The organism is Kitasatospora sp. NPDC059088 (genome assembly GCF_042738155.1).
Lineage (GTDB): Bacteria > Actinomycetota > Actinomycetes > Streptomycetales > Streptomycetaceae > Kitasatospora.
In genome coordinates this window covers 1,679-45,580 of record NZ_JBHYGR010000066.1, presented here as the reverse complement: position 1 = coordinate 45,580, position 43,902 = coordinate 1,679, and the positions used below count along the sequence as shown (strand labels likewise).

39 protein-coding genes and 1 pseudogene are annotated in these 43,902 nt (G+C 73.7%); 19 read left to right on the top strand and 21 right to left on the bottom strand.

Annotation, left to right across the window (positions count from 1 at the left end):
• Positions 1 to 443: pseudogene (locus ACFWXO_RS26710) on the bottom strand (hypothetical protein); the annotation flags it as partial.
• Between the two features lie 223 nt (positions 444 to 666).
• On the opposite strand from ACFWXO_RS26710, the gene ACFWXO_RS26705 reads away from it, so the two are divergent.
• The gene (locus ACFWXO_RS26705) at positions 667 to 1,491 is read left to right on the top strand and encodes an alpha/beta hydrolase (protein WP_380526590.1); all 825 of its coding nucleotides are present in this window, start codon (positions 667 to 669) and stop codon (positions 1,489 to 1,491) included.
• 212 nt (positions 1,492 to 1,703) lie between these two features.
• Here ACFWXO_RS26705 and ACFWXO_RS26700 read toward each other — a convergent pair whose 3' ends face one another.
• The 3 genes from ACFWXO_RS26700 to ACFWXO_RS26690 all read right to left on the bottom strand — a co-directional run bounded on the left by ACFWXO_RS26700 (position 1,704) and on the right by ACFWXO_RS26690 (position 3,757).
• Positions 1,704 to 1,955, bottom strand: a complete 252-nt coding sequence (locus ACFWXO_RS26700) for a hypothetical protein (protein ID WP_380526589.1) — start codon at positions 1,953 to 1,955, stop codon at positions 1,704 to 1,706.
• A 461-nt stretch (positions 1,956 to 2,416) separates the two neighbouring features.
• Positions 2,417 to 2,890, bottom strand: coding sequence for a hypothetical protein (locus ACFWXO_RS26695; protein ID WP_380526588.1), 474 nt, complete (start codon positions 2,888 to 2,890; stop codon positions 2,417 to 2,419).
• Between the two features lie 108 nt (positions 2,891 to 2,998).
• Positions 2,999 to 3,757, bottom strand: a complete 759-nt coding sequence (locus tag ACFWXO_RS26690; RefSeq protein WP_380526586.1) for an SDR family NAD(P)-dependent oxidoreductase — start codon at positions 3,755 to 3,757, stop codon at positions 2,999 to 3,001.
• 147 nt (positions 3,758 to 3,904) lie between these two features.
• Between ACFWXO_RS26690 and ACFWXO_RS26685 the strand changes: the two genes are divergently transcribed.
• A complete protein-coding gene (locus tag ACFWXO_RS26685) occupies positions 3,905 to 4,540 on the top strand; it encodes a TetR/AcrR family transcriptional regulator (RefSeq protein WP_380526584.1) in 636 nt (211 codons plus the stop codon).
• Positions 4,541 to 4,637: 97 nt separating this feature from the next.
• Here the strand turns inward: ACFWXO_RS26685 and ACFWXO_RS26680 are convergent, their stop codons facing one another.
• The 3 genes from ACFWXO_RS26680 to ACFWXO_RS26670 all read right to left on the bottom strand — a co-directional run bounded on the left by ACFWXO_RS26680 (position 4,638) and on the right by ACFWXO_RS26670 (position 7,261).
• Complete coding sequence (locus ACFWXO_RS26680) at positions 4,638 to 5,603, bottom strand: hypothetical protein (RefSeq protein ID WP_380526582.1); 966 nt, start codon at positions 5,601 to 5,603, stop codon at positions 4,638 to 4,640.
• Positions 5,570 to 5,905 (bottom strand): hypothetical protein, encoded by a 336-nt coding sequence (locus ACFWXO_RS26675; RefSeq protein ID WP_380526580.1) that lies wholly within the window; start codon positions 5,903 to 5,905, stop codon positions 5,570 to 5,572. The genes ACFWXO_RS26680 and ACFWXO_RS26675 overlap by 34 nt, the downstream gene beginning before the upstream one ends.
• Positions 5,906 to 6,109: 204 nt before the next feature.
• A complete protein-coding gene (locus ACFWXO_RS26670) occupies positions 6,110 to 7,261 on the bottom strand; it encodes a citrate/2-methylcitrate synthase (protein WP_380526578.1) in 1,152 nt (383 codons plus the stop codon).
• 156 nt (positions 7,262 to 7,417) lie between these two features.
• Here ACFWXO_RS26670 and ACFWXO_RS26665 point away from each other — a divergent pair, with 156 nt between their 5' ends.
• The 3 genes from ACFWXO_RS26665 to ACFWXO_RS26655 all read left to right on the top strand — a co-directional run bounded on the left by ACFWXO_RS26665 (position 7,418) and on the right by ACFWXO_RS26655 (position 11,190).
• A complete protein-coding gene (locus ACFWXO_RS26665; protein ID WP_380526576.1) occupies positions 7,418 to 8,692 on the top strand; it encodes a citrate synthase in 1,275 nt (424 codons plus the stop codon).
• A 270-nt stretch (positions 8,693 to 8,962) separates the two neighbouring features.
• Positions 8,963 to 9,679 (top strand): response regulator transcription factor, encoded by a 717-nt coding sequence (locus tag ACFWXO_RS26660; RefSeq protein ID WP_380397058.1) that lies wholly within the window; start codon positions 8,963 to 8,965, stop codon positions 9,677 to 9,679.
• A gap of 20 nt (positions 9,680 to 9,699) precedes the next feature.
• Positions 9,700 to 11,190, top strand: coding sequence for a sensor histidine kinase (locus tag ACFWXO_RS26655; RefSeq protein ID WP_380526574.1), 1,491 nt, complete (start codon positions 9,700 to 9,702; stop codon positions 11,188 to 11,190).
• Here ACFWXO_RS26655 and ACFWXO_RS26650 read toward each other — a convergent pair.
• Positions 11,156 to 12,217 carry a GlxA family transcriptional regulator gene (locus ACFWXO_RS26650; protein WP_380526572.1) on the bottom strand — a complete coding sequence of 354 codons (1,062 nt, stop codon included), beginning with the start codon at positions 12,215 to 12,217 and terminating at the stop codon, positions 11,156 to 11,158. The genes ACFWXO_RS26655 and ACFWXO_RS26650 overlap by 35 nt on opposite strands.
• Positions 12,218 to 12,424: 207 nt before the next feature.
• Between ACFWXO_RS26650 and ACFWXO_RS26645 the strand changes: the two genes are divergently transcribed.
• The 3 genes from ACFWXO_RS26645 (at position 12,425) to ACFWXO_RS26635 (ending at position 14,645) form a co-directional block, all read left to right on the top strand.
• Positions 12,425 to 13,015, top strand: a complete 591-nt coding sequence (locus tag ACFWXO_RS26645; protein ID WP_375884294.1) for an isochorismatase family protein — start codon at positions 12,425 to 12,427, stop codon at positions 13,013 to 13,015.
• Between the two features lie 197 nt (positions 13,016 to 13,212).
• Positions 13,213 to 14,214, top strand: coding sequence for an ArsR/SmtB family transcription factor (locus ACFWXO_RS26640; protein ID WP_380526571.1), 1,002 nt, complete (start codon positions 13,213 to 13,215; stop codon positions 14,212 to 14,214).
• A gap of 14 nt (positions 14,215 to 14,228) precedes the next feature.
• Positions 14,229 to 14,645: a nuclear transport factor 2 family protein gene (locus ACFWXO_RS26635; protein WP_380526570.1), complete on the top strand. Its 417-nt coding sequence runs from the start codon at positions 14,229 to 14,231 to the stop codon at positions 14,643 to 14,645.
• 52 nt (positions 14,646 to 14,697) lie between these two features.
• On the opposite strand, the gene ACFWXO_RS26630 is transcribed toward ACFWXO_RS26635, so the two are convergent.
• Positions 14,698 to 15,870 (bottom strand): macrolide family glycosyltransferase, encoded by a 1,173-nt coding sequence (locus tag ACFWXO_RS26630; protein WP_380526568.1) that lies wholly within the window; start codon positions 15,868 to 15,870, stop codon positions 14,698 to 14,700.
• A 55-nt stretch (positions 15,871 to 15,925) separates the two neighbouring features.
• Positions 15,926 to 16,612, bottom strand: coding sequence for a TetR/AcrR family transcriptional regulator (locus ACFWXO_RS26625; protein WP_380526566.1), 687 nt, complete (start codon positions 16,610 to 16,612; stop codon positions 15,926 to 15,928).
• Positions 16,613 to 16,711: 99 nt separating this feature from the next.
• On the opposite strand from ACFWXO_RS26625, the gene ACFWXO_RS26620 reads away from it, so the two are divergent.
• From ACFWXO_RS26620 to ACFWXO_RS26590, 7 genes are all read left to right on the top strand, one after another.
• On the top strand, positions 16,712 to 17,677 hold the full coding sequence (locus tag ACFWXO_RS26620) for an NAD(P)-dependent alcohol dehydrogenase (RefSeq protein ID WP_380526564.1): 966 nt from the start codon (positions 16,712 to 16,714) through the stop codon (positions 17,675 to 17,677).
• 265 nt (positions 17,678 to 17,942) lie between these two features.
• On the top strand, positions 17,943 to 19,310 hold the full coding sequence (locus ACFWXO_RS26615) for a ferric reductase-like transmembrane domain-containing protein (RefSeq protein ID WP_380526562.1): 1,368 nt from the start codon (positions 17,943 to 17,945) through the stop codon (positions 19,308 to 19,310).
• 24 nt (positions 19,311 to 19,334) lie between these two features.
• On the top strand, positions 19,335 to 19,829 hold the full coding sequence (locus ACFWXO_RS26610; protein WP_380526560.1) for an FMN-binding protein: 495 nt from the start codon (positions 19,335 to 19,337) through the stop codon (positions 19,827 to 19,829).
• 30 nt (positions 19,830 to 19,859) lie between these two features.
• Positions 19,860 to 20,615, top strand: coding sequence for an FAD:protein FMN transferase (locus tag ACFWXO_RS26605; RefSeq protein WP_380526591.1), 756 nt, complete (start codon positions 19,860 to 19,862; stop codon positions 20,613 to 20,615).
• A 441-nt stretch (positions 20,616 to 21,056) separates the two neighbouring features.
• Positions 21,057 to 21,698: a cysteine hydrolase family protein gene (locus ACFWXO_RS26600; RefSeq protein ID WP_380526558.1), complete on the top strand. Its 642-nt coding sequence runs from the start codon at positions 21,057 to 21,059 to the stop codon at positions 21,696 to 21,698.
• Positions 21,695 to 22,630 carry an SAM-dependent methyltransferase gene (locus ACFWXO_RS26595; protein ID WP_380526556.1) on the top strand — a complete coding sequence of 312 codons (936 nt, stop codon included), beginning with the start codon at positions 21,695 to 21,697 and terminating at the stop codon, positions 22,628 to 22,630. Before ACFWXO_RS26600 ends, ACFWXO_RS26595 begins: the two co-directional genes overlap by 4 nt.
• Positions 22,631 to 22,751: 121 nt before the next feature.
• Entirely contained in the window at positions 22,752 to 23,639 is an 888-nt protein-coding gene (locus ACFWXO_RS26590; protein WP_380526554.1) for a 2OG-Fe(II) oxygenase family protein, read from the top strand.
• 17 nt (positions 23,640 to 23,656) lie between these two features.
• On the opposite strand, the gene ACFWXO_RS26585 is transcribed toward ACFWXO_RS26590, so the two are convergent.
• The 11 genes from ACFWXO_RS26585 to ACFWXO_RS26535 all read right to left on the bottom strand — a co-directional run bounded on the left by ACFWXO_RS26585 (position 23,657) and on the right by ACFWXO_RS26535 (position 37,517).
• Positions 23,657 to 23,959: a DUF3027 domain-containing protein gene (locus ACFWXO_RS26585; protein WP_380526552.1), complete on the bottom strand. Its 303-nt coding sequence runs from the start codon at positions 23,957 to 23,959 to the stop codon at positions 23,657 to 23,659.
• The gene (locus ACFWXO_RS26580; protein ID WP_380526550.1) at positions 23,956 to 24,366 is read right to left on the bottom strand and encodes a hypothetical protein; all 411 of its coding nucleotides are present in this window, start codon (positions 24,364 to 24,366) and stop codon (positions 23,956 to 23,958) included. Before ACFWXO_RS26580 ends, ACFWXO_RS26585 begins: the two co-directional genes overlap by 4 nt.
• Positions 24,363 to 30,314, bottom strand: coding sequence for an SAV_2336 N-terminal domain-related protein (locus ACFWXO_RS26575; RefSeq protein ID WP_380526548.1), 5,952 nt, complete (start codon positions 30,312 to 30,314; stop codon positions 24,363 to 24,365). Before ACFWXO_RS26575 ends, ACFWXO_RS26580 begins: the two co-directional genes overlap by 4 nt.
• A gap of 11 nt (positions 30,315 to 30,325) precedes the next feature.
• The gene (locus ACFWXO_RS26570) at positions 30,326 to 31,411 is read right to left on the bottom strand and encodes an AAA family ATPase (RefSeq protein WP_380526546.1); all 1,086 of its coding nucleotides are present in this window, start codon (positions 31,409 to 31,411) and stop codon (positions 30,326 to 30,328) included.
• 107 nt (positions 31,412 to 31,518) lie between these two features.
• The gene (locus tag ACFWXO_RS26565; RefSeq protein ID WP_380526544.1) at positions 31,519 to 33,072 is read right to left on the bottom strand and encodes a hypothetical protein; all 1,554 of its coding nucleotides are present in this window, start codon (positions 33,070 to 33,072) and stop codon (positions 31,519 to 31,521) included.
• A gap of 4 nt (positions 33,073 to 33,076) precedes the next feature.
• The gene (locus ACFWXO_RS26560) at positions 33,077 to 34,033 is read right to left on the bottom strand and encodes a trypsin-like peptidase domain-containing protein (protein WP_380526542.1); all 957 of its coding nucleotides are present in this window, start codon (positions 34,031 to 34,033) and stop codon (positions 33,077 to 33,079) included.
• Positions 34,030 to 34,182, bottom strand: coding sequence for a hypothetical protein (locus tag ACFWXO_RS26555; protein ID WP_380526540.1), 153 nt, complete (start codon positions 34,180 to 34,182; stop codon positions 34,030 to 34,032). The genes ACFWXO_RS26560 and ACFWXO_RS26555 overlap by 4 nt, the downstream gene beginning before the upstream one ends.
• Before the next feature lie 263 nt (positions 34,183 to 34,445).
• Complete coding sequence (locus ACFWXO_RS26550; RefSeq protein ID WP_375884252.1) at positions 34,446 to 34,736, bottom strand: hypothetical protein; 291 nt, start codon at positions 34,734 to 34,736, stop codon at positions 34,446 to 34,448.
• On the bottom strand, positions 34,733 to 35,203 hold the full coding sequence (locus ACFWXO_RS26545) for a hypothetical protein (protein WP_375884250.1): 471 nt from the start codon (positions 35,201 to 35,203) through the stop codon (positions 34,733 to 34,735). Before ACFWXO_RS26545 ends, ACFWXO_RS26550 begins: the two co-directional genes overlap by 4 nt.
• Positions 35,204 to 35,208: 5 nt before the next feature.
• Positions 35,209 to 35,907, bottom strand: a complete 699-nt coding sequence (locus ACFWXO_RS26540; protein WP_380526538.1) for a DUF4328 domain-containing protein — start codon at positions 35,905 to 35,907, stop codon at positions 35,209 to 35,211.
• 143 nt (positions 35,908 to 36,050) lie between these two features.
• Positions 36,051 to 37,517 (bottom strand): transferase, encoded by a 1,467-nt coding sequence (locus ACFWXO_RS26535; RefSeq protein WP_380526536.1) that lies wholly within the window; start codon positions 37,515 to 37,517, stop codon positions 36,051 to 36,053.
• Positions 37,518 to 37,915: 398 nt separating this feature from the next.
• Here ACFWXO_RS26535 and ACFWXO_RS26530 point away from each other — a divergent pair, with 398 nt between their 5' ends.
• The 4 genes from ACFWXO_RS26530 to ACFWXO_RS26515 all read left to right on the top strand — a co-directional run bounded on the left by ACFWXO_RS26530 (position 37,916) and on the right by ACFWXO_RS26515 (position 43,757).
• Positions 37,916 to 39,196 carry an extracellular solute-binding protein gene (locus ACFWXO_RS26530; RefSeq protein ID WP_375884243.1) on the top strand — a complete coding sequence of 427 codons (1,281 nt, stop codon included), beginning with the start codon at positions 37,916 to 37,918 and terminating at the stop codon, positions 39,194 to 39,196.
• 118 nt (positions 39,197 to 39,314) lie between these two features.
• On the top strand, positions 39,315 to 40,187 hold the full coding sequence (locus ACFWXO_RS26525; RefSeq protein WP_380526533.1) for a carbohydrate ABC transporter permease: 873 nt from the start codon (positions 39,315 to 39,317) through the stop codon (positions 40,185 to 40,187).
• Complete coding sequence (locus ACFWXO_RS26520; RefSeq protein ID WP_380526531.1) at positions 40,187 to 41,017, top strand: carbohydrate ABC transporter permease; 831 nt, start codon at positions 40,187 to 40,189, stop codon at positions 41,015 to 41,017. The genes ACFWXO_RS26525 and ACFWXO_RS26520 overlap by 1 nt, the downstream gene beginning before the upstream one ends.
• Positions 41,018 to 41,105: 88 nt before the next feature.
• Positions 41,106 to 43,757, top strand: a complete 2,652-nt coding sequence (locus tag ACFWXO_RS26515) for a TIM-barrel domain-containing protein (protein ID WP_380526529.1) — start codon at positions 41,106 to 41,108, stop codon at positions 43,755 to 43,757.
• Positions 43,758 to 43,902 lie beyond the last annotated feature (145 nt).

The window sequence follows — 43,902 nt, the reverse complement described above, 5'->3', positions numbered from 1 at the left end:
GACACCCCGTACCCGCCCCTGACCCGCTCGCCGAGGGCGCCCCCCACCCCCACCACCACGATCGCGACCGCGACGATGCCCCTGGGCAGCCAGGCGACGATGCTGTGGATCATCACGCTGATCGGGTTCGGCCCGAAGACGCCGAAGGCCAGCTGGAGCGCCATCAGCAGGACCGCGTAGTAGACGATCTTGCAGATGATGCCGGTCATGTCGTACTTGGAGCCGCTCAGGTACCGGGCCATCCCGGCCCGCTCGGCGACCTTCTCGGAACCGACGCGGCGCAGCACGCGGTCCAGGATCCGGGCGATCGCCTTGGCCACGAACCAGCCGATGGCGAGGATCACCAGGAAGGCGATGAACTGCGGGACGACCTTGGCGATCTTGCCCCAGGCCTGGGTGAAACCCGACCCGAAGTCGACGGAGAGTGCGAGCTGCTGAGCCACGGAGTCCTCCACTCGATGACACGGCGCCACGAGCGGCGCAGGCGACCCCCCACCCTTCGTGGATAGCAGCACCCCACCCCGACCGCGCGCGCCGGATTGTCCGGGATGGTTCCGTCGGGTGAACGGTCCCGCCGTCCGCACGCGTACAGTGGCGGTCCGGGCCGACGGGGGCGGGGGCCACGGACTGCGGATCGACGGTGACAGGGCGGGACGGAGCTGGACTGTGCTGGACGGTGCGAAGGTGAACGGTGGCGGTGCGGGCCCGGGTGCCACCGCGGGCGAAGGTACGGGCGCGGGCACGGGTACGGGCCCGGGTGCCGGTGCGGCCGCGCACCGGGCGCTGCGCTGGCAGGTGCGGCCCCCGGTGGCCCGGGCGGCCGTCCTGGTCCTGCACGGCGGTGAGGAGCACAACCTCGCCCGGCCCCGCCGGTTCAACCTCCCGCTGCTGCGGATGCACGGCTTCCTGCGCGGCCTGGCCCGGGAGACCGCGGGCCAGGACGTCGCCATCGCCACCGTCCGCTACCGCCACCGGGGCTGGAACGGTGCCCGCGCCGACGCCGCCCGGGACGCGTCCGCCGCACTCGACGAACTGACGGCCGCGCTCGGCCCGGTGCCCACCGTCCTGGTCGGCCACTCCATGGGCGGCCGCGCCGCGCTGCGGGCCGGCGGGCACCCGGCCGTCACCGGCCTGGTCGCCCTCGCCCCCTGGTGCCCGGCCGCCGACCCCTGCGAGCAGCTCGCCGACCGCGATGTCCTGCTGCTGCACGGCGACCGCGACACCGTCACCCTGCCCGCCGACACCCACGCCTTCGCCGCCCGCAGCCGCGCCGCCGGCGCCCGCGTCTGCGGCTACACCGTCACCGGCAGCGGCCACGCCATGCTCCAGCGCATCCCCGACTGGCACCGCGCCACCACCCGCCTCACCACCGGCCTCCTCGGCTTCCGCCCCCTCCCCGCCGAGACCGCCTCCGCCCTGGCCCTCCCGCCCGCCTCCCCCGAGGCCTTCACCCTCCCGCTCCCCCGCCAGCCCCGCACCGCCACCCCCTGACACCGGCGCCCCACGCCTTACCGCCGGGGCCGCCCTCGGCCCAGAGGGTGAGACCGGCCTCGGTAATGGTGAGCTCGCGTATTCAACTCGGGCAGTCTGGTCCCGCATCTCCGGGACGACGGCCTTGATGCCGCGTTTGCACAGGTAGGCGCGGTTGGCACGGTTGGCACGGGACGAGTAGGCCTCATAGGCGTTGAGGGCCGGGAGTTGGATCAGCTCTGGCAGGGGCCGAGCGAGACGCCGTGCTGGTCGCAGCGATCAACGAGTGGCCATGACCAGCAGGGCCTCGACAACCCCTGCTGGTTGGCCGACCGTGGTTCACCGGAGTACCGGTCCAAGCCCGCCTTCGAGCGCCGTTGTGGCTCGAACCAGTGCACGTAGCGCGGTGAGGCGTCGCGAAGATCGATGCTGAGTGGGTACGGGTCGAACTCGTCCAGGAGCAGCTTGCGCAGGAATTCGACCATGCCGCAGGGGAACAGGGTGAAGTCGTCGCGGGTGTGGCGGCCACAGACCACGACAGGCCAACGGTCTGGGTCAGGGTCGGCCATAGGCCGCCGCGGCGACGAACTGCGCAACGGCCCCCTGCCGGACGCGTCGATCGACTGGCTCAGGACCGACTTCTTCAGGACCGACCTCGAACTCGGCCGCTGTCTCAGGCTTCCCGTGGAGGGCCCCTGCGCGTGCGACCTCTACCTGACCTGCGCGATGGTCGTCACCACGCCCGGGTACGCGCCACGGCTGCGGGCGCGACGCGAAGTTGAGCAAGCCCTCGCCCGCGACGCCGCCGAGCGCGGCTGGGACCGCGCGGTCGAACGCCACCGCTGCACCGGCGACCGTATCGACAGGCTCCTGGTCGGCCTCGGACAGCCCAGCAGCACCGAAGCGGAGGCCGGACACCCCGGTGCTCGGTCACACCACCAAGCCGCTACCGGAGTGGTCCCCGCTCGTCGATGAACACGGTGGGCTCCGACGAGAAGGCATCGGCGGTCACGGGGCCGTAGGCGACATTGAAGGTATCCAGCCAGTACGACCAGTCCTGCGTCCCCGCCGCACTGCTGAAACGGTAGTTGAGCTGCCAACGGACCCACTGTCCGGGGACAAGACGCACAGCCGGGGGACGCCGCGGCCGAGCCGGTACGGCGAACAGCGGCTGCACTCGGGGAAGGACCCGCAACCGTCCGTCGGCCTCGCGAAGCTGGACGTCGACCTTGCCCAGTTCCTCCTGGCCGCCACTGGGTTCGAAGCCGTCACGCTCATGCATGCGGACCACGTGCGCCAACGAGGACGGCGCGTTCGGGATGGTGAAGCCGACCGGGGCCGCGTTCCTGCGAGCTGCGGCCTCTCCTCCCCGGGACCGCTTCGTCCAGGACGTCCGTATCCACTGGACGGTGATCTCCACGGTCTCCACCCCTGCCACTCCATCGAAGATCTCACTTTACGTGGGCACCATCCGGCGCGGCCCGGGACGGGCCCGCCCGCCCGGTCGGTCGATCGGTCGGTCGGTCGGTCAGACGAGGAAGCCGCCGGAGACCTCGATGCGCTGGGCGGTCATCCAGCTCAGGCCCTCCGACGCCAGTGTGGCGATGGCGTCGCCGATCTCCTCGGGTTCGCCGACGCGGCCGAGCGCGGTCTGTCCGGCCAGCCCCTGGCGCATTCCGTCGTCATCCCGCATGACGCCGCCGTTGAAGTCGGTGGCGGTCGGCCCCGGGGCGATGGAGTTGACCCGGATACCTCGGGGGCCGAGCTCTGCGGCCAGGGTGCGGCTCAGCGCTTCGACGGCGGCCTTCGAGGCGGAGTAGACCGAGGTCGCCGGACTGGTCCGGCGGGTCAACGACGACGAGACATTGATGACCTGGGCGCCCTGCGCCAGCAGCGGCACGAGCGACTGGATGAGGAAGAACGTGCCCCGCACGTTCGTGCCGAACACCGTGTCGAAGTCGTCGGCCGTGACAGCTTCCAGCGGACCGAAAACGCCGACCCCCGCGTTGTTGACCACGATGTCGAGCCGCGAGGCCTCCCAGCGCTCGAGCAGTGCGCTCAGCTCGGAAGTGAGGGCTCCGAAGGAGGAGATGTCGCTGATGTCGAGACGTACGACAGCGGCGGTCCCACCCGCGGCGTGCACGTGCCGCGCGGTCTCCTCGGCCCCGGCCGCATCACCGCGATGAGTGACCGCGACCCGCACCCCGCGCGCCGCCAGCGCGAGGGCCGTACTCCGGCCCAGGCCGCGGTTCGCGCCGGTCACCAGAGCGATCCTGTCGGCTGTCATCAGCTGCTCCCTCATCGCACGGCGCCGAAGCGGCGTCGGGCACCGTCATCAGATGCGAGTCGGACGACTCGCCTTTCTGCGGCAGCGTAGGCACGCCGAAAGAGGCGAGTCAAGTGACTCGCCTCGGGTCTGGGGCATACTGCACGCATGGCAGCAGAGCTCTCCGCACACCACCGCCGTCTCGCCCAGCAGAAGCGTGCGGCGATCATCTCCGCAGCCACGGACCTCTTCCTGAGCGGCGGCTACGACGGAACCTCCCTCGCCCGCATCGCCGAAGGGGCGGCCGTCTCGAAGTCCACCCTGTTCAAGCAGTTCCCCACCAAGGCAGCCCTCTTCGAGGCCATCGTCACCGAGTCCTGGCAGCGTGACACCGCGGACACCGCCGCGCGCCCCCAGGCCGGAGACCTGCGCTCCGGCCTGACCTCCATCGGCCACCGCTACGCCGACCTGATCAGCCGGCCCGGCATGACGGCCCTGTTCCGCATCGTCATCGCCGAGCTGCCCCGCTTCCCCGAACTGGGGCAGATGCAGTTCCGGCTCGGCAAGCTGCCCTACTTCACCTCGGTCCAGCGCTACTTGGAGTCGGAGCACGAGGCCGGCAACGCCGACGTCCCGGACGCCGAGAGCGCCGCCAACCAGTTCCTCGGGATGATCGCCAACTACGTCCTGTGGCCCCGCATGCTGCTGACCGACTGGGACCCCTCGGCCTCCGACGTCCGCTACGCCGTCGAGCAGGCGGTGGAGACCACGCTCGCCCGGTACGCCTCCGAGCGGCAGGCCTGATCCACGGGGAACTCGTACGCCGCCGCCCAGCGCCGCAGGGGGTTCGCGGAGCCGTGAGCGTGCGGGACCCGGTAGCCGTCGTCGAACGATGGCGAGCTCAGGTGAGGGGCGTGAGGTCGCCGTGGGGGGTGGTGAGGTAGGCGGGGAGGTCGGGGTGGCGCTTGAGGAGGGTGGCGAGGTCCTCGGTGCCGGCCATCGGGGGCGGTTCGAGGAGGTGGCCGTGCTGCTCGGGTGGGACGAGTCCGCGGACCAGGGACCGCTGGACGGTGCGGTCGTGGCGGGTGGCGCGGCCGGTGCCGCCCTCGGGGTCGCGGGCGAGGGCGCTGACGCCGCCGCGGGCGGAGAGCTGGTCGAGGCCGGGGACGAGGCGCCAGAGCTGCTGGGCCTGGTGGCTCTGGAGGGAGCCGGCCAGGTTGGCCTCCAGGCCGTGGGCGTGGCAGAGGTCGACGAAGTAGCGGACCTCGTCGAGGGTGAGGATGCGGGCCCGGGCGAGGCCGTGGGTGTCGGTGTCGTGGCGGTCGAGGTCGACCAGTTCGGTGCTGCCGGCGGTGGAGACCAGACCGATCCGGGCGACCTTGAGCAGGATGCTGGTGTCCAGCATGATCGCGTCCGCACCGGCCGCGGCGCTCGCCTCGACCATCGCCCGGATCGCCGCGCGGTCGGTGCGGCGGGCCCGGGTCAGGCCGTAACGGTCGTGCGGGAAGGGCTCGGTGACCGCGACGTGGGTGCCGCGGGCGGCGTCCGGGAGGGCGCCGGCGGCCTTGAGCGCAGCCTCCTCGGGGAGGCCGGGCAGCCCGAGGGCGTCCGCGTGGTCGGCGAGGTCGAAGGCGCCGGGGGCGTCCGGGGCGCAGGGCTGGTACTCGCGCAGGCCGACCAGGGCGCGGCGGACCTGCGGGAGGGTCTTCCGGGTGTCCCACAGGTCGAGGTCCTGGGCGAACAGCACGGCCATCACCCGGGTCGCCGACAGGCCGTCGGCCCTGCGGACGGTGGCGACGATCTCGCGCAGCACCTCGTCGGCCTGATCCGCCGTCATGCCGTCCAGGCCGACCTGACGATCCCGCACGAGTGCACCCGGGTGCCCATCGCGAGGGCCACTCCGAGGGCGGCCTGCGCCGCCTTGCCGACCTGCTCGTAGGCCGACTTGGCCAGGGCCAGGCCGTTGTCGGCCCGGCGGAAGAGCAGTTGGTCCTCGCCGATGTTGGTGCTCAGCTGGACGGGCAGTGCCCGGCGGGCGGCGAGCACCGCGTCGGCGATGTCCATGATCCGCCGCGGCTTGATGGCGCCGAGGGCACTGCGCGGATCCTCGCTGTCGATGATGCGGGCACCGCCGAGCGCCGCCTCGCGTGCCTCCTGCGGTCCGAACACACTGACCAGCAAACGCCGATCCGCTTCCACGGAACCCACCCCTCCGATGGTCTGCCGGGAATCCTCGGGCACGTTAGCGAGGGGTGGGCATGGGGCACCCGTGTCGTTCACTCGTTCGGATGAATCTGTTCCGATCCACCCCGAGCCCGGAGCCCGGAGCCCTCAGCACGCGGGCGGCCAGGGCGGCCAGGGCGGTCACAGCGGTCAGGCCGTCGGCAGGGGCTGGGGAGCCGCGGGGCCGGTGTAGCGGGCGGCCGGGCGGATGATCTTGGGGTCGGCGGCCTGCTCCAGGATGTTGGCACTCCAGCCGATCGCCCGGGCCGCGGCGAACGTGGGGGTGAACATCTCCCTCGGCAGGCCGCAGAGGTGCATCACCACGCCGGCGTAGAACTCGACGTTGGTGTGCAGTTCGCGGCCCGGCTTGAGTTCGGCCAGGATCGCCTCGACCCGGGCCTCCACCTGGACGGCGAGGTCGACGAGTTCACCGCCGAAGGATTCGGCGACGCCGCGCAGCATCCGGGACCGCGGGTCCTCGGTGCGGTAGACGGCGTGGCCGAAGCCCATGATCCGGTCGCCGGCCAGGACGTGCTCGCGGATCCAGCCGTCGATCCGGTCCGGGGTGCCGATCGCGTCCAGGGTGTCCAGGGCCCGGCTGGGCGCGCCGCCGTGCAGGGGCCCGGAGAGCGCGCCGAGCCCGCCGACCAGGCATGCGACGAGGTCGGCCCCGGTGGAGGCGATCACCCGGGCGGTGAAGGTGGAGGCGTTGAAGCCGTGGTCCACCGTGGAGATCAGGTACTGCTCGATCGCCCGGGCCTCGGCGGGCCCGGGCTCCTCGCCGGTCAGCATGTAGAGGTAGTTGGCGGCGTAGCCGAGGTCGTCGCGCGGTTCCACCGGCTGGCGGCCCTGCTGCAGCCGGTGCAGCGCGGTCAGGACGGTGGGGACCAGCGCGGTGGCGAACAGCGCGTCCTCGATCCGCTGTTCGGGCGCGGTGTCGTAGAGGGGGCGGATGCCGCGGTCGGCGGCGGCGACCGAGAGCGCGGCGCCCAGGGTGGCGAGCGGGCCGCCGTGCGCGGTGCTCGCCGCCAGTGCGGGCAGGAGCGGACGCAGGGCGTCCGGCAGGCGGCGCAGCGGGGTGGTGCGGGCGAGGAAGGCGGTGCGGGCGGGTGCGTCCGGCAGTCCGCCGAGGAGCATCAGGTGCCAGACGTCCTCCAGGGTGCGCTGTTCGGCGAGGTCGATCGCCGAGTACTGGCGGTAGCGGTAGAAGCCCTCCAGGCCGCGGACGTCGCCGAGTTCGGTCTCGGTGACCACGACGCCCTTGAGGCCGCGGGGGACCTCGATCTCGGTGGTGCTCGGCATGGCAGTGGCCCTTCTCGTGGATCTTCCCGCCCGGTGCTCCGGCGACGTTCTGTACTCTCCGACCATGGATCCATGTTGTCAATGTTGATTGAAATCAATGTGTAATACTGTGGATCATCAAGGCGCGGAGGCGTCACAGGACGACGAGGACGGACCATGGCCGAACGCTTGACCACCCAGCAGGTCGCCGAGCAGCTCGGCGTGAAGGTGGAGACGGTGTACGCCTACGCCAGCCGCGGGCAGCTCAGCAGCGAGCGGGCCCCGGGAGGCAAGGGCAGCACCTTCGACGCCCGCGAGGTCGCCGAGCTGGCCGCCCGCGGCCGTCGCGCGCCGGTGCGGCCGGCGGCGGGCGAGCCGTCGGGCGCCGAACCGGGGTGGGGCAGCGAACCGGTCGAGGTCCGGACCGGGCTGACCCTGATCGAGAACGGCCGGCTCCACTACCGCGGCCGCGACGCTGTCGACCTGGCCGCCGGGCACGGCTTCGAGGCCGTGATCGGCTGGTTCTGGGGGCTGGACACCGACGCCCCGGTGGAGCTGCGGGTGCCGCCGGCCACCGCCGAGGCGCTGGCCCGGGCCGCCGCCGCGCTACCCGACGGGATCCGGCTGCCCGACCGGCTCCGGATCTCGGTCACCGTCGCCGCCGCGCTCGACCCGCTCCGCTTCGACCTGCGCGAGCAGACCGTCCGGGCCGCCGGGGCGGCCCTGATCGCCGGGATGGTGGAGGCCCTGCCGCGCACCGCACCCGACCCCGGGCCCGACGCCCCGCTGGCCGCGCGGCTGTGGAGCCGGCTGGCGCCCGCCGCCCCCGCCCCCGGGGAGCTGGCCTGCCTGGACCGGGCCCTCGTGCTGCTGATCGACCACGAGCTGGCGGTCTCCACCGTGGCGGCGCGGGTGGCCGCCTCGGCGCGGGCGCATCCGTACGCGGTGGTCTCCGCCGGACTCGGTGCCACCGACGGCCCCTTGCACGGCGCCGCCAGCCCGCTGGCGCACCGGATGCTCGCCGAGGTCCTGGCCGACGGCGCGGTCCCCGTGGTCTCCGACTACCTGCGCACCGGCCGGCCGATCCCGGGGCTCGGCCACCGGCTCTACCCGGACGGCGACCCCCGGGCGGTCGCCCTGCTCGACGCGGTCCGCCGACTCGACGGCGGAGCGGAGGTGGTGGCGGCGGTCGCCGCGGTGGAGGCGGCCGCGGGCCCGGCCGGCCGGCCCGCCCAGCGGGCCAACATCGACCTGGCACTGGCCGCCATGGCGCTGACCACCGGACTGCCCGCGGAGGCCGGCGAGGTGATCTTCGCCGTGGCCCGCACCCCTGGCTGGCTGGCCCACGCGGTGGAGGAGTACCGCGAGGAACCCCTGCGGATGCGCGCCCGGGCCACCTACACCGGGCCGCGCCCGCAGGACGACCGGGCGGGCTCCGCGCTCAGTGCATGACGTCCCGCGTGGAACAGGAGGATGCCGCGCGGGAAGTGCTCGCGCGCGGCGCCGACCAGCCGCCGGACCACAGGTTCGCCGGTCCGCGCCGCGACCGGCACTCCCTCCCCGGCCCTGTTTTCGCAGGTCAGTAGCCCTGCGGGGATCACGAGCCGGTTCCGCTGATCTCACGGGTTTCTCATCGCGGTGGGCCAGACTGAGCGCCGCCGGCACGAACGCCGCCGGAATGGACGCCGTCCGCCGCCGAGCCGAGGGAGCCGAGGGAGCAGCATGGACGACACCGCCGACCGCCCGGACTGGCGCGTCCTGGTCGTCGACGACGAACCGGACCTGGTCGAGGTGGTCTGCGGCGCCGTCCGCTACGAGGGCTGGCAGGCCCGCGGCGCGACCACCGGTCTGGAGGCCGTCCGGGAGGCCGCGCACTGGCGGCCGCACGCCGTGGTGCTCGACGTCATGCTGCCCGACCTCGACGGCTTGGAGGTGCTGCGCCGGATCCACGCCGAGCAGCCCGAGGTGCGGGTGCTCTTCCTCACCGCCCGGGACGCCGTCGAGGAGCGGATCGCGGGGATCGCGGCCGGCGGTGACGACTACGTCACCAAGCCGTTCAGCCTGGCCGAGGTGGTGGTCCGGCTGCGCGGGCTGCTGCGCCGGGCCGCGCCGACGGACGGGCCGCGCCGACCGCCCGCGCACGCCCTGGTGCTGGGCGACCTCGTCCTGGACGACCGGGCCCGCGAGGTCACCAGGGACGGCGAGACCATCGAGCTCAGCCCGACCGAGTACGCGCTGCTCGCCCACCTGATGCGCCACCCCCGGCAGGTGCTCAGCAAGGCGCAGATCCTGGACGCGGTCTGGTCGTACGACTTCGGCGGGCAGGCGCACATCGTGGAGCTGTACATCAGCTACCTGCGCAAGAAGCTGGACGCGGGCCGCAGCCCGATGATCCACACCGTCCGGGGCGCGGGCTACCTGATCAAGGCCGCGCAGTGAGGCGCGCGACGACGCGCGCAGTGGGACGGGCCGCCGCCCGGGTCACCAGGGCGCTGCGGAAGCTGCTGCCCCGCACCCTGCGGGCCCGGCTGATCGCCGGACTGCTGGTGCTGCTGGTGGTCACCTGCGCCGCCGTCGGCTTCGCCACCGCCGCCGCCCTGCGGCACTTCCTGGTCGACCGCCTCGACCAGCAGCTCGCCGAGGCCGGCGGCCGCTACGCCGCCAGCCTGGAGCACACCGGCACCGGCGCCGGCCCGGACACCCGGGCCCAGACCCCCGGCACCCTGGGCGTGCGACTGCTCGGGGGCAAGGTCACCGCCGCCGGGGTGGTCGACGGCGACGCCGACGACGTCGACGACCCGGACAACGCGGACGACCGGGTCGCCTTCACGCCCGACCAGCAGCGCTCGCTGGCCGCCCTGCCGGCCGGCGGCCCGGCCCGCACCCTGGACCTGGGCGGCCCCCTGGGCCACTACCGGGTCCGCGCGGTGGCCGGGCGGGACGGCGACGTCCTGGTCAGCGGGCTGCCGCTGGGCCCGGCCGAGGACACCGTGACGCGGCTGGAGACCCTGGAGCTGACCGTCTTCGCGATCGCCGTCGCCGCGGCCGGCGCCGCCGGGGCGGTCTGGGTCGGCTGGTCGCTGCGCCCGCTGCGCCGGGTGGTCGGCATGGCCGAGCGGGTGAGCGCGCTGCCGCTCGCCAGCGGCGAGGTGATGCTCGCCGAGCGGGTCCCCGACGACGACCCGCGCACCGAGGTCGGCCGGGTCGGCGCCGCCCTCAACCGGATGCTCGGCCACGTCGGCGACGCGCTGGCCCGCCGGCACGCCGTGGAGGAGCGGCTGCGCGGCTTCGCCGCCGACGCCAGCCACGAACTGCGCACCCCGGTGGCCGCCGTCCGCGGCCACGCCGAACTGGCGCTGCGCCACCCGGGCCAGGTGCCCGGCGAGGTGCGGCACTCACTGGAGCGGATCGACGCCGAGGCCCTGCGGATGGGCGCGATCGTCGAGGACCTGCTGCTGCTCGCCCGGCTGGACGCGGGCCGCCCGCTGGCCGGGGACGAGGTGGACCTCACCCGGATCGCGCTGAACGCCGTGGCCGACGCCCGGGCGGCCGGGCCCGGCCACCGCTGGCGCCTGGCACTGCCCGAGGAGCCGGTCCTGGTGCACGGGGACGAGCACCGGCTGAGCCAGGTGGTGGCCAATCTGCTGGCCAACGCCCGCACCCACACCCCGACCGGCACGGCGGTCGAGCTGCGCCTCGAACCCGGCGCCGGGCACGTCGAGTTGAGCGTCACCGACGAGGGGCCGGGGATCCCGGCGGAGCTGCTGGAACGGGTCTTCGAACGCTTCGTCCGGGGCGACCGGGCCCGCTCCCGGGCCACCGGCTCGACCGGGCTGGGCCTGGCCATCGTCCGGGCCGTGGTCCAGGCGCACGGCGGCACGGTCGAGGCGGCCAGCCGGCCGGGCCGCACGGTGTTCACGGTCCGGCTGTGTCAGCCCGTGGGGCCGTGACGTCCGTCGTACCCGTCCCATCTGCCAGGGCCGTGACGGCCGTACGGAAGCGCTGGCGGTAGTCGGTCGGCGTGGTGTCCAGTCGGCGGCGGAAGGCCCGTACCAGGGTGTCGGTGGTGCCGAACCCGCAGGCGGTGGCGATGCGTTCGAGGGTGTCGTCGCCCGACTCCAGCCGGTGGCGGGCGAGTTCGACCCGCGCGGACTCGATGTAGGCGCTCGGGGTGGTGCCCAGCTCGGTCTTGAAGATCCGGATCAACTGCCGTTCGCTGAGGTGCGCGTGGGCCGCCAGCTCGGGCACGGTGAGCCGGCCGGTCAGGTGGCGCAGGATGTGGTGGCGCAGCTCCTCGATCCGCCGGGTGGTGGAGACCGGCTCCAGCGGGACGCTGAACTGGCTCTGGCCGCTGGGGCGTTTGAGGTACATCACCAGCTGGCGGGCGACCCGCAGGGCGAGTTCCTCGCCGAAGTCCTCGGCGACCAGGGCGAGCGAGAGGTCCAGGCAGGCGCTGATGCCCGCGCCCGTCCAGACCTCGCCCTCGCGGATGAAGATCGGGTCGGCGTCGACCTCGATCTGCGGGTACTCGGCGGCGAGTTGGCCCGCGGTCGACCAGTGGGTGGTGGCCCGCTTGCCGTCCAGCAGCCCGGCGGCGGCCAGCAGGTGCGCTCCGACGCACACCGAGGCGACCCGGCGCGAGCGGGCCGCGAGCCGGCGCACCTGCCCGACCACCTCCGGGTCGGCCACCGCCCGGACCCGACCGGCCGCGTCGACCTCCACCGACCCGGGCACCAGCAGGGTGTCGATGCCGCCCTCGGCGGCGGCCCGGTCGAAGGTCAGGTCGGGCAGGATCCGCACCCCGGCCGCGGTGGTGACCGGCTCGGCGGTGGCGGCGGCCAGCACCACCCGGTAGCCGACCGCGTCCCCGGTCTCCCGCCGGAGCAGCGCGAACACCTCGGGCGGTCCGGTGACGTCCAGCAGGTCGACGCCCTCGAACAGGACGATGACGACCAGCCGCTGCTGCGCGCTCTCCACGGGGCCTCCCTCTCTCACTCCGGTGCCGGTGCCGGTGCCGGTGCCGACGGTCGATGTCGGCGCCGACGGTCGATGCCGACGCCGATGTCGGATTCTGCATGTTAGACGGCATTGCCGCCACACCGGGCCCGCCCGTAGCGTTCCTGGGGCAGGCCGCACCCCGCGTGACCTGCCCCGACACCCCCCAGGCCCGAAGGCGGCACAGCCATGCCCAGCACCACCCTGCGCACCCTCACCGGTCTCGACGACAAGCCCGCCCGGCTCGGCGCGAGCACCCTCGTCCTGGTCGACTACCAGAACACCTACACCCGCGGCGTGATGGAGCTGACCGGCTGGCGCGAGGCCCTGGACGCGGCCGCCGGCCTGCTCGCCCGGGCCCGGGCCGAGGGCGCCACCGTCGTCCACGTCGTCAACGACGGCGGCGCCGGCACCCCGTACGACATCCGCGAGGAGATCGGGCAGATCCACCCGGCGGTGGCCCCGGCCGAGGGCGAGCGGGTGGTGGTCAAGCAGGCCCCGGACGCCTTCGTCGGCACCGAGCTGGGCGAACTGGTCGACGCGGCCGGCCACCAGGAGGTCGTGGTCGCCGGGTTCATGACCCACATGTGCGTCGCCTTCACCACCGCCGGCGCCTTCCTGCGCGGCAACCGCCCCACCGTGGTCGCCGACGCCTGCGCGACCCGCCCGCTGGGCTCCGGCGCCGAGGAGCTCACCGCCGCCCAGGTCCACCGGGGCGCGCTCGCCACCGTCGGGGACCTGTACGGCGTGGTCGTCGAGTCGGCGGCCGAGCTGGGCTGAGCCCGGCCGCGTTCCACCGCCTCCCGCGTCGGCGGGGCGCCCCGGTCCGTCACCCGGGGCACCCCGCCCGGGCGGGGCGGCGGGCGCCGCCCCGCCGGCCCTCCGAGCCTGCCGGGCCCCGGGGCCGGAGGGCAATGGATTCGGTCCTCGCCGAACGGTCTTGCGGAGCGGCCGCCCGCGGGGCGACGATCCTGTCCGTGCTGCGAATCATCTTCGGTACGGACGACTTGGACCGCGTCCGGGTGGCGGAGCGTCCGGACATGTCGATGGAGCTGTCCCTCAGCGTCCACGGCCTGGTCAGCGGCCGCTGCGATCCACGCTTCCAGGTGTGGCGCAACCGGCTGCGGGCGTCCTGGAACCCCCGGACCGCGCTGCTCTTCGACCTCTACACCCCCTCGGCCATCCCGGAGTTCCTCGCCGTGCGCCGCGACCCCGGCGCCACCGAGAGCGCCACCGCCGAGGCGCCCGAGGAACCGCTCCGCGACCACCTGCGATCGGTCGGCGGGACCAGGCAGTTGAGCGCCTTCGCGCGCGGCGTGGCCGCGGGCGACCGGCGGGCCCGGCGACTGCTCGGCAACGTCACCGCCGACTACCAGACCCGCGCGATCGACCCCTACCGGCGGCAGATCGAGACCATCGTCACCACCGACCACGGCCGGCGCCGCCGGCTCGGCGAACCGGACCGGGTCCTCGCCTCGCTGCACCCGTCCGTCTCCTGGCGCCGCCCGGTGCTCAGCTTCCCGCTGGTGGGGGCCTGCCGGCACGACATCCGGCTGGACGGTCGCGGACTCCTGCTCCAGCCCTGCGTGTTCGGCCCCCGCCGCCCCGTCATCGCCCGCTTCGAGGACCCTGGGCAGCAGCCCGTCCTCCTCTACCCGGCGAGGATCAGCGGCCCCTTGCAGCCCGAGCCCGAACCCGCCCCGAGCCGCAACCTCACCGCCCTGCTCGGCCAGACCCGCGCCGCCGCCCTGGAGGCCATCGCCGCCCACGGCCCGTGCTCCACCAAGGACCTGGCCGGGCTGCTGGACATCTCCACGGCCTCCGCCAGCGAACACGCCACCGTCCTCGCCGACTCCGGCCTCACCACCAAGGACCGCGACGGCCGCACCGTCACCCACCGCCCCACCCCCCTCGGCCGCGCCCTGCTGTCCGGCCGCCTCCCCGCCCCGACCCCCGCCCCGACCCCCGACTCGGTCTGACCGGAAGGACGCTCGTGTCGCTCACCCCGGAGGACCGCTGGGCCGTCGTCGACCTGGTCTCGATGCACGGTCACCTCGTCGACGACGGAGACCTCGACCGGCTGGACGAGGTGTTCACCGTCGACGCGGTCTACGACCTCACCGAGTTCGGCCAGGAGCCGCTGTCCGGAGTGGCGGCCGTCCGCGCGGCGGCACGGGCGCTGGGCGCGGGCAACCCGGTCGCGCACCACGTCACCAATGTCGTCGTCACGGCGGGGGCGGACGGCCGGGTGCAGGTCCGTTCCAAGGGGCTGGGGGTCCGGGCGGACGGCTCCTGCGGCTCCGTCTCCTACGAGGACACCGTGGTGCGCACCGCGGACGGTTGGCGGATCAGTCACCGCCGGGTCTCGCCGCGCCGGGCCCCCTTGGGCGGGGCGACGGCGCCGCGCTGACCGCACGCCGCCCCCGGCCAGGGGCGGGGGCGGGGGCAGCGCGCGGGCCGGGTCAGACCAGGGCGGCCTCGATCAGGTCGGCGGCCCTCGACGCGCCGCCGCCCGCGCGGACCTCCCCGCCGATTTCGGCCAGCCGGGCCGCCACCGCCGGGTCGGTGGTGAGCTCCAGTACGGCGGAGCGCAGCGCCTCGGCGGTGGCCTGCTCGGTGTCCAGGCGCCGTGCGACGCCGAGTTCGACCAGCCGGTCCGCGTTCTCGAACTGGTCGGCGGCCTGGGGCACCGCCACCATCGGCAGCCCGCAGTACAGGCCTTCGCTGCACCCGCCCATCCCGGCGTGGGTGATGAACGCGTCGGCCTGGCGCAGCACCGCGAACTGCGGGACCCAGGGGTGCACTTCGACGTTGGCCGGGATCGGCCCCAGCTCCGCCGGGTCGGTCGCCTTGCCGACCTGGAGCACGACGTGCCAGCCGGGAAGGTCCCCGAAGGCCTCCAGGCACGCCCGGTAGAAGGCCGGCTGGTGGGTGAAGGCGGAGCCGAGCGAGACCAGCAGGACCTTCTGCGCGCCCTGCGGCCTGGTCCAACCGCCCTGGTGCTCCCGGTTGTCGAGGCAGGGGCCGGCGAAGGAGAAGACCTCGGGGTCGACCTCGTCGACCGCGCTCTGGAGCGCCCGGGGGATCAGCGCGAGCCCGCGGTCCGGGCGCAGCATGTACGAGAACATGTCGCGGGGCGCCACCCCGTTCTCGGCCAGCCACTTGGCGAAGCGCTCCGGTACGCCCTCCGCCTCCAGGGCCGCCATGACCGTCCGGAACGGCTCCGCCTCGGGGTCGGCCTGGGCGATCCGGGACGGCGAGACCAGCATCGACGGGACGCCCCAGCCGTCGGCCAGGACCCGTCCCGCGTACGCCATGAAGTCGTACAGCACCAGGTCGGGCCGGTCGTCGTGGAAGGCCTCCCGCATCCGGGGCAGCATGGCCTGCGCCTCGCCGAAGACCATGCCGTGCACATTGGTCCCGGGCACGACCGCACGGCCCTTGAGGATCTCCAGGCCGGTCTCGTACGGCACGAGCCGGGCGCCGGTGGTCCCGATCTGCTCGGCGAAGGTCGGGTCGTTGACGTAACTGACGCGGTGGCCGCGGGAGACCAGCTCCCGGATCACGTCCAGGCTGGGGTTGACGTGGCCGTGCGCCGGGATGTTCACCATCGCGATGTGTGCTGGGCGGGGCATGTCGGTACCTCTCACGTGGTCGTCAGAATCCTGCGCGTGAGCTTCTGACGTTACGTCATGTACCGGGGTGGGCGGGCGGCGAGGGGGTTCGGCCGTCGGCCGCGGTCGGGAGGTCGCGCAGGGTCAGCGCGGCCGGCGGCGGCAGCGGTCCGCGGGCCCCGTCGGCGCGGAACGACTGGAGCAGGTAGGCCACCAGGCGCCGGGACGCCGCACCGTCGTCGGGCAGGGCGGTGACCAGGGCGCAGTGGGCCAGCAGCACCACGGCGAGGTCGGAGGGGTGGAAGTCGGGCCGCAGCGCGCCCGAGGCCTGCGCCCGGCGCACCAGGGTCGCGACGTCGCGCTCGGCCCGTCGGCGGGCGTGCGCGTGCCGCGACCCGCTGTCCGGGAAGGCGGTGACGAACGCGGCCGGGAACCCGCGTTCCTCCCGTTGCAACGCGCAGACCGTCTCGATCAACCGCTGGAAGCCCTGCCAGGGGTCGGGGGCGGCCAGGGCCTCGGTGAGCGCCCGCGCGCAGGTCTGCATCTGCTGCGCGAACGCGCCCCGCACCAGGGCGTCCCGGGTCGGGAAGTGCCGGTACAGCGTCGCCACGCCGACCCCGGCCCGACGGGCCACGGCGGCCATCGGGGCGTCGATCCCGTGCTCCGCGAAGACCGCCCGGGCGGCGACGAGGACGCGCTCCCGGTTGCGCCGGGCGTCCGCCCGCACCCCGCCCCGGGCTGTGATCCGAGAGGAATCCACCATCACTGTCTCTCGCTTCCGGTCCAAACGGACGATTGCGTCCACTTGAGAGCCTACGGTCGCTGCCGGACCCGCAAGTCCCCGGGCCGGAAAGGGAGAACGATGAACGACCGGATGATGAAGGCCGTCCTGTACGACCGCTACGGCGGCCCCGAGGTGCTGTACGTGGGCCGCGTGCCACGCCCCGAGCCGGCCCCCGGCGAAGTGCTGGTGAAGGTGCGCGCGTTCAGCGTCAACGGCGGCGAACTGACCGTCCGTTCGGGCCGTCTGCGGCTCCTGAGCGGCCGGACCTTCCCCCAGCGGGTCGGCCTGGACTTCACCGGCGAGGTCGCCGAACCGGGCGCCGGAGTCACCCGGTTCGCGCCCGGCGACCGGGTATGGGGAGTCCTGGGCCGCACCTCCGGGTTCGGCAGCGCCGCCGAGTACGTGAGCGTGCCGGCCGCGCGGGTCGGGCGGCTCCCCGACGGCATCGACCCGGTGGACGCCGCCGCCCTGCCGGTGGCCACCGCGGCCATCACCGCCCTGCGGGACAAGGCCGGGCTGCGCCCCGGCGAGCGGCTCCTCGTCCGGGGCGCGGCGGGCGGTGTCGGCAACGCCGCCGTCCAGCTCGGACGGGCCTACGGCGCCGAGGTCACGGCCCTCGCCCGCGCCACCGGCCTCGACTTCGTCCGCGGGCTCGGCGCGCACCGGGCGATCGACCACCGGACGGTGCGGGCCGCGGACCTGGACCGCTTCGACGTGGTCCTGGACACGGCGGGGACCGACCTGCGGGCCTACCGGCGCCGACTGGCGCCCGGCGGGCGCATGGTCACCCTCGCCTTCGACCCGAAACGGCCCGCCGCGTCCTTCGGCTACCTCGCGGCCAGCACCGTCCACGGACGCGGCCGGGTGCGCTTCTTCAGCGGCAACCCCGGGCAGGCGGACTTCGACGACCTCGCCCGCCACGTGGTCGAGGGCAAGCTGCGCCCCGCGGTGGACACGGTCTTCCCCCTGGAGGAGACGGCGGCGGCCCACCGGGCGCTGGAGGCGGGCGGGGTCCGGGGCAAGTACGTGGTCCGGGTCGGCTAGGACTTCCGGGCTGCCGGGCTGTCGGGTTGCCGGGTTGCCGGGTTGCCGGGCTGCCGGGCTGCCGGGCTGCCGGGCTGCCGCGATGAGAAAGCCGTGAGATCAGCGGGGGCCGTTCGTGGGCCCCATATGGCCTCTGACCAGGGGAAACGGTGGTGATGGCGGGCGCCGGCGGCGGTCCCGCTCAGAGGCGACTCAGAGCTTGCGGTGCGATCGTGGACCGCCCGGGCGGGGCCGTGCCGCCCCCGGGAGTCAAGGAGGTTCCCCGATGGCCACTGCCACCGCACCGAAGTCCCGGCAGGCGCCGGCCGGCCCGCGTCACCGGGCGGCCGAGCGCCCGCCGCTCGCGCTGCCGCCGGGCGCCGCGCTCGGCCTGATCGCCGCCGGCGCGCTCGGCGTGCTCGGGCTGTGGTGGGCGGACACCTCCTCGGTGGCCGGCGCGGCCGGCTGGCTGACCGGCGCCGGGCGGATCACCGGACTGCTCGCCGGGTACGCCGCACCGGTGCTGCTCCTGCTGATGGCCCGGCTGCCGGCCGTGGAGCGCGGGGTCGGCGCCGACCGGCTGGCCCGCTGGCACGCATACGGCGGCCGCTGGCTGGTCGGCCTGGTCACCGTGCACCTGCTGACCGTGGTCTGGGGGTACGCGCTCACCGACGGGCGCGGGCCGCTCGACGAGGGCGTGGAGATCGTCTTCCACTACCCCGACATGCTCAAGGCCGCCTTCGGCACCCTGCTGATGCTCGGCACCGGAGCGGTCTCCGCCCGGGCGGCCCGCCGCCGGCTCTCCTACGAGACCTGGTACCACCTGCACCTGGCCACCTACCTCGCGGTGGCGCTGGCCTTCGCCCACCAGCTGACCACCGGCGCCGACCTCGGCGGCGGACCCGGCCGGGCCGCCTGGTACGCGCTCTACTTCGGGACGGCGGCGCTGCTCGGCTGGTTCCGGCTGCTGCGGCCCTGGCTGCTCGACCGGCGGCACGGGCTGCGGGTCGCCGAGATCCGGCCGGAGGGACCGGGCGTGGTGTCGCTGTTCCTGTCCGGTCGGCGGCTCGACGAACTCCGCGCCGAGCCCGGCCAGTTCTTCCGCCTCCAGTTCCAGGCCCCCGGGCTGCGCTGGGCCGCCAACCCGTACTCGCTGTCCGCGCCGACCCGCCCGGACTTCCTCCGGTTCACCGTCAAGGACCTCGGCGGCCACAGCGCCGCCGTCGCCCGGCTTCGCCCGGGCACCCCGGTCCGGGCCGAGGGGCCGTACGGCGCGTTCACCGGGCGCCGGCAGCGCCGGCGCCGGGTACTGCTGCTCGGGGTGGGCGTCGGGATCACCCCGCTGCGGGCCCTGTTCGAGACCCTGCCGGGCGAGGTCACCCTGGTGCAGCGGGCCCGGCGCGCCGAGGACGTGCTGTTCCGGGCGGAGCTGACGGAGATCGCCCGGCGGCGCGGCGCGACGGTGCACGAGCTGCTCGGCCCCCGCGAGCAGGTCGGCGACCTCGGGGCGGCGCTGGCCCGCCTGGTGCCGGGGCTCGCGGAGCACGAGGTGTACCTGTGCGGGCCCGAGGCCGTCACCGCGGAGGCCGTACGGGCGCTGCGGGCCGCCGGGGTGCGGCCGGGGCGGATCCACCACGAGTCCTTCGCCTTCTGAGCCCGACCACACGAGGAGCCGTCCATGCGCCGAGCCGTCGTCACCAGTGCCGCCACCGCCGCCGGGGTGGTGCTGCTGCTCTCCCTCAAACCGCACCAGGCGACCGGGAACGCACCCGTGATCAGCTCGGGGGCGGGTAGCTCGTCCGGGGCCGATTCCGGGTCCGGGTCCGGCTCGTCCTCGGGCAGCGGGACCGGGTCCGCGTCCCCCGCGCCCGCGCCCGCGTCCGCGGCGGGCGGCGCCACCCGGAAGGTCAGCGGCGACACGATCAACACCCGGTACGGCCCGGTCCAGGTGCAGGTCACCCTCGCCGGGAGCCGGATCACCGGCGTCGACGTGGTCAAGTACCCCACCGAGGACCGCCGGGACCGCGAGATCAACGCCGACGCCCTCCCCACCCTCAACCAGGAGGCGATCTCCGCGCAGAACGCCCAGATCGACGCCGTCAGCGGCGCGACCTACACCAGCGACGGCTACATCCGCTCGCTGCAGAGCGCCCTCGACCGGGCGAAGGGCTGACGCCCGGTGCTGCGGCACGCCGAGCCCGTGATGGGCACCGTGTTCTCGATCGCCGTCCGCGACCCCGGCCCCGGCACCCCCGAGGCGCTGCGGCAGGTCGCCGACCGGCTGCACCGGATCGACGCGGTGTTCTCCCCGTACCGGCCGGAGAGCGACATCAGCCGGCTCGACCGGGGCGACCTGGCCCTCGCCGACTGCGATCCCGAGGTCCGCACGGTCCTGGACGCCTGCCGCGAGGTCGCGGCCGAGACCGACGGCTACTTCACCGAGCGCCCCGGCGGCCGGCTCGACCCCAGCGGCTGGGTCAAGGGCTGGGCCGTCGAGGAGGCCGCCCGGCTGCTGCGCGCCGCCGGGGCCCGGCAGTTCTGCGTCAACGGCGGCGGCGACGTGCAGACCTGCGGCGGGCCCTGGCGGATCGGCGTCGCCCACCCCGGACGGCCGGGCGCACTCGCCGCCGTCCTGGGCGGAAGCGACCTCGCGATCGCCACCTCCGGCACCGCCGAACGCGGCGCCCACGTCCTGGACCCGCACACCGGCCGGCCGGCGGAGGGCCTCGCCTCGCTCACCCTGGTGGGCGCCCCCGGCACCGGCATCGCCCGCACCGACGCCTGGGCCACCGCCGCCTTCGCGATGGGCCCGGACCGGGCCCTCGCCTGGGCGGCCCGCCGGCCCGGGGTGGAGGCGCTCGCCGTCCTGCCGGACGGCACCAAGCGCTGGACCCCCGGCCTGCCCGGCCACCTGCCGCCGGCCGGTCCCGCCGACTGGCAGCTCGCCACGGCGCGCTGACGCCCCGGGTCAACTCCTTGACGACTGGATCCGGTTCACCTGGCATCTCCGACTGCGGGGTTGTTGCCCACGCCTACCGGAACGCGTCCCGCAACACCGGCCGCAAGGGCGCGACCGCGTGGAGAGCGGGGCGTGATTCACGCGTCCCAGCCACCCCATAGGTGGCTCGGACGTGGGAGGCCACACGGCAGCCGGCCGTGCCCTCCTCACAGAACCCGGTCCATCAGCGCCGGGCCAAGTTGACCCCATCAGGTGAACCCCGGCGATCACGTCCCGCTCACCCGACACCGTGGTGAATAGTGGGATACCAATCGGGCACGTACCGTCCGATCCCCGCTGGAACCCGAGCCGAGGAGGGGGCCGCACCGTGACACCCGCCGCCGCACTCGCCGTTAGCTGGACCGTGACTGCCGCCGCCGGCGCCCTGCCCGGGGCGGTCGCGTGAACGCCGCGCCGCCGACCGGCCGTACCGCCCTGGTCGTCGTCGACCTGCAGAACGACTTCTGCGCCGGGCCCGTCGCCGCCGCCCGCTACCCCGGCGACCCGACTCGGCTCGCCACCGTCGCCGCCAACACCGCCCGGGCCATCGAGGCGGCCCGCGCCCACGGCACCGAGGTGGTCTTCGTCCGCTTCCTCGGCGACCCCGCCCACCAGGGCGCGAGCTGGCGCCACCGGGACGCCGCGCTCGGCAAACGGCCCAAGTGCCTCGACGGCAGCTGGGGCGCCGAGTTCCACGCCGTGACGCCGAGGGCGGACGAGGCCGTGTTCACCAAGCACGCCTGCTTCGACGCCTTCCTCAGCGCGGGCTTCGAACGGCACCTCGTCGACGGCGGCGTCCACCACCTCGCCATGACGGGCGTGTTCGCCGACGTGTGCGTCGACACCACCGCGCGCACCGCCTTCCAGAAGGGCTTCCACATCACCGTCCTCGCCGACTGCACGGCAGCGCTGCACCTGCCCGACGAGGCCGTCCTCGGCTTCATGCAGCGGGTGTACGGCGCCCGCGTCACCACCCGCGACCGGCTCGACGTCTGGACCAACCCTCCCGAGACCCCCGCCCCCCGACCACAGGAGCGCACATGAGTGTCGGCGCGACCGAGACCCTCGACCCGACCGGAACCCCCGGCACCCCCGGCACCGACGGCCACGCCGTCGCCGAAGGCGTGGCCCTCACCGCCGTCCTGGTCGCCGCCGCCCGGGCGATCGAGACCCACCGCCCCGACGCCCTCGCCCGGGACCCGTACGCGGAGCACTTCGTCCGCGCCGTCCCCGCCGCCGCCGACTGGCCGCTCCACCCCCAGGACGTCCCGGCCGGGGAGGCCGACCCGCTGTGGGGCCGGCTCGGCCGCTACTTCGCCCTGCGCACCCGGGCGTTGGACGACCAGCTGCTGCGCGCCGTCCAACTCGGCGCCCGCCAGGTCGTCCTGCTCGGCGCCGGACTGGACGCCCGGGCGTACCGGCTCGACTGGCCGTCCGACTGCGCCCTCTACGAGATCGACCGGCCCGAGGTACTGGCCTTCAAACAGGGCGTCCTGGACGGCATCGAAGCCCGTCCGACCACCCCCCACCGGGTCACCGTCGGCACCGACCTGCGCACCGACTGGGCCCAGGCGCTCACCGACGCCGGCTTCCGCCCCGACCGGCCCACCGCCTGGCTCGCCGAAGGCCTGCTGCTCTACCTGCCCGGCACCGCCGAACGCGAACTCTTCGCCACCGTCGCCCGGCTCAGCGCCCCCGGCTCCACCCTCGCCTACGAGGCCAAGCTCGGCATCGAGTCCGCGGCCGTCCGCGCCAACCCCGTCTACACCGCCACCCGCGACCGGACCGGCATCGACCTGCTCGCCCTCTTCGACGCCGAACCCCGCCCCGACACCCCCGCCGACCTCCGCGCGCACGGCTGGTCCACCACCGACCACACCCCCTTCGAGTTCACCCGCCACTACGGCCGCGGGCCGCTCCCCGAACCGGACGACACCCTCGCCGCCAACCGCTGGGTCTTCGCCGTCCGGCCCTGACACACTCCTGACGCACGCCCGGTACACACGTTCCGTCAACGGTTCAAAATCCCGGCATCTTCTCCGCGTACCGTCGATCCGGGGCCCGATCAAGGGCCCGGGTACGGAGGAGGGACGCATCATGCACACCGTTGCCACGCACACCACCACCCACGTCGCCGCGCAGGCCGCCGTGCGGGCCGCCGCTAGGGCCGCCGACGATCTGCTGCGCGACGGCTACGCCCGGGTCACGCTCGACGACGGCGCGGCGCACCTGCTGCACCGGGTGCTCGGCGAGAGCCGGACGTTCTTCGGCCGGCCGACAGAACGCAAGTTCCGCTACTCGACCGGCGACTTCAACTCCGGCTACCGCCCGCTCGGCCGCGAGTTCTCGGTCCGCTCCGACCGCCCCGACCTCAACGACTGCTTCACCCTCTGGCACGACCGCCTCGACCTGATCCCCCACGCGGCCGAACTCCCCGACCTCACCGACGCCCTGCTCGCCTGGCGCCGCCACCTCGCCGCACTGGTCACCCACACCGTCGGCGAGCTCGCCACCCGACTCGGCGGGCACCGGCCCCCCGCCTTCGAAGCCGCCTCCTACCTCCAGCTCAACGACTACACGGCCACCGGCTCCGACCGCGACCTGCTCCAGGACCGCCACGAGGACGGCCACCTGGTCACCGTCATCCACGCCACCGCCCCCGGCCTCGAACTCTTCCTCAACGGCACCCCCCGCCCGGTGGACACCGCCCCCGACGAGGTCATCCTGATGCCCGGCTCGGTCCTCACCGACCTCACCGCCGGCCGCGTCCCCGCCCTCTACCACCAGGTCCGCAACCTGCGCCTGCCCGAGCGCACCGCACTGATGTACTTCGTCAACCCCGAACTCACCGAGCCCGTGTACGCCTGGACGGCGGAGCCGGGGGCGCAGCGGGGAGCCGAGCGGGTCGACCTGCGGGTCGACCTGCGGGAGAAGATCCGCACCAACCCCGGCATGTTCGGCCTCCCCGAGGTCCCGGCACTCTGATCCCCCGCCGGCCGTCGTCAGAAGTCCGACGGGACGGACCACCGGCCCGAGCGCGCGAAGCACTCGCAGCCGTCGTGCTCGAACCGCACCGTCCCGTCGAACTCCGACTCCCCGTTCGCGCACGCCCCGTAGTCCAGCCCCAGGGTGCCGGCCAACGGGAACCAGTGACGGCAGAAGCCGCACTGCTGGCGGTACCACTCATCGTCGTCCGCGCCCCCACGGTGACGCCGGGTGATCCACCGGTCGTGGATCGCGTCCAGCTCGCGGGGGTGCTCGGCGGCGTGCGTCGCCGTGTCCGCCTCCTCGCCACCCCCGGTCATCGCCCGGCCCCACCGGTGAGGGCGAACGACCCGTGCGCATTCCCCAGTTCGCACCGCCGGTCGCTCCCGGCCACTCGCCCGACGTACATCGGGTCGGACACGTCCGCCTCCGCCGCCTCGGCCACCCGCGCGGACACCTCCCCCGGGTCGCCCGGCCAGACCAACGGCCCGAGCCTTGGATCGCCGAACTCGGACTCCAGGAGGGCCGATCCCTCCACCGGGATCGCCGAGAGGGCGTAGAGGACGTGGTCGAGGTCGTCCGGGTCGAAGCGGGTCGCGAGCGTGCGGAAGTACCACCAGTTCCCGCGTTCGGTCTCCACCCGGGCGACCCCTGCCCGGGGACCGTCGTACCAGTCGAAGATCATGACGGCTCGAAAGAGTGGCATCGCGTCGTCGTCAGTCGTCATCGGTCTCTTCCGTCCGGCACCCAGGTGGCCTGGAACAGTGTTCCGGACGGGCGATCGGACGTCACCAGGATTCCCCGGCCCGGCGGGAGGGGCCGGGGCGTGACGCTGCCGAGCAGGTAGCCCTCCCGGCCGTCACCGGACAGCAGCACGCCCTGCCCCCCGTAGCCGCACACGGCCCCGAGGAACGGGTCGGCGGTGCGGGCCTGGCCGGCGCCCACGGAGTGGTCGGCGACGATCACGCGGAGGCCGAGCTCCCCGGCCCGCGGCAGGAATGCGGCCAGGGAGGGCAACGGGTTGTCCTCGTTCGCGGCGACCACGTCCAGGTCGTCCACGACGAGGACGATGTCCTTGTGCCCCCGTGACCCGGGTGTCCGGCTGGTGACCGCGATGCGCAGGATCCGGGCCAGGGTGGCCAGGCTCGACATGTCCCCCGCGTAGTGGACGAGGTACTCGGGCGGCACCTCGTCCCGCAGCGAGGCCTCGAAGTCCACCACCAGGAAGCCCACTTCGTCCGGGGTGAAGCGCTCGGTGAGCCGCTTGACCAGCAGGCGGAGCAGCGCCGTCTTCCCGGACCCGGTGTCGCCGAAGACGGCGAACAGCGGGCCGGCCTGGAAGTCGACGGACACCGGGGCCTGTCGGACGTCGTCGAGCCCGATCACCACGCCCTGCGAGGTACTGCCGTGGGAGGACCGGTCGGGGGCCGCGATCATGGACGCGTCCACCCAACCGGGGGCCATGATGACCGCCTCGACCCCACCGGGGCTGCGAAGTTCGGGATCGTCCGTTCGGATCATCTCGTATAGCCGCGTCACCAACGGGCTCGGCTCGACGGCCAACTCCTGTTGCAGCGCGCGCTGGAGCTGCCCGTAGGCGACGAGTGCCACGGTCCGCCGACCGGACCGGTAGTGGGCGAGCATCAGCAGCGCGCACAACCGCTCGCGCAACGGGTTCTCGTGGACGAGCCGTTCGAGTGCGTTCGCGAGCTCCGAGTGCTGCCCGAGTGCCAGGCCGGTGGCGTACATCTCCTCGGTGGCCGCCATCCGCCGCTCGGTCAGCCGGGTGCGCTCGCCGGAGGCGTACGGCCCGGGGACGCCGTCCAGCGCCGTGCCGTCCCAGAGGTCGAGCGCGGACCGCAGCAGGGTGTACGCCTCGGACACGTCCCCTGTCTCCTGCGAGTGCCGGGCCTCGGCCAGGCGCTGCTCGAAGACGGCCACGTCGAGGGAGTCCGGATCGACGGTCAGCCGATAGCCATCGCCGACCGTCTGTAGGGTGTCGGCCGCGCCGCGCGGCTGGGTGGGGTCGCCGAGGACGGAGCGCAGCCGGGAGACGTAGGTGCGCACGGCGGCAACGGCCTGGGGTGGCGGAGCTTCGCCGTGGAGGGCGTCGACCAGGCCCGCGGTCGGCACCGGTGCCGGGGCGTGCAGCAGGAGGGTGGCCAGGACGGCCTGCTGCTCCGGTGAGCCGACGGGCTGCGGCTCGCTGCCCCGCAGGACGCGTAGGGGGCCGAGCAGCCGGTAGCCGAGGCGGGTGTCCTCCGCCGCTTCGACCATCAACTCCTGGGCGCGTTCGTACAGTAGGGTCAGCCTGATCCGCTCGATGTCCGCCAGCGGTCCCGGCACGTCGGCCAGTGGCGGCCCCTGCCAGAGGGCGAGGGCCTTCTCGGCGTGCCGCCGGGCCTCCGCCGGGTCGGCGTCGGCGCGGGCCGTCTCGGCGCGTTCCAGGGCCTGTTCGAAGAGCACGGTGTCGATCTGCTCGGAGACGACGTTCAGGACCCAGGTGTGGTGGTCCGCCAGCTCCTCCAGCACCTTGCGAGGGTCCGACGGCGAATTGAGGACTCTCCCCAACTCCGTTATGTGGGATCGCACTTCGTCGATGTCACGGTTGGACGAGGTGTGCCGCTGCCGTACCTCCGCGATCAGCACCTCGGCCCGGACGGGCCGACGGCGGTACTTCAACAGGGCGGCGAGCAGCGCCTTCCGCTCCCCCGATCCGAGCTCCACCGTTTCGTCCCCGCGCCAGGCGCGGACCTCTCCGAGCAGCGTGAACCTCAGGGGCGGCGCCGTCGTGCGGTCGGGCCGGACCAGGGCTCCGGAGGCGGCGATCCGCTGGAGGACCTCGGCGGCGGAGGACGGTCGGCGGCGCGGGTCCGGGTGCACCAGGTCGAGGACGAGGCCGTGCAGGGTATCGGGCACTCCGGTCTCCTGGAGGACGGTGCCGAGGTCGAAGAGGTCGACGGTCCGGTCCGTCGTGCCGTTCCCGTCCAGGTCGATGCCCAGATCGCAGAGGACGGGGCTGCCGTCCGGGCGGATGAGGATGTTGGCGGGCTCGATCCTGCCGTGCGCGATCCCGTGGCCGTGCAGGTACACCAGCGCCTCGGCCACACCGTGGGCGATGACCGCGGCCTCGTGCGAGGGTACGGAGCCGCCGTCGAGCATGCTTCTGAGGTTGGGCCCGTCGATGAACTCCATGGCCAGGTAGAGGCGTTCGGTGTCGCTGCCGGAACCGTGGAAGGCGACGAGGCCCGGATGGTCGAGTTCGGCGAGCATCCCGGCCTGTTGCTGGAACAGGCCCTGGTCCAGTTCGGGGAAGAGGTGCTCCCGGGCGAAGGACTTCACCGCGACCGTCGAACCGTCCCGCTCGTCGCGGGCCCGCCAGACCTCGCTCCGCCGCCCTTGGGCGATCCGCTCGACCAGGCGGAACCGCTCCGCGACGAGCGGCCGTTCGGCCTCACGCGCGCGGTCCCCGCTCCTCCGCTCCTCTCGCCGGCGGTCGGCGCGCCAGCGGCCCTCGAACTCCCAGATGTGGATGTGGGTGTCCCGGTCGCCGATCGAGGCGAGCACGCAGCGGGTGTCATCACCGCTGATCCCGACGATCGTCCGCGCCCGGCCGGGGTCGACCACGGCGGCGGCGAAGAACTCGGCGGTCGACGGGTCCTCGGGCTGCCAGCGGTGGAGGCGTCCGGTCGGGTCGACGCCGATCAGGAGCTGCCGCCCGTCCCGTTGGGGCAGCATGGTCATGGCCCAGGAACGATGGCCCCCGGGCAGGCCCCTCAGCTCCAGGCCCGTATCGCGGTCCCGCGGGCCCCGGACGTGCATGCGGCCGTCGATGTCCGAGGTCCAGAGGACTTGCTCTCCGTCCGCGCTCCCGAAAGGCGCGATGGCCACCACCGGTTTGACGAAGCCTCGTTCGGTGGAGATGAGAGATCCGTCGCGGGCGAGCCAGAAGACGACTCCGCCAGCGGCATCCGTCGCGCAGAGAACGTGTGGGTGCTCACTGATCTGCGCCATCACGACGAACTCCGGGAGGCCCGCGTTCAGGGTCAGCGGAGGGGCCGACTCCTGCCCGGTCGTCACGTCGATGTGGCGCATCACTCCGTCCACGCTGTAGACGGCAAGTGCGGTACCGGCACCGTCGGGATCGTGCACCGTCGCGATCGCCAGGGCCGGGCTGGGCAGGCGGAAGCTGCGGACGGTGGAGTAGGAGTCCCCCGCCCCCTCCGGCCCGACCAGCACGGCCAGTTTCTCGTCCAGGTGCCAGGTCGCCAGTTCGTCCGGGCGGCGGGGCATCCGGTCGAGGAGGTGCTGGAACTCCTGGGCGTACTCGATCCGCCGGTAGGCGTCGCCGAGGCGGTGGCGGATCTCCTCGCGGAGTTCGTCCTCGGTGAGGAAGGCGAGGACGATGGTCGTCGCGGACTGCAGGAAGGGCTTTCCCTCGCGGGAGTTGGTCGTGACGATCACCCGGCCCCCCTCGGAGTCGAGGAGCCGGGCGAGTTCGCGCGGGTACAGGTCGTCCGACCACAGGTCGTCCACGATGACCAGCCAGTTCGGGTGGGCGTCGAGCCGCTCGTCGAGGCGGTCGGCGCTCTCCGCGCCCAGGGCGGCCCGCAACCGCTCGAAGCCGGTGGCCATCGTGTCGGCGGTCTGCCCGTTGATCCAGTGGATGAAGGGGTGCTGCCCGCCGTGCAACCGGACGTACTCCTGGAGGAGGCGGCGCCTCCCCATGCCCTGGGCCGCCTCGATCGCGATCAGCCGGGTCCTCGTGCCCCCTCGTTCGCAGGCCTGGACGAGCCGGTCGAGTTCCTCCTGCCGTCCGATCATCCGCGGCGGGTCCGGCGGGCTGGTGACCGGTGGGGGCGGGGTCAGCAGCTCCCGCCGGAACGTCCGGTCGCCGACGGCGCTGCTCAAGTGCCGGGCGATCGTGACGTGTTGGCCGCCGGCCCCGGCCAGGACCCGGGCCGCGACCTCGGCGAACGGGCGGCTGCGCTCCGGGAGCCGGTGCCGCGAGTCCTTGGTCGCGGCGGCGAGGGCGCGGAAGTCGAGGGTGCCGCCGAAGGTCGCGGCGACCCGGCCGGAGACCTTGGCGAGGACGTGCTCCAGCACCCGGACCGACTCGGTGCGGGTCAGCTCCCCCAGCAGTTCCTCCCGGACGCCGTCGACGAAGTCGTACACCACCTCGTCCGGGTCGGCGGCCTTCTCCCGCACCTCGATCAGCCCGGACAGGAACAGTTCGGCGAGTTCCCGCTGCCCGGACTCCGGCACGGTCGACCGCTGGACCAGCCGCATCACGGGCAGGCTGAGCGGCGCCGCCGCCAGGTGGCAGGCGAGCCGGTGGGCGTTCGGGGAGCTGCCGGCCCGGAAGGCGGCGACCCGGTCGGCGGGCGGGCGCGCGGCCGTGTCCCTGGTGCGCGGGCGCGGCGGGCGCGGGATCCCGCTGAGCGGTGCGGCCAGCATGGGCGTCCAGCCGGTGGTGCGGCCGGCGGTGAGGTCGGCCCAGGGGGCGATCCAGTCGGCGTCGATCTCCAGGACCGGCAGCCAGCCGACCGAGGCCCGGGCCGACGCGCCGGCCCGGCCGCGCGGGATGCCGGGCAGGGTGCTCTCGGTGCGCAGCCGCGGGACGGGCCGGCCGTGGGTGGCGGCGCGGGCCTCGACGGGGGCGGCGCGCAGGGCCGTCCGGTGCCAGAGCCGGCGGGGCAGCACCTGAAGGGCGGCGGCCGGTCCGGCGGCTGCGGCGCAAACCAGGAAGGGCACCAACTCCCTGCCGTACCAGGCCGGTCCGACGCCGTCGGTGAGGACGAACAGGAGCCGGCGCCCGTGCGGGTCGGCGAGCGGGCGGGACCAGTTCGGGTCGGGGGCGGCGGGGGGCGGGGCGGCGGTGCGGCGGCGGCGGAAGGGGGTGAGGTGCGGGGTGCCCCGGTCGGTGTCGAGGGACCAGGTGCGGACCTCCTCGAAGGCGCCGTGGCGTTCGAGCAGGGTGGCGAGTTCACCGGCGAGGTCGTGCCAGACGGCCATGGTGGCGCCGGTGTCGACCAGCAGGTCGACGGAGTAGCGGGGCTCGGTCCGCTGCCAGACCGGCAGCAGCACCCCGGCCTCGGCGGTGGCCTCCGCCGTCGCCTCCTCGTCGAGGTGGGAGGGCCTGCGGCCGCCGGGGCGCTGGGTGAGCGGGCGGCGCAGCGGCCGCAGGGCGCGGGCGATGGCGAGGGCGCCGGGCAGGGCGGGGGGCCGGGTGACCTGGACGACCTCGGCGCCGCGGGCGGGGCCGCCGGGGTGGTCGGGGTCGGCGGGTTCGGCGGGGGCGTGGCGGGGGTGGAGTTCGACCTTGGGGCCGGGCCGCAGGGTGGTGGGGGCGGGCGGTCGGGGCCGGTCGGGGTCGGGGTCGGTGTCGGCGGGGCGGCGGGGGTCCTGGCGGGGGTCGGCGGACGGCTGGTGCGGGTTCGGGTGCGGGGTGGCCGGGGGTGCGGGGTGGCCGCCCGGCGACTCCGGGTCCGCATCGGCATCGGCGTCGGTGGCGGTGGCGGTGAGCGGGCCGAGGCCGGCCAGTTGGGAGATCCACAGCACGTCGGCTAGATCCTGGGGCTGCGACGCGCCGTCCTCGGGTGCGACGAGGGCGGCCAGCGCCTGCCGCAGCGCGGCGTGCACCGCCGGCTCGCCGTCCGTACCGAACCCGTCCACCGGCCGCCGCCTCAGCTCTCGTTGAGCGGGCGCAGCAGGACGTCCTGGATGACGTCGCGCCCCGGTCCGCTGCCCCACAGGCCGCGTTCGGCCATCAGCAGGGCGTTGAGCAGCTGGTCGTTGGCCAGGTCGGCGCCGTCCTCGCGCTGGCGGCGCAGGAACTCGGTGATGAGCTCGGCGCGTTGGGTACCGTCCGGGCTGCCGTCCGCGCCGAGGTGGGCGGCGACCATGGCGGCCAGCCGTTCCTCGGTGGGCGGTTGGATCTCCAGCCGCACGCAGCGGCGCAGCAGGGCGGAGGGGAACTCCCGCTCGCCGTTGCTGGTGAGGACGACCAGCGGGAAGTGGGCGCAGCGCACGTGGCCGCCGCGGACGACGGCGCGCCGGCCGGGGTCGGCGACGGCGACCTCCTGCGGGCCCGGGCCGAGGCGCTGGAGTTCGGGGATCTCGAACTCGCCCTCCTCGAAGACGTTGAGGAGGTCGTTGGGCAGGTCGATGTCGCTCTTGTCGATCTCGTCGATGAGGACGACGCGGGGGGTGCGCCAGGGCAGCAGGGCGGTGCCGAGCGGGCCGAGGCGCAGGAACCGGCCGATGGCGGGCGGCCTGCGGTGCGGGCCGTCCTGCGGCGCGTGCAGGCCGGCCTCGTGGAGCCGGCCGATGGCGTCGTAGGTGTAGAGGCCGTCGCGCAGGGTGGAGCGGCTGCTGATCGGCCAGCGCAGCACCGGGCCGAGGCCCAGCTCGTGGGCGACGGCGTAGGCGAGGGTGGACTTGCCGACGCCGGGCTTGCCGGTGATCAGCAGCGGGCGGCGCAGGTGGAGGGCCAGGTTGACGAGGTGGACCTCGCGTTCGTCGGCCTGGTAGGCGGTGGCCTGCTGGACGCGGCCGAGGCGGCGGGCCGTCAGGCCGGCGGCCTCCTGGGCGGGGGGCGGCGGGAGTTCCTCGTCGCCGTCGAGCCAGTCGCCGAAGGAGCGCCAGGCCGGGGCGGGCGGGAGCGCGGCGATGCCGCCGTGGGGCACGCCGGTGCCCCGGTAGATCCACCAGTTCTCGGGCATCGTTACCGCCTCGTCCTCGTCCTCGTTCTCGTTCTCATCGTTTCCCACTCCTCGGCCCTGTGTGCGGTCGTTTCCCGCGCCGTCGGTTCCCGCTTCACCGCCGGCCATCCGCCTCGCACCGTCCGGCCCACACCCTCCGCCTCACACCCTCCGCCTCACACCATCCCCGGGAACCCGGCGTCCTGGTCCGGGTCCATGCAGTTCGGGTCGTCCCAGAAGAGGGCGACGCCGTCCTGGGCGGGTGCCTCCCGGGTGACCTTGCGGTGCCGGTGGACGGCTTCCGGCAGGTGGGCGAGGGAGCGCGGGCGGTCGCGGAGCAGGGCGTCGACCACCTCGGTCGGGGCGCCGGGGGTGCGGCGCCACAGCATGGCCGGGACGCCGTCGATCTCCACGGCGTCGAGCACGGCCGCGCGCACCCGGGGGTCGAGTTCGTCGTACGGGGTGTCGAGGGCGAGGCAGGCGACGGTGGGGCGGCCGTCGAGCCAGCCGGGCAGGTCGGCGACCCGTTCGGGGTGCAGGGGCGGCCAGTCGATCCGGTCGGCGGCGTCGCGGTCGAGGGTGTCGGCGAACAGGTGCTCCCACCGGTCGTACCAGGCCTCGGTCTGCAGCCACGGGTTGATGTAGCGGTCCAGGTAGCGGACCACCACCGGGTGCAGCAGTCCGATCCGGCGTCCGTCCAGGGTCGGGGACCACAGTTCGGCGCTGTGGCCGAGCAGTTCCCTGGGCAGCAGGAACTCGATCCGGACGGGGCTGCGCCGGTTCCGGCCGAGTTCGGCGAGCAGGGTCTGCCAGCCGGCCAGTCGGGCGCTGCCCTCGGCGACCAGGTCCTCCAGGGCGAGCGAGTCGGTGGCGACGAGGTCGTGGAGGCGGGCGATCGGGCCGCCGGCCAGCGGTTGCCGGTAGCAGGACGCCCGGAGGTGGTAGCGGCCGGCCTCGATGTGCTCCGGGGTCTCGGGTTCCAGCCGGATCTGCACGATCAGGCGGACGGCCGTCTCCTCCCGGGGCGCGGGGCGGGCGACCGGGAGGCTGCACAGCAGGGCGCCCAGGTCGCCGAGCCGGGGGTGCCGGAGCAGCAGGTCGCGGTCCCGGGCGAGGCCGTCCAGGAAGGCCAGGGCGTAGCCGGCGTCGGGGCCGCCGAAGTGGTCCAGCAGGCGGGTGAGGACCTCGGGCAGGGTGGTCCGCTCGTCGATCCGGTGGCGGCCGGGCGCGTTCGGGGGTACGTGGAGGAGCAGTTGGTGCGGGCCGGGGGCCGGGTCCAGGGTGCGCAGCAGGGTGATGGCGTGGAGCAGGGCGCGGGCGGGGAGGCCGGTCTCGGCGGTCAGCGCGAGCACGGTCACCTCCAGCCAGGGCAGGGCGCCGCCGTACGGGTCGTGGTCCCTGAGCGCCTCGCCGAGCGAGCCGAGGACGGCCCGGGGGTCGCGGGCGCAGCGGATGCTCCGCAGGATCTCCAGGACGTGTTCGCGCGGGGTGTCGGCCTCCTTGACGTCCAGGTGGAAGAGGCGGGACGCCGGGGAGCGGCCCATCGTCTCCAGCACGCCCTGGCGGAAGTCCCGTCGGGAGATGCCCTGGAAGTCGAACAGGATGTCGGCCAGCAGGGCTTCGGCCTCCTCGAACGGGGCGGCGAGGTGGGGGCCCCGCTCGACGGCGGAGTGGGAGCCCCGCTCGACGGCGGCCTGCGGCGGCCTGCCGCCGTTCGCGCCTGGGTGCATCGGCCTACCAGCTCCCCGGACCGTCCGCGGGGCGGTCCCCGGCGGCCCGGCCGAGCACGTCCCGCAGGTGCGGTAACGCGCCGTCGTGGGGGGCGAGTTCCTCCAGTGCCGTGTACAGCGCGCGGAGGGCCGCCGGGGCGTCGCGGTGGTGGCGGCAGCGGCGCACGATGCGGAACAGGTGGTCGCGGCGGTCGGAGCGTTCCTCGACCTCGAAGGAGTTCGGCAGGCCGAGGTGCTCGCCCATCCGCTCCAGCAGGTCGAACCGGCCGTCGGCGCGCGCGGTGTACGGGAGGGCCATCAGCGCCGTCACCAGGTCGGCGTCGGTGGGCGGCGGTGGGGGCGCGGCTGCGTGAACCTCCGGGCCGAGGAAGGCGACCAGGGCGGCCAGCGGCACGTACCAGCCGCCCAGGTCCTGCTTGTGCGAGCGGGTGCTCTTGAGCACGCCGCGCACCAGCCCGTCCGGCCCGGCCAGCATGCTGCCGCTGAGGCCGGGTTGCACGAAGCCGGTGACGGCGGTGAACTCCCCGGACCGGCCGACGACCCGCAGGGCCACCGTGTCCTCGTTGACCCCCGGTGTCGGGGTGGCCGTGGAGTGGCCGAGGGCGGTCAGCCACGTCCCCGGCTCGGCCTCGGCGCCCGCCAGCGGGGCCACCGGGTGGCCGGGGCCGAGCGCCGGGACGGCGAGCAGCGCGAGGTCGGGGAACGCCTCGAAGGGGCCGGTGCCCAGCTCGGCGGGTTCGGCCCGGACGGCGTCGGGCGGCACGGGGTGCGTGCTCGCCCCGTGCCGCACCACCAAACCCTCGGCCGGGCCGCGCCGGTCCAGCACCACGTGCGCGCAGGTGACCGCCAGGCCCGGGGCGACCAGGAAGCCGCTGCCCAGGAAGGCGCCCGCGGCCTCGATCCGGACGGCGCAGCGGTGCAGCGCCTCGGCCCGGGCGCCGTCGAGGTGCGGGCCGGTCACTCCGCGGCGGCGGGGGTGGCGGCCGGGGCGGCCCCGGCTCCTTCGGCCTCGGCGAAGCCCACCTCGCCGATCACCTCGCCGATCACCTCGGCCCGTACCGTGGTGCCGTCCCCCAGGTCGATCGTCTCCACCGTCACGTCCCCGGCCACGCCGCTCCCCTCCCGAACGTCCGGGCCGTACGCCCGAACCACCATGCCTGCCTGCGGCCTCCCCGACCGCGCGCGCCACCCTACCGCGAGCGCGCGGGCCGTTCGGCCGTCTTCCGCCCGTCCGGAGTTCCCCGCTTCCGGTGGGTGACGGTCACTCACGCCTCCTTCCGGCAGCCGGCCTTGTCGAGTGACGAGGCCCTTCGGAGCGCGAGGACTCCTGTCTCAGCGGCCACGCTCCCCGGGCCGGGGCCGGCCGCCGGTCGTCACCGTCCGGCCTTGCGCGCTGCGGCGCGGATCGCCTCCGCGTACGGGGCGTCGAGGGCCCTGGTCTCCGGGGTGAGGTCCTGGAAGGGGACCAGGGCGCCGTGGTCGGCGTTCGTCGACTGCATCCACGCCGACCAGGCGTCGTGGACGTCCTCGTCCGTGACCTGCGTCCCCTTCGCCCGGAGCAGTACGGCGTAGCTGCGGAAGAGGTCGTCGGAGTCGGCCGGCGGCGCGGCGGCGGCCGGAAGGCACGAGCGGATGAGGTCGGCGAGCTCGTCGAGGTAGGTCATTCGAGCAGCGTTCCCAGGAGGATCACCAGATACACCGCGGCGAACACCCAGGGGACGAGCCGTTCGGAGATGCCGAGTTCCGCGTACCGCTTGCGCCCGGCCTGGCGCGGGGTCTGCTTGAGGTGGTTCCACTCGTCGGTGAAGACCTTGGCCGGCAGGCCGTTCTCCAGCTCGTTGATGACTTTGAACTTCGCGGCGTTGAGGTCCCGGTAGCTGCGCAGTTGGAGCCACCACGCGGCGGACAGGGTCAGGCCCGCCGCGGTGACGGCGACCACCGACCACCACGCGGCCTCCCGCAGTTGGGGAACACCGAAGCCGACGACGGTGACCAGGGCGGTCTGCACGGAGAGGAAGAAGGCGTTGGCCGCGCCCCGGCGGGCTGACACCCGGTCGGCCATCTCCACCGCGAGCTTGTACAACTCCAGCAGTTCCGGCGGCTGGTGGGGATCGGCGGGGCGGGCGGCCACGGGGTTCACCGCTCACCGCCCGCGGCTTCCGCCGCCCGGTTCTGCCAGGTCGTGACCTGCCGGATGAGGAGGATGACCAGCACCCCGGCCACCAGGAACAGTGCCGTCAGCAGCGCGGACGCGTTGGCGTTGGCCAGCACGTCCGACTCGCTCTCCTCGGAGTTGGCCAGACGCCACTGGACCGGTTTGACGACCTCGGCCAGGATGAAGCAGGCCCACCAGGCCTTGACCAGCGTGTCGGGAGCCGGCCGCCGGGGCGCGCTGGCCCGCCAGATGTCCGTGACGACCTGGTAGGGGTACCAGAGGTTGGCCACGGGGACCGTCCAGGCCCCGACCGCCCACATCCGGGAGCGGCGATGGGCCTCGCGACCCCCCAGTGCCTCCGCGTTGATCCGTGCCCGCCACAGCCAGACCAGGAACGCCACCCCGGCCGCGGCCCAGACGACGAAACTCGCCGCCAGCGACGACACCGTCGTGAGGGTGTCCGAATCGGCGGCCGCGAGGTCCGCGTCCGTGGCCGCCCCGTTGAGGTAGTCGTGGATGAGCAGGTAGTCGCGCCAGTTGGCCACCGAGACCAGCACCTCCCGCAGGACCTCCACCGCGATCAGCACCGCCGCGGCGACGCCCCAACCGGTCACCGGCCTGTGCGTCCTCGCCCCGGTGCCGCCCGCGCGACCGGCGCCGTGTTGCTGTGCGTTGCTCATGGGTTCCCTCCGTTGACGTGCTGTCCTCGACGTGTCCTCGACGTTTCTTCGAGGTGTCCTCGATGCGTTCCCGACGCGTCCTCACCGCGTCCTCGACGTCGCGCCGGGCTCCGCCGCCCGGCGCCGGTTGCGGCCGGGCACTCTCAGGGAGCGGCGAGTGCGAGCAGCCGGTAGAGCAGGACCAGGATCGCGAGCGCCACCATGCCCTTGCCCCAGGTGCCGAGCATGTTGATGTCGCTGCGCACCACGACCATCCGGCCGCGGACGCCCACCGCCGCCAGTGCGGTCTTCATCGCGCCGACCGTCCGGCGCGCCGGTGAGGGGTCCCAGGTCACCTCCTTGGCCGCCCTGAGGCGACGCATGATCCAGCGCCCGTGGGGCGCCGGGCCGGACGTGGGCTGGACCGCCGTCACCTGCGGTGTCCAGTCGGGTGCGAAGGTGACGGCGGCCGAGATCCAGGAGGTGTCCGCCGCCACCCCCTCCAGCGGAAGGGGCACCGGCAGCCGGCCGTCCAGGCTGTCGATCGCCTCGCTCACCCGGCCCGGTGTCAGCAGGAGGAGCTTGCGGGCGGGCTGGGTGGCGACGACCTGGTCGATCTCCCAGCGCAGCCCCTCGCCGACACCCACCCGCAGCACGATGAGCTGGGAGAGGTCCATCAGCCGCAGGATCGTCGGCTTCCAGTCGTCCAGTGGGAGGTAGAACCGTGCCGCACCGAGCAGCGGCAGCGGCTCACCGGGTCTGCCCACCGCGATCACCGGGCCGAACGCCGCCAGGGCGGAGGCGAGTTGCTCCTCCCGGGAGTGGATGTTGAGCGCCTGCCCGTCGTCGACCTGGGCCGCGGTGCGGTCGTCGGCGAAGCTGCGGAGGTAGAGGACGGGCCGGCGGCCGTCGGCCCGCAGGGCGCGCACCGCACCCCGGGTCGAACGGGGCCGGCTGTAGCGCAGGACCAGGAAGCCCGCGCCGACCGCGGCCAACCCCACCGGGAGCAGCAGGACTTGGACGGCCATCGGTCGGCCGTGTTCGGTCGGATTCGTTCGCTGGGCCATGCTCACGAGGGTCATCCCTCCGATGAACAGGGTGTAGCCGAGGCCGGTCGCGGCCAGGAACAGCGGCCGGCGCCAGGGCGGATGCCGCTCGGCGAACCGGCCGACCGTACGGACGGCTTCCGCGGTCGCCGCCCTGCGTCGGCGGCGGAGCCAGAGCGACGGTCCGGCGAAGGCCAGCGCGCCCGCCGTGAGCCACAGCCCCGCCAGGGTCTCGGAGCGAAGGTCCTGGTCGAGGCCCGCCCGATCCCGTTCGACGTCCGCCGCGAGCGCACCGGCCCGCGCCCGGGCGGAGGCGCCCCGGCCCAGGTCCACGAAGCCGGTGACCGCGGCGACCGTGGCCCGGGCCCGGCCGGCGGGCACGTTCTCCTCGAACCACGCCCTCGCCGCGACGAGTTCGGCGCGGGCAGTCGGGTCACCGGCCGCGAAGCGGTCCACCAGGACGGTGAACGCGGCGACGCGGGCCGGGCCGTCCTGGAGGCGGCTCTCGGCCTGTCGGCTCTCGACCACGGTGATCAGCACGTGCAGCGCGGCATAGGCGGCCACGAGCGCGATCGCCGTGATCACCCGGGAAAGCGTCCGCACACCTGATGACATTCGGCCCCCCTGCTCCGAGCACCCACGGGTGCCCGCGCTGCGTCCCGGGCACACCTGGCGTGTCCGGCCGCCGCGGGCACTCCATGATGTGGCCCAACTCACCAAGAGTTGAAGAGATTTGAGCGACATATGAGCCGCGGGGGCCACTCGCCCGACCGGCGGGGCCGGGACCGCCCCATGGTTTGAGCGTTTCTGCGCAGAGCGGGGCGCGGTGGGCCGAGAGTCAGGGGTTGTGTTGCTCAAAACTGCAGTCACGATTGACATGAACCGCCCGGAGCAGCAAGCTGCTCTTTCGAAACTGCTCAAAACCAGTGTTCTTCAAGCATCTTGGATCATCCGATCAAGCACGCACGAAGGCGGTATCTGCGGTGGACAAACGTGTGCTGGCCCTCGTCTCGGCGTGTGCCCTGGGGGCGCTCGCCCTCACCTCCTGCGGCAGTGGCGGCGGGAGCGGCAGTGGTGGGGCGGACGCCGACGGGAAGGTGACGCTCAAGCTGGTGGCCGCCGACTACGGCGACAAGGAGTCCAACAGCTCGAAGAACTACTGGAACGGGGTCGCCACCGCGTTCACCGCGGCCAACCCCGGCATCAAGGTGGACGTCCAGGTGGTGAACTGGAACGACATCGACAAGCAGGTCAAGACGATGATCCAGAGCGGCAACGTGCCGGACGTGCTGCAGACCGGCGGGTACGCCGACAAGGTCGCCGACGACCTGCTGTACAAGGCCGAGGACGTGCTGTCGCCCGACACCCGGGGCGACCTGATCGACAGCTTCGCCAGGGCGGGGCAGGTCAAGGGCGTGCAGTACGGCATCCCGTTCGTCTCCTCGGCGCGGGCACTGTTCTACAACAAGGCGCTGTTCCAGCAGGCCGGAATCGGCCAACCGCCCACCAGTTGGGAGGAGTTGCGCAAGGACGCCGAGCTGGTGAAGGCCAAGGTGCCCGGGGTCACGCCGTACGCGCTGCCGCTGGGGCCGGAGGAGGCCCAGGGCGAGAGCATGATCTGGGAGCTGGGCAACGACGGCGGGCCGACCGGGAAGGACGGCGCGTACACCCTGAACAGCCAGGCCGACATCGACACCTTCCGCTGGCTCAGGTCCAACCTGGTCGACCCGGGGCTGACCTACGCCAACCCGGCCACCACCGACCGCAAGACCGCGTTCGCGGACTTCGCGGCCGGGAAGGCCGCCATGCTCAACGGGCACCCGTCGCTGATCCAGATGGCGCAGGACGGCAAGGTCGACTACGGGGTCGCCCCCATCCCCGGCAAGAACGGCCCGCTGGCCTCCACCCTCGGCGTGGCGGACTGGATGATGGCGTTCAAGAAGAACGGGCACCGCGACCAGATCCGGAAGTTCCTCGACTTCGCGTACACCAAGGCCAACCAGGTCTCCTTCGACGAGACGTACAACCTGATGCCGGTGACCAAGAGCGCGCTGCAGGAGCTGACCACCGGGGGCAAGCACCAGGACCTCGCGCCGTTCTTCGCCCTGCTGCCGAACGCCGTGTTCTACCCGCTCGGCGACACCACCTGGGACGCGGTCTCGGCCGAGATCAAGAAGTCGGTCGGCAGCGCCGTCGCGGGCGACCCGGCCAAGGTGCTCGGCGACCTCCAGAAGAAGGCCCAGGACGCCGTCGCGAACAAGTGACGTCAGGCGCCCGACAGTTGCCGGCCCACCCCGAGCGAGTGCCGGCCGACCCCGAACAAGTGACGGCCGGCACCCGGCGACGGCCGTGAAAGGCACCCCCGTGACTCCCAACCCCCCTGTGCGCAGAGGCCGTCGCTTCGGCCCGCTGCCGTGGATCGCCCCGGCCGTGCTGCTGATCCTCGCCGTGGTGCTGTGGCCGGTGTACGAGATGGTCCGCACCTCGTTCCTGCGGGTCAGCACCAGCGGCTTCGTCCGCGGCTCGGCCGGACTGGACAAGTACCGCAAGCTGTTCGACGAGACGGACCTCGGCCACGTCCTGCTGGCCACGGTGGCCTGGACCCTCGCCGTGGTCGGCCTGACCATGCTGCTGTCGCTCGCCCTGGCCCAGCTGTTCGACCAGCGCTTCCCCGGCCGCCGCTACGCCCGCTGGGCGCTGATCGCGCCGTGGGCGGCGTCCGTGCTGATGACCGCGATCGGCTTCCGCTGGATGCTGGACCGGACGGCGGGCGTGCTGAACACCGTCATGACCGACCTCGGGCTGGTCGACGGCCCGCGGGACTGGCTGGGCGACCCCTCGACGGCCTGGCCCTGGATGGTCTTCGTCGCCGTGTTCGTCTCCCTCCCGTTCACCACCTACACCCTGCTGGCCGGTCTGCAGACCGTGCCCGCCGAGGTGTACGAGGCGGCCCGGGTGGACGGCGCCTCGGCCTGGCAGGCGTACCGGCGGATCACCCTGCCGCTGCTGCGCCCGGCGTTCCTGGTCGGCCTGGTGATCAACCTGATCAACGTCTTCAACTCCTTCCCGGTGATCTGGGGCATGACCCAGGGCGGCCCGAGCAGCGACACGGCCACCAGCACGGTGTTCATGTACCAGTTGAAGTCCACCGACATCGGGGAGTCCGCGGCGATGTCGGTGGTCAACTTCGCCCTCGTGGTGCTGATGGTGCTGGCCTTCCTCAAGGTCAGCCGCCGGAACCAGGAGGAGAACTGATGCCGCGCCAGAAACGTTGGAGGCCGCGCACCCTGGCCCTCGCGGGGGCGGCCTGGCTGCTGGCCGCGGTCTTCCTGTTCCCGTACCTGGAGATGGTCGTCACCGCGCTGCGCCCGGCCGACGAGCTGCGCGACGCGACGTACCTGCCACGGCACTTCGCCTGGTCCAACTTCGTCGGCGTGTGGCAGGAGTCCACGCTCGGCGACAACCTGCGGGTCACCCTGCTGGTGGCCGGCGGCTCCACCCTGCTGGCGCTGCTGGTCGCGCTGCCCGCCGCCTACTACACCGCCCGGGTGCGCTACCGGGGCCGCCGGCTGTTCCTGCTGCTGGTGCTGGTGACCCAGATGTTCCAGCCGACCTCCCTGCTGGTGGGCCTCTACCGGGAGTTCTACCAGCTGTCCATGCTCAACTCGGTCTGGACGCTGATCCTCTGCAACGCCGCCTTCAACCTGGCCTTCGCGGTCTGGATCCTCACCGCGTACATCTCCTCGATCCCGGTGGAGCTGGAGGAGGCCGCCCTGCTCGACGGCCTGGGCCGGATCGGGGCGCTGCGCCGGGTGGTGCTGCCGCTGGCCCTGCCGGGCGTGGTCACGGCGGTGATCTTCACCTTCATCTCCGCCTGGAACGAGTTCGTCATGGGCCTGACGCTGTCCACCGATCCGGGCAGCCAGCCGCTGACCGTCGGGATCAACAGCTTCATCGGCAACTACACCGTCCAGTGGAACTACCTGTTCGCCGGCTCGGTCGTCGCGATCGTGCCGGTGGTGGTGCTGTTCGCGCTGATCGAGCGGCACGTGGTCTCCGGCCTGACCGCCGGATCCGTCAAGTAGCGCTTCCCGTCAGCAGATAGACCCCGCCCCCGAACCCCCGAGCCCCGCCCCCGAGCCCCCGAGCCCCCGAGTCGACAGGAGAACCCCCGTGCGCCTGCTCCGACCCCAGCTCCGCCGGGCCGCCCTCGCGGCAGCCCTGACCAGCCTCGCCGCCGTCACCGGCCCCGTCGTGCCGGCCCACGCCGCCGGCCCGCCCGCCGCCGTCCTGGACGGCAGCCACCAGAACGTCACCTGGCAGAGCCCCACCTACGCCAAGGGCACCCTCGGCGGCGCCACCTCCTGCCCCGCCGTCGCCCAGGACCCGGACGGCGCGGTCTGCGCCCGCTTCGACCTGACGGTGAACGTCCCGAACGGCTACTGGGACGACAACCCCGAGGGCGGCGTCCCGATCTCCGTCCAGTGGCAGAACCCCACCGACGACTTCGACCTGTACATCTACGACGCCAACGGCAAGGAGGTCGCCGAGAGCGCGGGCACCGCCGACCCGGAGGCGACGGTGATCCCCAAGGCCTCCGGCACCTACCACGTCCTGGTCGTCCCGTACGACGTGCACGGCGGCTCCTTCACCGGCCGCGCCTACCTGCCGCAGACCGCCGACGCCGGCGACCTCACCTCGTTCAGCGGCGGCAAGGGCAGCTACGACATCGCCGCCGGCACCCTCAAGGCCAAGGTCGACTTCCTCGCCGACGACCAACTGCGGCTGCGCGCCGCGCCGGACGGCACCATCACCGACCCGGCGGGCAGCACCATCATCCGCAAGCAGCCCGAACTCCAGCCCCGCACCTCCTCGTTCGATGCCGGCGACTACTACGGCATCCGCTCCGGCCACGTCGTACTGCGGGTCTACAAGCACCCGCTGCGGTTCGGCCTCTACCAGGCCGACAACCGCACCGCGATCTGGCAGGAGAACGCCCCGATGCGCTGGTCCACCAGCGGCCTGCGGCAGAGCCTGACCCGCGGCACCGACGAGCAGTTCTTCGGCGGCGGCGAGCAGAACGGCAGCTTCTCGCACCGCGACCAGGTGGTCCACGTCGCCAACAGCACCAACTGGAACGAGGGCGGCTACAACAACTCCCAGCCCTTCTACGTCTCCAGCGGCGGCTACGGCGTCTTCCGCAACACCTTCGCCCCCGGCATCTACGACTTCGGCTCGCCGGTGCGCACCGGCCAGCAGGAACGGCGCCTGGACGCCTACTACTTCACCGGGGACGTCAAGTCCGTCATCGGCCAGTACACCTCGCTGGTCGGCAAGCCCTTCATGCCGCCGGTCTACGGCCTGGAACCCGGCGACTCCGACTGCTACCTGCACAACGCCAACCGCGGCGAGCGCCACACCACCGACGCCCTCAAGGTCGCCGACGGCTACGTGCAGAACCAGATGCCGCTCGGCTGGATGCTGGTCAACGACGGCTACGGCTGCGGCTACGAGAACCTCCCGCAGACCGGCGACGGCCTGCGCAAGGACCACGCCCAGCTCGGCCTGTGGACCCAGAACGGCCTGCCCAACCAGGCCGAGGAGGTCAAGGCCGGGGTCCGGGTCCGCAAGCTCGACGTCGCCTGGGTCGGCAACGGCTACGACTTCGCGCTGAACGCCTGCGACCAGGCCAAGGCCGGCATCGAGGACAACAGCGACGCCCGCGGCTTCGTCTGGCTGCCGGTCTCCTGGGCCGGCGCCCAGCGCTGCGGCGTGCTGTGGAGCGGCGACCAGAGCCTGTCCTGGGACTACATCCGCTGGCAGATCCCCACCTACGCGGGCGCCACCATGTCCGGCATCGCCTACGACACCGGGGACGTCGGCTCGATCTTCCGCCGCGACCCCAAGATGTACACCCGCGACCTCCAGTGGAAGGCCTTCCTGCCGACCATCATGACCATGGACGGCTGGGCCAAGGACATGACCGGCAAGGAGCAGCGCGACCAGCAGCCCTGGCTGGACGGCGAGCCCTACACCTCGATCAACCGCAAGTACCTCCAGCTCAAGGAACGCCTGCTGCCGTACATGTACACCCTGTCCGCCGAGGCCACCCGCACCGGCATCGGCGCCGTCCGCCCGCTCGCCCTGGAGTACCCGCACGACAAGGCCGCGCTCGGCCCGAACGCCACGTACGAGTTCCTCGCCGGGCCGGACTTCCTGGTCGCCCCGGTCTACTCCGACACCTCGGTGCGCAACGGCATCTACCTGCCCGAGGGCACCTGGACCGACTACTGGACCGGGCGCACCTACCAGGGCCCCACCACCATCGACGACTACTCCGCCCCGCTGGACACCCTGCCGGTGTTCGTCAAGGGCGGCGCCATCGTCCCGATGTGGCCGCAGGGCACGCTGTCCTGGCAGAACCGCGACAAGGGCGAACTCGACTACGACCTCTACCCGAAGGGCGACTCCTCGTACACCCTGTACGAGGACGACGGCGTCACCCGCCAGTACAACGCCGGCTCCTCCGCGACCCAGCAGGTCGAGGTCCACGCCCACGGGCCCGTCACCACCGTCGAGGTCGGCGCCAGCGAGGGAAGCTACACCGGCAAGCCGGACGCCCGCTCGTACCGCTTCACCGTGCACGGCCAGTCCGCCCCGCGCCTGGTCGTCACCCAGGGCGGCCGGCTCCCCGAACTCCACTCGGCCGCCGCCCTCGACACCGCCGCCTCCGGCTGGTTCTTCGACACGGCGACGGGCGTGACCCACGTCAAGACCCCGTCGGTCCCCACCGACGACGAGTTCTCGCTCCACCTGATCCACTGAACCCTTGATTCACCGAACCGTTGATCCACTGAACCCTTGACGCCGAGGCCCCCGGGGAGGCCCACCCCCGGGGCGGAGGGGGGGGGCAGCCCCCCCCGGGGGGGGGGGGGTGGTGGGGGAGCCCGCGGGGTGAGTGTGGGGGGCG

What these genes read in the sequence shown, in the direction of transcription:
- ACFWXO_RS26665 (WP_380526576.1), top strand. Translation starts at nt 7,418, where the DNA reads ATGGCCGAACGCTTGACCACCCAGCAGGTCGCCGAGCAGCTCGGCGTG.
- ACFWXO_RS26615 (WP_380526562.1), top strand. Translation starts at nt 17,943, where the DNA reads ATGGCCACTGCCACCGCACCGAAGTCCCGGCAGGCGCCGGCCGGCCCG.
- ACFWXO_RS26565 (WP_380526544.1), bottom strand. Translation starts at nt 33,072, where the DNA reads ATGCACCCAGGCGCGAACGGCGGCAGGCCGCCGCAGGCCGCCGTCGAG.
- ACFWXO_RS26630 (WP_380526568.1), bottom strand. Translation starts at nt 15,870, where the DNA reads ATGCCCCGCCCAGCACACATCGCGATGGTGAACATCCCGGCGCACGGC.
- ACFWXO_RS26685 (WP_380526584.1), top strand. Translation starts at nt 3,905, where the DNA reads ATGGCAGCAGAGCTCTCCGCACACCACCGCCGTCTCGCCCAGCAGAAG.
- ACFWXO_RS26660 (WP_380397058.1), top strand. Translation starts at nt 8,963, where the DNA reads ATGGACGACACCGCCGACCGCCCGGACTGGCGCGTCCTGGTCGTCGAC.
- ACFWXO_RS26645 (WP_375884294.1), top strand. Translation starts at nt 12,425, where the DNA reads ATGCCCAGCACCACCCTGCGCACCCTCACCGGTCTCGACGACAAGCCC.
- ACFWXO_RS26540 (WP_380526538.1), bottom strand. Translation starts at nt 35,907, where the DNA reads ATGAGCAACGCACAGCAACACGGCGCCGGTCGCGCGGGCGGCACCGGG.
- ACFWXO_RS26580 (WP_380526550.1), bottom strand. Translation starts at nt 24,366, where the DNA reads ATGACGACTGACGACGACGCGATGCCACTCTTTCGAGCCGTCATGATC.
- ACFWXO_RS26700 (WP_380526589.1), bottom strand. Translation starts at nt 1,955, where the DNA reads ATGGTCGAATTCCTGCGCAAGCTGCTCCTGGACGAGTTCGACCCGTAC.
- ACFWXO_RS26590 (WP_380526554.1), top strand. Translation starts at nt 22,752, where the DNA reads ATGCACACCGTTGCCACGCACACCACCACCCACGTCGCCGCGCAGGCC.
- ACFWXO_RS26690 (WP_380526586.1), bottom strand. Translation starts at nt 3,757, where the DNA reads ATGACAGCCGACAGGATCGCTCTGGTGACCGGCGCGAACCGCGGCCTG.
- ACFWXO_RS26625 (WP_380526566.1), bottom strand. Translation starts at nt 16,612, where the DNA reads ATGGTGGATTCCTCTCGGATCACAGCCCGGGGCGGGGTGCGGGCGGAC.
- ACFWXO_RS26550 (WP_375884252.1), bottom strand. Translation starts at nt 34,736, where the DNA reads ATGACCTACCTCGACGAGCTCGCCGACCTCATCCGCTCGTGCCTTCCG.
- ACFWXO_RS26670 (WP_380526578.1), bottom strand. Translation starts at nt 7,261, where the DNA reads ATGCCGAGCACCACCGAGATCGAGGTCCCCCGCGGCCTCAAGGGCGTC.
- ACFWXO_RS26520 (WP_380526531.1), top strand. Translation starts at nt 40,187, where the DNA reads ATGCCGCGCCAGAAACGTTGGAGGCCGCGCACCCTGGCCCTCGCGGGG.
- ACFWXO_RS26605 (WP_380526591.1), top strand. Translation starts at nt 19,860, where the DNA reads ATGGGCACCGTGTTCTCGATCGCCGTCCGCGACCCCGGCCCCGGCACC.
- ACFWXO_RS26595 (WP_380526556.1), top strand. Translation starts at nt 21,695, where the DNA reads ATGAGTGTCGGCGCGACCGAGACCCTCGACCCGACCGGAACCCCCGGC.
- ACFWXO_RS26620 (WP_380526564.1), top strand. Translation starts at nt 16,712, where the DNA reads ATGAACGACCGGATGATGAAGGCCGTCCTGTACGACCGCTACGGCGGC.
- ACFWXO_RS26585 (WP_380526552.1), bottom strand. Translation starts at nt 23,959, where the DNA reads ATGACCGGGGGTGGCGAGGAGGCGGACACGGCGACGCACGCCGCCGAG.
- ACFWXO_RS26610 (WP_380526560.1), top strand. Translation starts at nt 19,335, where the DNA reads ATGCGCCGAGCCGTCGTCACCAGTGCCGCCACCGCCGCCGGGGTGGTG.